We start from the raw sequence: 57,671 nt of genomic DNA, 5'->3' as shown, positions 1-57,671 counted from the left end.
CATAGACATCCGGCAAGAAGTGCATCTCGATCTTGATAATGCCGTCCCCGCGACATGCTTCACAACGTCCACCTTTGATATTGAAACTGAACCGGCCTTTTTTGTATCCGCGCACTTTGGCTTCATTGGTCTGTGCAAACAGATCACGGATGTCATCAAAGACACCTGTATAGGTAGCCGGGTTGGAACGTGGTGTCCGTCCGATTGGCGACTGGTCAATATCAATGACTTTATCAATATGTTCCAGACCACGAATCTCTTTGTGTTGACCTGGACGTACACGAGCGCGGTTCAGATCGCGAGCCAGCGTTTTATATAAAATCTCATTAATTAGCGTCGATTTACCCGAGCCGGATACACCCGTGACTGCGGTAAATACACCCACCGGAATTTTTACATTCAGGTTTTTCAGGTTATTTTCCTTCGCTCCGCGTACTTCCAGCCAGCGGTCCCCGACACTTCGGCGTTCAGTACGTACCGGAATAAACTTGCGCCCACTCAGATATTGACCTGTTAACGAGTTCTCATCATTCATGATTTCTTCCGGTGTACCCTGCGACATTATGGTACCACCGTGGATACCTGCCCCCGGACCAATATCGATAATGTAGTCTGCGGCAAGCATCGTATCTTCATCATGTTCAACCACGATCAGTGTGTTACCGATATCCCGCATATGAGCGAGTGTGGAGATCAGACGATCATTATCCCGTTGATGCAAACCTATACTTGGCTCGTCCAGAATATACAGCACACCCATCAGACTGGAACCAATTTGTGTCGCCAGCCTGATCCGTTGGGCTTCACCACCGGACAACGTTCCGGCAGCACGGCTAAGGGTTAGGTAATCCAGACCCACGTTCACCAGGAAGCCAAGGCGGCTGTTGATTTCTTTTAAAATAAGTTTGGCGATTATTTCTTCTTTCTCACTCAATTGCAGCGAATCGAAGAAACGGCCAGCTTCTCCAATGGACAAACTTGTCACATACGCCATGTTGTGATCGTTAATAGTAACAGCAAGGCTTTCACGTTTCAGTCGCTGTCCTTTACATGTTCCACACGGCTTGGCACTCATATAACCTTCAATGAATTCACGGATACCTTCGGATGCTGTCTCACGGTAACGACGCTCCAGATTATTCACAATACCTTCAAAGGTGACCAGTGCTTCTTTCCGTTGTCCAAAATCATTCTCGTACCGGAAACGAATTTTCTCCGTACCTGTACCCTGCAAAAGCTTGTTCATTTGTTCAGCAGGGAGATCTTCTACAGGTACGTTTTGCGGAATGTTAAAGTGTTCGCATACCGACTTGAGGAACTGCGGATAATAGGTTGATGTGCCACCTGTCCACGCATCAAACGCACCGTCTTCAATTGTTTTGCTTCGATCCGGCACCAGTAGGTCCGAATCAACAATCATTTTGACACCTAATCCATCACAATCCGGGCAGGCTCCAAATGGGCTGTTGAACGAAAACATGCGCGGCGCCAGCTCTTCAATACTGAATCCGCACACCGGGCAGGCAAAGTTGGAACTGAAACGCAGTTCTTCTTCACCCATAATATCCACCAATAACTGTCCACCGGACAGATTAAGTGCAGTCTCGATAGAATCGGCCAAACGTGATTGCACATCTTCCTTGATCACAATCCTGTCAACGACGACTTCAATCGTATGTTTCTTGTTCTTTTCCAATTGGATATCTTCGGACAGATCACGTAACTCCCCGTTCACCCGAACACGAACAAAACCTTGCTTGGAGATATCGGAAAACACACTTTTGTGTTCACCCTTACGACCGGAGACAATCGGTGCCAAAATCTGTAGCCGGGTCCGTTCTGGGTATTGCATCACGCGGTCTACCATCTGCTCTACGGTCTGGGAAGTAATCTCCACGCCATGATCCGGGCAATGGGGATGTCCCACACGTGCAAATAACAGACGCAGGTAATCATAGATTTCCGTAACGGTTCCGACGGTAGAACGCGGGTTTCGACTGGTCGTTTTCTGATCTATGGAGATGGCCGGAGACAATCCTTCAATAGAATCGACATCCGGTTTCTCCATCTGCCCCAGAAACTGCCGTGCATAAGCCGATAATGATTCGACGTAACGTCGCTGTCCTTCGGCATATATCGTATCAAAAGCCAGCGAGGACTTGCCTGAGCCACTCAGACCGGTCAATACAACAAAACGGTCACGCGGGATGGTGATATCAATGTTTTTGAGGTTATGCGCTCGCGCGCCTTTGATGACAATGTTCTCGCTCGCCAATGGTATTCATCCTTTCAAAAGTCAAAGTCAAATTCTTTTCGATCCCTCCCAAACCCTCCCTTCCAAGGGAGGGCCCCAGAGGGCGCAGCCCTCTGGACACCCGAAACAGGCGGTGCGTGGTGAATGGTCGGGTCTTGCTATGTGAATGGTTGTTGTGTGCCCGCAGCCTCGTCCAGGATACCGGCCTCTTGCCGGTATCCTGGACGGCTGCTCTACCACGAGAGGACGCTCACGGCTTGCCTCGTTCGCGAAAGGTCGCCATTGCCTTTGGCTCAGCTCCCAAGGACACAACTTCCAAATGCTTTCCTATAAACCTTTTAACCAATTTCAACTTTTCTATCAGTATAGACCTGATTTAAAGTTTTCAACATGTCTAATTACCGGTAGAGATTACTGATTTCCTTACTCAACAAGAGAACGGCCACGCGGCCGTTCTCTTGTTGCTGATCTATCCTTGCAGCGACATATTCACTATCTGTACATCTACTTATCTCTAAACAACCTGCCCTTACGAGCTATTCCGCGCGAAGTTCCAACAATGCATCGCGAAGTTCAGCCGCACGCTCAAACTGCAGGTTTTTGGCAGCATCCTTCATCTCTGCCTCGAGGCGCTGAATAAGCGCCTGGCGGTCCTTCTTCGACATCTTCTCGGCAGCGCCTGTAAGATAGTCTTTTTTGGATTCGGCCACTTTGGTTGCTTCAATCACATCGCGCACTTTTTTGCGAATCGTCTGTGGTGTAATGCCATGCTCTTCGTTATATTCAATCTGGATTGCACGGCGGCGTTCCGTTTCCTTAATCGCCTTATCCATCGAATCCGTCACTTTGTCACCGTACAGAATGACTCGACCTTCGCTGTTCCGTGCCGCCCGACCAATCGTTTGGATCAGTGAACGTTCGGAACGCAGGAAGCCTTCCTTGTCGGCATCCAAAATGGCTACCAGAGAAACTTCTGGAAGATCCAGACCTTCCCTGAGCAAGTTGATCCCGATCAGTACATGGAAAACTCCAAGCCTGAGATCACGTAGTATCGCCATACGCTCTAACGTCTTTATCTCGGAGTGCAAATAACGTACCTTAATTCCGATCTCCTTCAGATAGTCCGTCAGATCCTCGGACATCTTCTTCGTTAATGTCGTGATCAATACACGCTCGTCTTTCGCAATCCGATCATTAATCTCACCAATCAAGTCATCGATCTGTCCCTTCGTTGGACGCAGTTCAATGATTGGATCGAGCAGACCGGTTGGACGAATGATCTGTTGTACCATCGTGTCCGTATGCTCAATCTCGTAAGGACCAGGTGTTGCGGATACATAGATAATCTGATCCATCTTTCCTTCAAACTCATCAAATTTGAGCGGTCGATTATCCAGTGCAGATGGCAGACGGAATCCATGATCCACCAGCACTGTTTTCCGTGCTTGGTCACCGTTATACATCGCACGGATCTGTGGCAGAGTCACGTGGGACTCATCGACCACAATCAACATGTCATCCGGAAAATAGTCCATTAATGTGTAAGGTGTATCGCCACGCTCGCGGAATGTCAGTGGTCCGGAATAGTTCTCGATTCCTGAACAGAATCCAACTTCCTTCATCATCTCGATATCGTATCGCGTACGTTGCTCCAGTCGCTGAGCCTCCAGCAATTTACCCTGATCACGCAATACTTCAAGACGCTCTTCCAGTTCACGCTCAATGTTCACAAGGGCAACCTTCATCGTCTCTTCTTGGGTTACAAAGTGAGACGCCGGGAAGATGGCAATATGTTCACGTTCGCCAACCAGTTCTCCGGTTAACACATCAATCTCCGTAATTTTCTCAATTTCATCTCCGAACAATTCCACTCGAATCGCATGTTCACCCTTCGATGCCGGGAAAATTTCGATAACGTCGCCGCGAACGCGGAACGTCCCACGCACAAAGTTAATGTCATTTCGCTGATATTGAATCTCTACCAGACGAGACAAAATCTGATTGCGTGGTTTCTCCATCCCCACACGTAGCGATAAAAGCATGCTGGAATACGAATGCGGCGAACCCAAACCATAAATGCAGGATACACTCGCTACAATAATGACATCCCTGCGTTCAAACAATGAACTCGTAGCCGCATGGCGCAACTTATCAATCTCTTCGTTAATACTCGAATCCTTCTCGATATACGTATCCGAGGAAGGAATATAGGCCTCTGGCTGAAAGTAATCGTAGTAACTGACAAAATACTCAACCATATTATTCGGAAAGAAGTCTTTGAACTCACTTGCAAGCTGTGCTGCCAGCGTTTTATTGTGGGCAATAACCAGCGTGGGACGTTGCAGCTTGGCAATCGTCTGTGCAATGGTGAACGTCTTACCCGTACCGGTTGCACCCAGCAGCGTCTGATATCTCTTCCCCTCCTGAACCCCCTTCACCAATTCTTCAATGGCTGAAGGCTGGTCACCTTGGGGAGAAAACTCTGACTCAATTTCGAACGTTTTGTCGCTCATTATAATATCGCTCATTGCCGTATCTCACCCTATCGTCTAAAATAATAGTCACTATATATTGTCGAAGTTCCCCGAATTTACATATGGGAAAACTTATAGTAATAGGAATATTTGTTCCCGTTTAATTATACCTCGTCAATGCAAGTGATGCAATCGCGAAGTAAAGATAGGAGTTGGTTAATTTATGGATATTGCAACACTTATCGGCATTATTGCCGGGATTGCCGCAGTCATTAGTGGTTTTTTGTGGGAAGGCGGCCAATTATCAGGTCTGATGCAAAAGACCGCTGCTCTAATTGTATTTGGTGGGACGATTGCTGCAATCGTTGCCAGTTTCCCTGCACATCGGCTGCGTACAATTCCGGCTGCTCTGCGCATGGCCTTTGGGCGTAGCAACAATGACTCAAGCCAGTGGGTTGAAGAACTTGTAGATATGTCTTCAATTGCTCGCCGCTCAGGCGTGCTTGCACTGGAACGGAAAGTGATGGACCATCCGCATCCATTTTTGCAAGACGGAATTCAGATGGTTGTCGATGGCACAGATCAGGATGTTGTTCGCCAGATCATGGAGATGGAAATTGATTCCGTCGAACAAAAATATGAAGGTTATGCCAAAATCTTTGAATCAGCAGGCGGTTATGCTCCAACGATGGGTATCATTGGTACCGTGATGGGACTTATTCAGGTACTCGGCAGTCTGACCGATCCTACCGGACTCGGACCAGCGATTGCTGTTGCCTTTACCGCAACCCTGTACGGGGTCGCCAGTGCCAATCTTATCTTTTTACCCATTGCTTCCAAAATTAAATCCCGTGGAGCAGACGAAATTCAGACGATGGAAATGCTGCTCGAAGGTGTGCTTTCCATCCAGAATGGAGAGAACCCTCAGCTCGTGCGTAAACGGCTGGAGTCCTTCACACTCACTCACCGCCAGATCACACGTCCTGCAGTGAAGGAGGGATTGGATGAGTCGGCGCAGTAAACGGCGCGGAAAACGTGAACCTGGAGATCATCGCGATCGCTGGATGATTACCTATGCCGATCTCATTACCCTGCTGCTGATCTTTTTTGTGATCATGTATGCCATGAGCCATCTGGATTCTGGTAAATACGATGTGGTTACTCAATCGTTGCAAAATACATTTAACCAATCCAACTCCCTGCTTGACCAAGGTGAAGGGATTGCTGGCACAGCGGGACAAGCCATTACCAAAAATCCGCCTTCCGAGATTCAGGGAGAAGACCCCGGAGAAGGCGGAGGATCTTCTTCCGGCTCCGAGACAGGTACGACAGAAAATGATGATCAGCCACTTACGGAGCGGGAAGAGCAATTCAGATCACAGGAGCAGGAACTACAAAATCTATTCAATGTGATTACCCAGTATATCGAGGACAATAAACTGGAAAATCAGATTTTTGTTGCGGACAAGCCTCAGGGCATCTCCATTACACTCAGTGACCGCTTCCTGTTTGATCAGGGACAAGCTGCCCTCAAAGGCGATGCTGCACCCACACTGAGCAAATTGGCCAGCCTGTTCCGTGATCTGAGCACCGTTGTCAGCATTGAAGGCCATACGGATAACGTTCCTGTCGGGGCGAATGCTACCTATAAAGACAATTGGGAGCTTTCCGGTGAACGCGCACTGTCTGTATTGCGATTTTTTATCGACAAAGAAAAGCTTGACCCTGACGGTTTTCAATATGCCGGATATGCGGACACCCGCCCAACTGGGGATAATACCACCGCTGCAGGGCGGCAAAAAAATAGACGTGTGGAAATCACCGTCTTGCGTCAACTCCAGCCTTAATCTCCAACATTTCGCGTAGAAGCATCCTTGCTTTACTATAAAAAAAACGATCTGCTGAATTGAATTCAGTAGATCGTTTTTTTTGGTTTATTACTTCTATCTTCTATTGATAAAACGGCAGCTCATTTGTTTTTTCGTTTTATGGTAATGGCATCCGATGGATTACCTCATCATACAACCGATTTCATACATTATGCATCTACGCCTGGCTGGCTGGGACGAAGAATCGCAGAACCCACTGTCAGCAAGATGGCTGCCATGCCAAACAGAATCAACAGCGGCAGTGCAATGTCCGACAACGTACCGCCAGCAGAGATCGTTTCCACCGCCTGAATCGCCCATTTCTGCGGAACAAAATTAGCGAGTTTTTGCATATAATCCGGCATGATCGACAGCGGCCAGAAACAGCCACCAATCATGCACGTCGGCGTGATGATCAGCGAATTCAGCATGTTTGCATTTTTGGATTCACGAATCAATCCGGCAACCGTACTCGCAATCCCCATGGAGACCAGCATAAATGCGGCCAGAATGAGAAGGTGGATGCCAAATGGAATCCCCGCATCATAATGAAGCACCCATCTGCTAATCCCCAGCACCAAAACAATTTGGATCAAACCGATCGCAAAACTCCCCAGAAAATTGCCCAGTGCGATTTCATAGGCACGGACCGGAGCCGTGTAGACTCTTGCCATCGTACGCTGCCTGCGGTCTTCCATAATAACAGCAACTGTGCTGGTCAGCAGACCCATCATGAACATGATCGTAAATCCGGTTACGTTGTTCAGACCCGGTTTGGGATAAATCTGCAGTTCAGTTGCTTCACCCGAAATTTGATGTTTGCCCAGTTCAAGTAACAACTCTTTAAATTTTGCTTCTGCCAGAGCTGGATCAGGAGTCTCACTCGAAGCCGCATCTGTCGCTGCCAATACTGCCGAAGCAGATTGATTCAAACCCGCCGCCAAACCTTCAACCGCAGCTCTCAGCGTATAGGAACTTTCACTGACACGAAGTTCTACCAGCTGAACTTCAGGCTGTTTGCCTTGTAGTAAATTGTCCGTATAATGCGCCGGGATAACGAGTCCGGAACTCCCCCTTTGCTGCGCGATAGCTTCCTTAACTTCCGCAACGTCATTCATGGGCTTGAGCAGATATTCCTCTTTGCGGACAAGCTCATCCAAGATCCATCTGCCTGCTGCACCCTGATCCTCGTTTACATAAGGAATGACCGCACGTGTCCCCTCCTCGCTCCCAAACAGCGCAATTGTTCCTGTGACGACAAGGCAAGGAAGAAGAAAGAACGTGATGAAACCCCGTTTGCGCAATATCGTGCGTCGGATCATCAACCAGGCAATATTCAGGCTATTCATAGCGATACCCCGCCTTTCTATAGACTAGTGCCGCTACCGCCACCATTACCGCACATACCGCACCAAGCATCATGATGCTGTACATAATCTCACTTACGGGAGCGTCCAGCATCATCCGCAGAAAACTTTGCAGAGCCCAGTGATTTACCGTAAATTCGCTTATCCGCTGTACAAAACCAATGGCAATGGGTGTAAATCCACCGCTGATAAACGTCATGGCAATAATGATGCCTTGAAGAGCGGCACTTGCCGATGCGGCATTTTTGCAAACCAGGGCAACGATCACGCCGAGAGTCATGGAAGCCAGCGTAATTAGCACACAGATCAAAACAATCAGCCAGGGATGTGTGCCCCAGTTCACACCATATAACCAATCCGTCATCAGTACGATGATGATGGCCTGCATGAAAGCAATCAGGCTGTTGCCTGCAATTTTCCCTGCAAAAATGACCCCATTGCCAATCGGAGCTGCCTGTAGGCGAGTTAGCGTTTTTTTGTCTCTCTCACCAAACAGGCTGTTGCTGGTTGTCATGCCCGAGTAAAGCATGAACATGGCGAGCATCGAAGCCGCATAATATTGTGAAGCACTATAAGAGGTCCCCGCTTTTCCGGGACTGCTGACGGTTATATATGAAGAGCTCTCCCTACTGGTCTGTGAGCGCTCAGCCATTGCAGCTACTGCGTCAGGACCTAACACTTTTGCCGCAGCGACCTTGCTGTTGAGTTCATCCGTGAACCGCGTAAACAAAGTCTGCCCCACGACATTGAGCGTGCCATCTTTCCCCAATATCCATTGCAACTTCGCCTCCTCCCCTTTCATGATCTGCTCTTCTAAATTGGATGGGACTATTACGGCAAAATCCAGGTCACCACGTCGCAGTGCACTTACAGCCTCTTCCTCCGTAGAAATGTTCTGTACCTTCATGATGTCGGCTACCGCCGGGGATGTCACAAATGTATTCAAAGCTTTGCTGATCGCATCGGAATCGGAATTTTCTTCAGTCTGAATGATCCCTACTCTCACCGGGTCAGGTATGGCTTCTTTTGCCGTCCCCATTGTACTGGAAAGTGCAGTACCCAATATAAAGATGAGCAGCAGCGGCAGAATAAACAGATTCAACAGAACGGAGCGAATTCTTAGAATCCGTCTCAACTCAAAGATGCAAATATGCCATATGTTCATCTGAGATCCTCCTAGTCCCGAAGCGTACGTCCGGTCAGATTGAGGAAGAGCGTTTCCAGATCAGGCTCTTCGACCTTGAGCGATTGAATGGAGATTTCATGTTTGCTGCAAATGAAGAGCATATCCTGTAGATCCTGCTGTGCAGAAGGCAGCGTAACGGTCAATGTATCGTCTGATACTTCTACCGCCCGCACACGGGGGTGAAGCTTTAATTCTTCCACAACAGCTGGACCAACGCCTGAAGTGGTGAGCACTATTTTTTCCTCAGATGCAACCCGTTCTCTCAGCTCTGCTTCGGTGCCGCAGGCAATGATGTGGCCCTGATCCATAATCGCTACCCGGTGACTGATTGCAGCAACTTCCTCCATGTAATGACTTGTATAAATGATGGTTGATCCCATCTGATTAAGCGTACGGACCGACTCCAAAATATGATTGCGCGATTGCGGGTCAATGCCCACTGTTGGTTCATCCATAATGATTAGATCCGGCCGATGCATAATGGCACACGCAATGTTCAGCCTGCGTTTCATACCGCCAGAAAAAGTGGATGGGGCATCCTTCGCTTTGTCCTGCAAACCTACAAATTCGAGAGATTCCTGCACTCTTTCTTTAAGCATTTTTCCACGGAGTCCGTATAATCGAGCAAAAAAAGTTACATTCTCCGCAGCAGTCATCGTTTCGTATAGAGCCAGATCCTGTGGTACCAGCCCGATTTTGCGTTTCACTTCAAGTGGCCGTTCCTTGACCGATATGCCATCCAATCGAATTTCACCTTGATCCATATTTAATAGACCGGCAATCATGCTAATAGTGGTACTTTTACCTGCTCCATTGGGTCCAAGCAATCCAAAAATTTCACCTTTACCGACACTCAGATTTAAATGATCCACCGACAGCTTGCTGCCATATCGTTTTACTACATGATCCACTTCAAGCATAGCCATAGATTATACACTCCTCTTCCGTCCAGTTTCCTGCCATTGGATTATATATCTGTATTGTAACGAATTGTGATCTTCTGCGAAGGTACGAAAGGTCATGAAACAAAGGTGACTTAAGTCATCTTCGGTTGGGAAAACGGCCTATGATATAATCGACATAGTTTACCGGAAGGTATACCTTCACTTCTAAAATAAAGGATGTCTCTGACATATGCCGATGCGGTTGCTGCAATACGGTTTACTCATAGTTCCCGCGGTCCTGTATATTCTGGTGCTACCACTGGAACAAGAAGATAGCTATACGCTGTATATAATCATTGCACTTGGACTCGCGGTGTGGAAGGACTTCACCCGTTCAAGTATGCAGCGTTTGCTGCTTGTGGCCGAAATCCTTTTCAGCTGCTGGCTGATCGCTCTATATGGCCCATTTATGTTTTTCCTCTCCTTATCTGCGCTTTATGTGTACATGTACAGACTGGATGGGGCCCAGCGTTGGTTAATGCTCGCAATTCAGCTTATCGCCAGCAATATCGCGTTACATTGGTATTACGCCCCACCACAGGGGCTTCATGCATGGCTTTCAATTCACCCAAACGAGGTCACTCCCTTCACCCAAGAGACAATCGCTCGGGTTGCAGGTAACTTGCTCCTGCTCATCACCTCAACACTCTCTTGGCAGGGGTCTAGAAGCGCGAGCAGCCGTGGGCAGCTTGAACAGGTGTATGATGAGCTGCGCAGTAAACATTACGAGCTTCAGGAGGCACGCGAACAATTGCTGCAATTCACGAAGCAGCTTGAAGGGACTGCACAGGTTGAGGAGCGTACCCGGATATCTAGGCAGCTTCATGATGATATTGGTCACCGCCTGATTCGCACCAAAATGATGTCTGAGGCAGCCCTCCTGACTATCCCTATACATCCGGAACAGGGAACGGAAATGGTGAAACAGATTCGCGATCAATTGGCCGCCAGTATGGATGACATGCGAACCACGCTTCACAAATTGCGGCCTAGCTCTTATATATCCGATGCCTACGCACTGGATCGTCTTCTGGAAGACGTTGGCCGGGAAACGGGTGTGAAGACGATTTACGAAGTCCGTGGACATTCACATGTACTCTATCCCAGTATGCAGATCGTCTTGTACAAAAATGCCAAAGAGGCTGTGACCAATGCCCTCCGTCATGGGAACGCCACTACGATTACGGTGGAACTGGAATTTGGAGAAAGGGAAATCTGCATGGCTGTCAGCAACGATGGGAAGATCCATACCCTTTCCACGAAGGAACAAACAAAAGCAAGTCATGAAGAATCTCGTGCTAACCCGAGTGTAAAGGCAGAGTTTACAGGGATCGGCATGGGGCTTGAAGGTATGCGTCTACGCACACAGTTGGTTGGAGGGAAACTGGAGATCAAACCGGACTATCCCTATACGGTGATTACACGCCTGCCCATGACGAACAAAGCTGAACTGATCTGAAAAAGGAAGTGATTTTCTCATGTCTGACCTGAATGAATTAAATAACTCGAGCCATTCTGTCCGACCTCAGTCCATTCGGCTGATACTTGCGGATGATGATTCCTTTATCCGTGAAAGTCTCAAAGTCCTGCTCGGGCTCGATCCCGGTATTAGCGTTACAGCTACAGCTTCAAACGGACGAGAAGCTCTGGAACTGCTGGAATCAGGAACACCTGCCGACGTTGTACTTATGGATATTCGCATGCCCGATTGTGACGGAGTTGAAGGTACCCGAATCATTAAGACACGCTTCCCTGACGTGCGTGTACTGATGCTTACCACGTTTGACGATGATGAGTATATTATTCAGGCTTTGCAAAACGGGGCCAGCGGTTATTTGCTCAAAAATGTGCCCCCTGACCGGATCATTCAGGGCATCAAGACAGTACATAACGGGGATATGTTGATTCATCCTGATATTGCTCGTAAGCTCGCGAGTTTGCTCCGTCCTGCTGCAGCGCCTCGGACAAATGAACCCATTGATTCATACGGACTAACCCGAATGGAACTGGCTGTTGCAGAGGCTATCTCGGAAGGGCTATCCAATAAAGAAATTGCTGCAAAACTATTCTTGAGCGAAGGCACGGTCAAAAACTATGTTACCGATATTCTTGGCAAGCTTAGTTTGCGTGATCGGACTCAAATCGCCATTTTCATGTTGAAAAAGTAGCAAAAAGGGTATCTCCTTCGCCTGAATAGGTTGAGGAAATACCCTTTAATTATTACATCTCTATAGACCTTTGCTCCCCCACTGGGGCTGGCGGCAGTGCCAGTGGAGCTTCAACCTCATGCTGTTCTTTCCGTCGTCGTGCAAACAACTTGAGACTTACGATATGAAACAGGGTTAGCGGACGCAACCGGAGAGCCCAGGCTTCATGATTGTCCGGAGCCATGAGTACGCCAAGTTGATGATGCTCGCCTTCATAGATCGCCCGTTGCATGAACTTGCTCTCTCCCTGATGATTGCGTACCTCCAGCTTGCAAAAGGCCGGATTCATGCGCAAGGCGCGATGTAATTGCTCAGGCGAATGCACCAACACGCCATTCACCTTGTACAGGGTCTCCCCTGCTTCAATCCCCAGGTCTTCCGCAGGACTATCGGGAATGACACCCAGCACCTTCAAGCCGTGTTCAGGGTGAACAAACAGCGGGCTGCGGTTTTGTTCTTCGAAGCCACTGTACCACACCAGGAACTCATGCCCAATGAAAGCAGCCAAGGCTGCGACAATCATGAGTGGAGACCACCACGCAGCCAGGAGGCTGAGCATTAACAGCCCTGTCCCATATAACAGCAATCGCTTTGCGGAGATCTGAACTTTTTTCCCTGGGAGCATACTTTGAGTAACCTCTCCGAATCCCAACATAATCGGTAGCGCAACCAGCATGTAGCCATTTCCTCCGCTGATCAGGGCGGTCCATGGCAATGTGGCCCCGCCCGTAACCGGAACAAGAATCAGTAACGGAATCGGCCAGAAATGCTGCAACTGGTACCCTCCAACGAGCTTGCCGCGTTTACCTTCAAAGAGCAAAGGCGATGCCATGGATACCCCCTGCATACGTACCATCAGTGCTTCACCGATATGTAGTACAGCTGCGAGCACAAGAAGTGCAGGCATGTCCAGTGCACGTAATGCTTCAGTGACAGTTCCCATCCATCCTGCAGGCTGCCAGCCCGAAGCCATATTTAAACCAAACTGCAACACGCCAAGCAAACCTACAGCATAAGCAAAACATAAGTACCGGATACGGAATAATGCCAGGAATAACGTTGCTGCCCATATACAGATCAAGCTGCCCAGTGTAAGATGTGCCCCGAGAAACAGCGACACGACTGAGACCATTACACCGATCAGAATACCCCCGAGCACTGCACGAATGGTCTGTGTTATCGAGCTATGCAGACGAACGTGGAACAATTTACGTTCCTGCAAGAGTTGGCGATGATAAACGAGAGCAATCAAGATTACCGCAATATAATAAAACGGCTGAATAAACAACTGCAACAATGCTTCTCCTAATGTGGTCAACCATGGCCAAGCCCATTCCATTGTGGACGGTCACCCCTCTCCTTCAGCCGGTTCAGAAAAAAAGAAGGCTGAAAATCAGCCTTCTTTATGGTTTCGACACAGCGGACGAAATATCCTTTGAGACATTTTCGATCGCGCGCTTCAGCTGTGCATCATATTGAGGATTGGCAATGCGTTCAATCAGAGCCGCTTCCAGTGATTCCGCGGTTTTCTCGTCAATCTGGCCTGTTGCCTGTATGCCTTTCTGCTTCTGGAATGCTTTGACCGCTTCTTCTGTCTTCTGGTCATAGTATCCGTCCACACGATCCGGCTTGAAGTCAAGTCCTCTCAGCATGGTCTGCGCACTTTTCACATCCGTGCTATTGCTGTCGTATTTCAAAGGTAATTTTTCTTTATTAATTGGTGCCACTGAGAAATAATCCGGCTGATCTACTGCAATATCAGGTTTGATGCCTTTTTCATGAATCCAGTCTCCATTCGGAGTCAGCCATTTCGCGATGGTAATCTTCAGCAAGCTGCCATCACCCATCTGCTTATCATAACTCGTCTGTACGGTTCCTTTACCAAAGGAGTTTTCTCCAACCAGCGTTGCGCCTGCCGACTGTTGCAATGCACCAGCCAAAATTTCCGACGCACTCGCGCTTCCCTTGTTCATCAAAACTGTAATTGGGTATGATTTACCTGATCCGTTCGATTTGCTTTGTTCCTTTTTACCGTTCTTGTCTTCGACTTGAACAATAACCTTGCCTTTGGGAACAAATTGTTCTGCAATATCAATAACGACCTGCAATACACCACCCGGGTCATTACGAACATCAATGACCAAGCCCTTCATGTTCTGCTTCTCCAGCTTCGCCAGTTCTTCCTTAAAGCGATCTCCTGTGTTCAGCGAGAATTGGGTGATTGTAATAACACCAACACCGTTATCCTCCATGTGGGCGTACACCGTCTCCAGATCAATGTCATCACGCACAATGACGAATTCAATCAGCTCGGAAGATCCAGCACGTTTGACCTGCACCTTCGCTTCACTGCCTTTTGGACCTCTGATTTTGTTAACGGCTTTGTTTAATTCCAAACCTTGCAGGGATTCACCATTCACGGACATGATCATGTCTTTCGCGCGAATACCCGCTTTCTCGGCAGGCGATCCTTTGATCGGTGATACCACTACGACATTTCCGTCCTGCGAGGATACCTCTGCACCGATTCCGGTAAATGAACCTTCAATCGATTCCTCAAACTGGGCCGCTGTTTCCTGCCCCATATAATTGGAGTACGGATCACCAAGGGATTCCATCATACCGTTGATCGCACCATCAATCAGTTTGGTTCGATCCACATTTTTATAATAGTTGCTTGAGATCAAATCCATCGCGGTTTCAATCTTCTTCAAATCGTTCTTCTGCTGCGAACTGCCAGTAACGCTGGCGAGCAGTCCTTCACCTGGTGTCGTCTGTGCCAGGCCAGGGGAGCTCATCAGTGCCAGCGTAAGCAGGCTACCCCCGAGAAGGGCTACAATGACAAGCAGCAGGGCCGATCTTTTCTTCATCATCCGTTTGTCACCGCCTTTAGTATTGAAGCGTGTCAAATTCAATTGTTCTGTGAATCATTCCCTGAACATGCCAGCTTAGTATATGCCTAGCTTGTACGGAATATGTTTGTTCCATTCCAACTGTTGGCTAAAAACTACAAATAGTTGAATGGATTCACTGCTGTTCCATTATCACGTACTTCAAAATGCAAATGCGGTCCAGTGGAGTTGCCTGTATTGCCTGATTCAGCAATGATATCGCCACGGCTTACCGTATCTCCCTTGCTGACCTTAAATCCGCCTTCACGCAAATGACCGTAAAGCGTCCATAATCCGCCTCCGTGGTCAACAATGACGGTGTAACCATACCCGGTATACCATTCAGCCATAATGACGATTCCGCCAGAAGCGGCATGAACGGACGTTCCTTGAGCAACAGCAAAGTCTACACCTGCATGCAATTTACCTACTTCACCCGTGATCGGGTGAATACGAGGTCCGAACCCGGAAGATACTCGCGCACCCGATACAGGCATCCCAAAGATGCCGTTACCACTGGAGTATGAAGTGCTGCTGCTACTGTTTGAGCTGACCTTGGTCGGCGCCTTCGCAGCTGCCGCCGCACGTGCTGCAGCTGCTGCTTTTGCTTTGGCAGCCGCGGCCGCTTGCTGTTCACGCAATTTATTTTTCTCTTGCAAAAGGGCTGAACGCTTGCTGGCAATCTGCATCAATACGTCTTCCTGTTCTTGCGTCAACTCTTCTGACTCTTCAATTTTAGCATCATAGGAAGCGAGAAGCACTTGCTTCTCCTGTTCCTTCTCATTCAATTGGGACTTGCGCTGTTTCTTCTGCGCGTACAGACTCTTGGCTTCTGCATATTGCACATCCAGTTCTGCCTTTTTGTCCACGACGAGCTGCTTGTCCTTTTTGTGTTCATCCAGCAGATGCTGATCCTGATCCACAATCGTTTTCAGTGAATCGGCACGAGTCAGGAAATCAGAGAAGCTTGTTGAAGTTAATAATACGTCGAGATAAGAAACGGCACCATCCGTATACATCAGACGTACACGTGATTCCAGCAGTTTCTCCCGCGCTACAATGCGATCTTCCGCCGCTTCCAGATCTTTTTTCGTTGTCCGGAGATCCTCTTCCGTATTTTCAATCTGCAAGGATACGTTTGCCAGCTCATCACTAACCACATTGATCTGCTCCATGACTACTTTCAAGTAAGCATTGGTCTTGTTCTTGTAATGCTGGGCTTCCTTTTTGTTGCTGGCAGCCTTTTGCTGCTCTTTTTTGGCCGAAGCCGCCTTACTCTCCAGTTGCTGAATCTGCTGATCAATGTCGCTAATGCTACTCTTGGCATATCCGTCAGAAGGTTGAAGCGTCATACCGACCAATAACGTTAAGGCCAGCAGCGAAGCTGTTTTTTTCAAAATGTGATCCCCCATCCTATGAATTCACAAGAAAGCAACCTGCACAGGTGGTGAACAGCATGTTCTTTGCTTTCTTTACACTAAAGACTCCGTCTTTACTACATATCGTCAAACAGCGTTCATATGTGAACCTGCTTTGCCATTCTTTTTCGATTAAACGTTAAGAGATTTGCGGATGGACAATGTACTTCCCAAAATACCAACCAGCACACCGAGTCCGATCAACAGTGTTCCAAACAGCAGCCAAATATCGCCGAGCGGAATCAGATTAAGCATCTGCATAAATACATCCTGACCAATTGTGGCCATCAGACGGCTGTAGCCGAAGAACAGTACCGCTACCGTAATCGCCGAACCGATCAGTCCAATCAATGCCCCTTCGATAAAGAAAGGCCAACGAATGAAGGTGTTGGTTGCTCCAACCAGCTTCATGATGCCGATCTCCCGGCGACGGGCCAGAATCGTTACGCGAATCGTATTCGAGATCAGGAACATGGACATCAGACCCAGTCCCCCGACAAAAATAAATCCGATATTCCGGACAAGCTTCGTAAATTTGAACAACACTTCCACCGTTTCCTTGCCGTAGTTCACTTTCATGATCGGCTTCTCCGGGTGTTTATCGTTCAATGCTTCGATTTTTTGCGCCACAAAAGTGACGGTTTCCGGTTCAATGACCTCTACTTCAATCGTCTCCGGCAGTGGATTGTTATCCACATCGAAACCGCTCAGCACATTGTCTGCACTTTCTCCTAGACGTTCACGGAACTCCTTGAGTCCTTCTTCTTTGGAGACAAAACGAATTTCGCTCACCTCAGGCATGGCACTGATTTCCTGCTCCAGCGTGTTACGCAAGTTCTCATCCACGTTCAGTTCGAGATACGTACTGATCTCGACCTGGCTATCCACCTGATTGGCCATGGCATTGACATTGAGCACCAGCAGCATGAACACACCCAGAATGAACAGTGACACGATAATGGACATGATGGAGGCCACGGACATCCAGCCGTTGCGGAATACGTTTTTGAATCCCTCCCGCACGTGACGCAAGAGAGTACTAAAATTCATAACCGTATTCCCCTCTCATCTGATCCCGTACAATTTGTCCCCGTTCAATCGCGATAACCCGTTTACGCATTGTATTAACGATATCTTTGTTGTGGGTCGCCATTACAATGGTTGTCCCGCGAAAATTAATTTCATCCAGCAGCTGCATAATGCCCCATGACGTCTCCGGATCAAGGTTCCCCGTAGGCTCGTCCGCAATAATAACAGACGGATTGTTCACGATGGCACGTGCGATGGCTATACGCTGCTGTTCCCCACCCGATAACTGCGAAGGTTCACGGTTCGCCTTGCTGCGCAGTCCTACCAGATCAAGCACTTCCATCACTCGTTTCTTGATGTGACGCTTCGGCGCTTCAATAACTTCCATAGCAAATGCCACATTCTCAAATGCGGTCATGCGTGGCAGCAGTCGAAAATCCTGGAACACCACGCCGATATTCCGGCGTACATAAGGAATTTTGCGTGGCTTTAACTTTCCGATATTAAATCCGTTAATGGATATTTGTCCTTTGGTCGGAACTTCTTCCCTGTACATTAATTTCATAAATGTCGATTTGCCTGCGCCGGACGGACCGACGATATAGACAAATTCATTGCGGTCGATCTTCACCGACACCCCTTGTAATGCGTGGGTACCATTGGCGTAGGTCTTCCACACGTCCTGCATTTCTATCACATCATCACTTCCCGTTGCATAGTTAGCCATTATCATTTCGACACAATCCCGGCATTTCCTTTAAAAAGACCTGAATTTCATCAGGGAAAATCCATTTCGCCCCTTTTTCGATGGTGAAGCATGGATTCATATGAATTTTATTGTAACAAATTTGTTACCTTTTGAGTACCCGAAAGTTTTCCATCATTGGATCATATATATGGAAAGTGTTACGAAATGCGGAACAACAGAAGTACAAAGGAGCGTACGGATATGAAAAAAATACATTTGACGGTCATTGTTCTGTTCTCAATCCTCTTGATCGGTTCGGCGTCCTACGGATTGCTGTATATGTACGTGAACCAGCCTGCTCTACCAGAAGGTGTACGTGTTGGAGAGTGGTCGGTTGAGGGTGTGAATCGCAAGGAGGTTCCACTGGCACTGGATGAACGATTAAAACAAATGGAGGCGTGGCCGATCACCCTGGAGGTTGAAGATCCTGCACCAAAAACGATGACGTTCACCGCCGCCCAGACAGGCGCAAGTTACAGCGCTGACGACTTCCGGACTGCTGTGCAGCAACTGGATGAAGGCAATCTGTGGGAGCGCGCTTACGCCCGATATCATTTCATTAAGGAGTGGTCCCTGAAGCTGACGTATAATTCAAAATCATTGCAAGAACAACTTAATCCTGCCTGGGAAAAAGAAACCTTCGGTACACCCGCGAACGCTGTTCGCCGCATTACCGCAAGTGACAAAGTTCAATACATCCCGGAAAAGGGCGTCAGCCGGATCGCCTGGGATGAACTTGCGAGCCTGATGCAGGCTAAACTGCACCGGGATTTCGCTCCACTGGACCATGATGCGAAGCCAAACCCGCTGTTGATTCAGCTGCCATTGCATACGCTACAACCCGAAGTGACTCTCGATTCGCTGCGCCAAGAGGGGATTGACCGGAAGATCATTCAGTTCTCCACTGGTCTTGGAAACAGCAGTGCAGGCCGGATACATAACGTCAGCGCAGCAGCGCAAGCCGTTAACGGCATGATTTTGCCGCCAAATGGTACTTTTGATTATGAGAAGGTCATTCGCAAGGCGGAGGAAGACTACGGTTTCCGGGAAGCCCCAGTCATCGTGAATGGGCAGCTAACCCCTGGTATTGGGGGCGGCATCTGTCAGGTATCGAGCACAGTCTATAACGCAGCCCTGTTAACTGGACTGGACATTGTAGAACGTCGCAATCACTCCCTGCCCGTCAAATATTTGCCGAAGGGGCTGGATGCCACGTTTGCCTCAGGTTCCATTAATTTTCGGTTCAAAAACAACACCGGCAAGTCCCTGCTCATTCATGCCAAAGTGGAGGGTGGAAGTTTAACGGTCAAATTTTTCGGCACCTTCCCGGAGAACGTCAGTTATGCACTGGAATCCCGTACAATTGAGACGCTAAGTGTTCCCGTTAAATATGTATTGAGCAATGTGCTGCCTGACGGTGCCCAGCAGGTGCTTCAGAACGGTCAGCCCGGATATATTGTGGAGACGCAGCGCACCAAAAAGGTGGATGGCAAAGTCGTTGAATCCAAGACCATTACACGTGACACGTACAAAGCCCAGAATCGCCTGATTGCCCGCTCTGGTCATACTAACCTGCCTGATCCAAAGGAGCCTTCTGTCGTAGAGGATGGGATCAGCGACACGAAGCAGCCTTAATCCTTCTTCCACTTGAGTACACATTACACATGGATAGGCTCAACTCAGCGAAATAAACAACAAATACAAAAAGACACATCTCCCGTTCCCATACTGGGCTCCTGAGAGATGTGTCTTTGGTTTGTTTTTCAGATTCATATGGTGTATCGATCAGATCAGACCTTTTTAATGTCCGCCTGTGTACTCTCCCTGCTCTTCGCCTATAACCATCTTCTCCTTACCCATGAAGAAAGCAGCAATCAACGCGAGTGCAGCCGGGATCGCAGCCCAGGCAAAGAGCTGCACGATGGATGAAGACAACGCGTGCGTAATGGCATCCAGCACCTGAGGCGGAATCGCCTTTCTCAGCTCTGGTGACAGCAATGCATGTGGATCGCTCAGATCCACTCCCTGAGGCACGCCGCCAGCCGGAGCACCCGCGCCACCCGCTTCCGCCGCTGATCCAGCGAGGGCATCATTCATTTTACGCGTAAATACCTGGCTCTGCACGATACCAAAGATGGTAATGCCCATTGTCATCCCCAGTGAACGCAAGAAGTTAAGCGTAGAGCTCGCTGCTCCGCGTCTTTGCGGTTCAAACGCGTTCATGGCTGCGTTGCTGAGTACCGAGAATGACGCTCCGACACCGAGACCAACCATCACCATGAATATACGTATCGTCCATAGAGACGAACTTTCATCCAGCGTTGTCAGCAATCCAAGACCAACCACCAGCAAGGCCAGCGTAGGGATCATAATGTTGCGGTATTTGATCTTGGTCATCAGTACCCCACCCAAGGAAGCCGTCACAACGGACCCCAGCATCATGGGCAATAACACGAGACCAGAGTTTGTCGCTTTGCCACCAAGAACACCCTGAATGAAGATTGGAATGTACACGGATGCTGTAATAAACGCCGCACCACTGAACATGCCAATGACGTTACTGGACCAGTACACCCGGTTGCGGAACATGCCGAACGAGATGATGGGTTCCTTGGCTCTCGTTTCTGCAAACAGGAATAACAGCGCAAGTACAACAAATCCAGCGAAAAGGCCAATAATCTGCCATGAGCCCCAGGCAAAAGTCTTACCACCCAGTTCAAGCCCGAAGATGAGACAGACCACCGCACCAATCAGTGTGATTGCACCCAGCCAGTCAATCTGTTGGGATTGATGCTGATGAGATTCCTTGTAGAAGAATGCAATAAACACAAACGCGATCAGACCAAGTGGCAGGTTGATATAAAATACCCATTCCCATGTCGCATACTGCGTAATGTAAGCACCCAGCAGTGGACCAAATACGCTGGACAAGCCGAACACAGCTCCGAACAAACCGCCCAATTTGCCCCGTGATTCTGGTGCGACCACATCAAACATGATCGTAAAGGCAATCGGTACCAGTGCACCTGCACCAATACCCTGAATGGCTCTGTACATCGTCAGCTCGACGATTGTTGTTGCCGTTCCACATAATGCGGATCCAAGCATAAATACCAGTATTCCAAAAACAAAAAACTTCTTCCGTCCGTACATATCGGATAACTTACCGAAGATTGGCATACCCGCCATCTCGGCTACCATATACGCAGAAGTAACCCATACGAACTTGTCGAGCCCACCCAGCTTCCCGACAATGTCGCCCATAGCTGTTGCCACGATGGTATTGTCCATCGAAGCCATCAGTATGCTCAGCAGCAGCCCTGCCAGCACCAATCCAATATTATTTTTACGTGTAGCCATTGTACTCAATCTCTCCCATTCACATCCGATTCATATGACTGAATTAGTATATCCGAAAAGTTACGGTGGATAATCAGTCCAAGGACCGATTGCTTTGCACCAAAACTTCCGATTGCGGATGAATTTGCAGAGAAGAGCGGTATTCCACTGTACCAATTCGGCAACCTGGGCCAATTTTTATTTTATCCCCTCGAACAACCTCCGCCTCTGTGTACTCCAATTCAATATCGTCGCCTTCGATCATTTCTGTCTTGAGAATCGACTTCTGGCCCGAAAATATACCTTCGAACAGTTTGCCTTTACCGCTCTTCACTGAAATGATGGAGCCACCCATTTCCCTGACCTCAGATGGACCCATGATTTTGAGTGTCATTTGTTCAGCGCTGAGCATACCCGCTATCGTAAAACGGCCATTCAGCTTTATATCCTCCACCTGACAGTCGCCTGATACATGAAGTTCGCCTACCACTTTCATGTGTTCAGCTTTTGCATACAGGTTAGAAGCATAACGGCCCTCCCGATCTTCATTGTCAGTAGCAGCCCGTTCTTTCAGGGTAAGGGTTCCCGTAATTTTGATGTCGGTTGATTCAAGAGATCCATATATAACCGATGTACCGGTGCATTTGAATTGATCACAAAGCAGATTGTCGTTAAATGAGGAATCTCCTACTACTTTGACCTTGCCATACACACCGCCAGAAGAGCTGCCGTCACCGATAATGCTAATGTCATGTTTTTTATCCATTGAACTCGCAAAATTGTTATTCAAGCCGATCACATCCCCTTCGCTCCAAATCAAAATTAAATTCGCTGACTGCTGCCAACCTTAGCATCTGGATCAATCTCTAGTTCACCCGAATATTCAACCAACCTGATGTTACAGCCGCGACCGATATGAACCTTGTTGCCACGAACAATGTCAGCCTCGGTATCTTCCAGCACGATTTCATCCCCCTCAATCAAAGATGTCTTAAATGAAGGGGTACCGCCCAGACCAATACTTTTCCAGAAACCAGTCTGTTCCTTACGACGAATATCAATGCGTTCCCCGCCGATCTCTTTGGCCGAAGAGGATGTATGCAGCCTGATCTCTACCGTTCCCGCATTCAGGAAGCCACTAATTTTAATATTGCCCTGTACGTTCAAGGACTCGCATTGTACATCGCCTTCAATATCAATCACGCCGCCAATATCGATCCGTTCCCCATCTACCCGACCGCGCACGGTACACTTCCCGTTCACTTCGAGCTCAGGGCTTTGGAGGTCTCCATTAATGGTTGTCAAACCATCCACACGAACACGAGAACTGTTCAAGGGGCCGTTCAGCGTGCACATACCATTGATCGTTGCAGTTTCTGCGCTCAGAGCCCCGTGCATCTTCAATGTCCCATTCACACTCAGAGAGGTACAGTCCAGGTTACCGTTTACCTTAGCCATGCCATCAATGGATACCCGGTGAAAATTCCCGCCTGCCGTTTGGCTCATGCCCGCTACGTTCAGATCATTGCGCAAATTACGTTCCTCCATATATGATCCACTCCTTATCCCAATTTGAGTTTTAGCTCTTCCATAAACGTCCCCATCGACTGCCTGAAAACCACCTTCACACCATTATAAAAATAAAGCTCCGTCCCTGCCGTTATCAGCATGAATAAAGGGATACCCATCTTGCGAATAAGCACCAGTTCGCTTGGTTTGCCAGTGAAACGATAATAATGCTCGGACATGACATCGATCAGTAACGTACCCTCCTGTCGGGTAATATCTCCGCTCATTAGTAGCTTATCGAGTACATAAAGCATCATGATCTGCTCCAAAGCATACAACGGCCGCTCCCGACCTGCTTCTTTCAACAGCTCAAGCGAAATGTTCGAAACAATGTTTCGCTCCAATAGCTGCTGAGCGGACATTTCCACTTCACCCAATGTTGGTGAAAACACGTCTGCCAGTTCATCCAGCGACAATCCGTCTTTCATATTGAGAATCTTGTCAATCCGTAATAAAATCTGTTGCTTTGGAAAAAAAGTCTCTTGTCCCGTATAGGACGATTTCCGAATAAACCATTCCTCCGGAATGAGATTTTTCCGCTTCCAGCGATATAACTGGCCGTAGGAGATGCCCGTCAGGTCCAGCAATTCTTTTTTGGAGATCAAATCATCCGTCATATATGGCCCCCCTTTATGTTGAAAACATCGTAACATAACATTGTTACGTTGTAAAGAAGGTGAAATCATATTGGTGAATTTCTTATTATTGCAATGAAAAGACTTTGCGTATAACCTGTTTATTATAGACACTATGGAACCATTATAGATTCAGATCCCAGCCTATTGGATCGGGTCAGAACACATCATTAATGGACTTATGAAAGGGGTTTCTCCTATACATGGCACTTATTAAGTGTGACTTCTATTCTGACACGCTTGGTCTAAACACCAGCATGCATGTCATCCTGCCACAACAAACCCATAATCAAATTGGCATGGAGAACGTATCCGACCAGGGATTACATCCCACACTGTATCTGCTGCACGGTCTGTCGGATGATGATTCCATCTGGCTGCGCCGTACATCCATCGAACGATATGTTGCGGACCTCGGTATTGCCGTTGTGATGCCTCAGGTACATCGCAGCTTCTATACGGATATGGCAGAAGGTGGACGCTACTGGACGTTCATTAGCGAAGAGCTACCTGCACTCGCGCGTTCCTTCTTCCCGCTATCTCACCAACGTGAAGACAACTATGTTGCCGGATTGTCCATGGGTGGCTACGGGGCATTCAAGCTTGCGCTTCGGAAACCGGATCAATACGCTGCCGCGGCAAGTTTGTCGGGAGCGCTCGACATGGTAGCGCATATGGATAACCGAATCGTTAAAGCAGTGAGTGATGCTGAATTCAAACGTATTTTCGGACCAAAAATTGAAGGCTCGGAGAATGATCTACTGCATCTGCTGGAGGAAAGCAAAGTCATTCAGGGCCCAAAACCTTTGCTCTACCAATGCTGTGGGACAGAAGATTTCCTGTATGAAGAGAATCAAGCATTCCGTCAGGCTTGTGCACAGACCGATTTCCAGCTGACGTACGAGGAAGAACCAGGTGGACATGACTGGGGATATTGGGACGAGAAGATTCAGAATGTGCTGAAATGGTTGCCTTTGCGCGAACGTGACTAGGTTCAATCTAAAATATATGAATGCACAAAAAAAGCAGGCCTGAGAAAAAATCTCTCTGGCCTGCTTTTTTTGCTTTATATCCTTTTATACTATTATCGGTATCTGTAGCATTAACCTCGATTGGTGATCCATTGCTCTGTAATTTCCAGCACCTTTTCACTACGTCCAATCGCCTCAGCCACCTGGTTCGAAGCTGTTCCGCCGTACACATTACGAGCATTTACAACCGCTTCTGGTTGCAGCACGTCGTAAATACGCTCATCGAACAGCGGGGAGAATTGACGGAATTCATCGATGGTCAGATCCAGCAGATACTTACCGTTCTGGATACAATACAACACCGTTTTACCAATAACCTCATGTGCCTGACGGAAAGGCAAACCTTCACCCACGAGGAAGTCCGCAATATCCGTAGCGTTCGAGAAATCCTGATTAACCGCTTGACGCATCCGTCCTTTGTTGACCGTCATCGTTGCGATCATCGGTGCGAACAATTGAAGTGCACCCTCCAGCGTCGCTACAGTGTCAAACATGCCTTCCTTGTCTTCCTGCATGTCCTTGTTGTATGCGAGCGGAAGAGATTTCAGTACGGTCAGCAAACCGATCAGGTTGCCGTACACACGTCCTGTTTTACCACGAACGAGTTCCGGAACGTCTGGATTTTTCTTCTGTGGCATAATACTGCTGCCCGTGCAGAATGCATCGTCCAGTTCAACAAAACCAAACTCCGTGCTGCTCCACAGGACCAACTCTTCGCTCAGACGGGACAAGTGAGTCATGATCAGCGAAGCTGCTGCCAGGAACTCCACGATAAAGTCACGGTCACTGACTGCGTCCAGACTGTTCTCGTACACACCGTCGAAGCCGAGTTGTTCCGCCACAAAATGACGGTCAATCGGGAACGTTGTGCCTGCAAGCGCACCTGCACCCAGCGGCAAGACGTTAATGCGTTTGTAGCTGTCCATAAGACGCTCCGCATCCCGTTGGAACATTGATACATATGCCATCAGGTGATGGGCGAACAGAATCGGTTGTGCACGTTGAAGATGTGTATATCCCGGTACAATCGTATCGAGGTTATCTTTGGCTTGTCCGATCAGCGCTTCCTGCAACGAGTGCAGCATGCCAACGAATCCAACCACGCGCTCACGCAAGTACAAGTGCATATCCGTTGCTACCTGATCATTCCGGCTGCGTCCTGTATGTAATTTGCCGCCTACAGGGCCGATGGTATCGATCAGGTTTTTCTCGATGTTCATGTGGATATCTTCATCCGATACGGAGAATTCGACTTCGCCTGCACGGATTTTATGCAGAACAGTGATCAGGCCTTCCTTGATCGTTTCTACATCCTCCGCCGGCAGAATGCCGCATTTGCCCAGCATCGTTACATGTGCCAGACTTCCTTGAATATCTTCCTCGGCCAACGCTTTGTCAAAGTTGATTGACGCTGTGTATTCCTCGACCAGGTGATTGGTTTGTTTTGTAAAACGTCCTCCCCACAGCTTGCTCACAGTGAGTACTCCCCTTTCGCTCATGGACAAAGCCGCTCCTGCCAGATGTGCAAGAACGGCCCGCCTTGTCAGTTATAATCGTGATGCTCTATATACATGATGAAATTAGTTTTTGTTTTGCTCCACACCGGAATTTACTTTCAAACGCAATGCATTTAGGCGGATAAAGCCCGTTGCATCCCCTTGATCGTATGCTTGCGTTGGATCAGCTTCCATTGTGGCAATGTCCGGGTTGTACAGGCTGACAGGGCTTTTCACACCCGCACCAATGATGTTGCCTTTATACAGTTTCACACGAACGGTACCTGTTACATTTTTCTGGCTTTCGGTCACCAGTGCTTGCAGCGCCAAACGTTCCGGCGCGAACCAGAAACCGTTGTAAACGAGTGTGCTGTAACGCGTAATGAGGCTGTCACGCAGGTTCATGACTTCGCGGTCCATTGTAATGGATTCCATTTTGCGGTGTGCAGTGAACAAGATTGTTCCACCTGGCGTCTCGTATACGCCACGGCTCTTCATGCCGACAAAGCGGTTCTCAACCATGTCCACACGGCCGATACCATGTTTGCCACCCAGCTCGTTCAGTTGTTCCATCACTTGCAGTGGGCTCAAACGTTCACCATTCAGAGCAACACAGTTACCTTGTTCGAATCCAAGCACAACATATTCCGCTTGATCCGGCGCATCTTCAGGCGCACTGCTGAGCAAGAACATGTCTTTGTTCTCGTCTGTACTTGGATCGAACCAAGGATCTTCCAGCACACCACTCTCATAGCTGATATGCAGCAGGTTACGGTCTGTGGAGTACGGTTTAGCCGCCGATGCGGTTACCGGAATGCCGTGTTTTTCAGCGTAAGCGATCATCTCCGCACGTCCCGGGAACTGGTTGCGGAATTCTTCCAGACGCCAAGGTGCGATCACTTGGATGTCTGGTGTCAGCGCAGCTGCGTTCAACTCAAAGCGAACCTGGTCATTCCCTTTACCCGTAGCGCCGTGAGCAATCGCAGTAGCGCCTTCTGCACGAGCGATATCGACCATACGTTTTGCGATCAGCGGACGTGCGATACTTGTACCAAGAAGGTATTGTCCTTCATAAAGGGCACCTGCCTGGAACATTGGATAGATGAAATCTTTGGCGAACTCGTCGCGCAGATCGTCGATGTATACTTTGGAAGCGCCTGTAGCGAGTGCTTTTTCCTCAAGGCCGTCCAGTTCATCCTTTTGTCCGATATCCGCCGTAAATGCGATAATTTCCGCATCATATGTTTCTTTCAACCATTTCAAAATTACAGATGTGTCCAACCCGCCAGAATAAGCGAGTACGATTTTTTCCTTAGCCATGTTCAATGGTCCTCCCCAAGTTCAGTTGCGATAAGTTAAACAGGGTGTATGTTTCAGTTTAACTTATTAAGATTTTATATTTAATCTATCATCGCGAAATCTGCGCCTAAAATCAACCCATTCAGGCAAACAGCGTCTATTCGCTCATTAACGCAGCCATCAATGCTTTCTGCGCATGCAGCCGGTTCTCCGCCTGATCAAAGATCAGGGAGTTTGGACCGTCAATAACTCCAGCACTCACTTCTTCTCCACGGTGAGCTGGCAGGCAGTGCAGGAACATGTAATCCGGCTTGGCGCCTTTCATCAGTTCCTCATCCACCTGATACGCAGCAAATGCTTGTTCACGAATCTTCTGTTCCTCTTCAAAACCCATGCTCGCCCATACATCCGTATACACGATATCTGCATCTTTCACTGCTTCCTGTGCACTGTATGTTACAGTCACCTGTGAGCCGCTCTCCTGTGCAATGCTGCGCGCCTGCTCTACAACTGCGCTGTCAGGCTCATATCCTTCCGGAGTCGCTACCGCAACATGCATACCCATCTTCGCTGCACCAAGCATAAGGGAATGCGCCATGTTATTGCCGTCTCCGACATAAGCCATTTTCAGACCTTCCAGCTTTCCTTTGTGCTCCAATACGGTTTGGAAGTCTGCGAGTACCTGGCATGGATGTGCTGCATCGCTCAAGCCATTAATAACCGGAACATCCGCATGTTGTGCCAGTTCAGTCACATTATGGTGTCCAAAGGTCCGAATCATGATGCCATCCAGGTAACGTGACAGGACTTTAGCTGTATCATGTGTCGTTTCCCCGCGACCAAGTTGGATATCGTTTTTGCTCAAGAAGAGCGCGTGTCCGCCCAGTTGGAACATGCCGACTTCAAAGGATACACGTGTACGCGTAGATGATTTTTCAAAAATGAGTCCAATCGTTTTGCCTTGGAGTGGTTGATACGGCACGCCGTTTTTTTGTTTGCCTTTAATCTCAATCGCCAGATCGAGCAAATAGCGAATTTCCTCCGCTGTATAATCTGTAAATTCAATAAAATCACGGCCTCTAAGATCGACCTTCTGGACCTTCTCCGTCTGTTGTGCTTGTGTCATGTTCATTTTGTCCTCCTTATTTCCGGTTCCCTGCACCCGCATGGGCAGAAGAGTGTAGAAAGTTGAGATTTTACCATTCGGCTGCTCACTTTCATCTTCCGCTAATTTACCGCGCGGCTACAGGGATTCATCATTTTGTTCCGCTTCGAGGCCCGTAAAGGCCCCGAGTCAGAAAGGTTCCTGCATTTTGCAGGGGGAAAACCGATTATAGTTAGATGGGAGAACGTACCATTCATCTCGTTGACCTCACCCTAAAAGTATTGCTTGTATACATCCTTATTAGGCGTTCTTCGCCGCCACATGCTCTTCATCAATCAACGTAGCCACCAAGGATACCGCCTCATCGATTTCTTCCTTGCTCACATACAAGTTTGGAAGCAGACGAATGACATTCGGTCCTGCGGATACAAAGAGAATGCCTCGCTTCTGACCAGCAAGCACGATGTCACCTACCGCTTCAGCACATTCGATTCCAACAAGTAGACCCATCCCCCGAACTTCTTTCACAAATGAGTTGCCTACCAGACGCTCCCGCAGAGAGTTCATCAGGTATTCGCCCATTTCAGCTGCACGCTCTGGCAATTGATCTTCGAGCATCGTTTCAATCGTTGCAATGACAACCGAGGAAGCAAGCGGTGTACCACCAAACGTCGTTGCATGGCTGCCCGCAGTAAACGCATCTTTCAGATAACCTTTACCCAGCATCGCACCTACAGGGAATCCACTGCCGATACCTTTAGCTACCGTGAAAATGTCCGGTTCAATGCCATAATGCTCATGCGCGAACAGTTTGCCTGTACGTCCCATCCCCGTCTGCACTTCGTCTACAATCAACAGCAGTCCATGCTCTTCACACAGTTTCCGAACGTGGTGGACAAACTCCGGTTTGACCGGATGCACACCACCCTCGGCTTGCACCATCTCCAGCATAATTGCTGCTGTATTGGGTCCGATCGCCGCTTCGAGAGCCGCTGTATCATGCAATGGTACGGTTACGAATCCGGCTGGCAATGGCAAAAATCCTTCTTTCACCTTATCCTGTCCAGTTGCTGTCAAAGTTGCGAGTGTCCGTCCATGGAAGGATTGGGCAAATGTAATGACTTCGTACCGACCTGTGCCTTTTACCTTCTGGTGATAGCGACGAGCCAGTTTGATTGCCGCTTCATTCGCTTCTGCACCACTGTTACAAAAGAACACAGCGTCTGCACACGTATTTGCTGTCAACAAAGCCGCTGCTTTTTCCTGACCCGGAATCTGGAACAGGTTGGATACATGCCACAGCTCATCAATCTGAGCTTTCAGCTTGGCTCCGACTTTCTCCGGTGCATGGCCCAGACTCGTTACAGCCAACCCGCACATGAAATCAAGATAACGATTGCCCTGATCATCCCATAGCCAGCTGCCTTTACCCTTGACCAGACTGATTGGATAACGTGCATACGTTTGGAAAAGAGAGCTTTCCGTTTGTGCCGCTGCACCTGTTGCTGCTACGCCCGCTACTGCTGTGCCAGAACCTGGCTGTTCATTGCCTTTTGCCATCACCTATCACACTCCTATTCCTTTGTATGAGTACACTGGCAAACCCTATAAGCTAACCCTACTTTCCACAAGGCCACTCCGATTGCAGTACCATCTTCCGACCGCTGTTATCCCCGGATTTTTTCGATCCCTTTAATAGAGGGTAAAATCCGGGGATAAAGGCGGACGCTTCGCTTCTTCAGATTGGTTCTGCACTCTCCGTTATCGTGTCATGTCCAGTTCATCTTATATAAAAAATGCCATGTACATAATGTTGATTTATCTGTAATCACAAGATCGCGCCTTACTGCATACGGATAATTCGGGTTCCGATCGTTTCTCCGCCAAGCACACGGCTCAGGATCTGTGGTTCGCTGCCGTCTACAATGATGACCTCACGCACTTTCCCTTGAATACAGGCGATCGCTGCACGCACCTTTGGAATCATACCGCCATAGATTTCTCCGGTTTGAATCATATCTTCAATCTCCTGTACGGAGACAGTTGCCAATACTTTTTTCTCGCCGCCTGCGGTCTTCATGATGCCAGGAACATCGGTTACTACAATCATCCGGCTAACTCCGAGATGGGAAGCTACCGCACCTGCGGCTGTATCCGCATTGATGTTATAGCGCTGGCCAGATGCATCCACACCAACTGGAGCGATAACTGGCATATAGCCCATATCCACGATACCTTGAATAATCTCTGCGTTAACGCCCGTTACGTCACCTACCCAGCCAATCTCTGCATGGTTGCTAACCGGTTTCGCCTGGATCAAACCACCGTCCACGCCCGACAAACCCAGCGCACGTCCACCAACACGTTGGATAAGGCGTACGATCTGTTTGTTAATACTCCCTGCAAGAACCATCTCCACAACATCCAGCACAGGTTCCGTTGTTTTACGCAATCCGTTCACGAACTCGGTCTCAATGCCCAGCTTCGCTAAATTATCCGAGATCGCCGGGCCGCCGCCATGCACGATGACAGGCTGAGTTCCCTTGGACTGCAAGTCACGCAGATCTGCAAAAAAGGATTCAGGCAATGCCGCCAGTGTGCTGCCTCCACATTTCATAACAAACGTCTGCTTCTCGGCACCTGCCTCAGTTCCGATACTCTCATTTTGCAATGTTGAATTCATGAGGGCACTCCTTTCGTTTAAAAAGTTCTAAAGGGCATAACACTTAATTGATGCGATATTCGATGGCTGACCGTTCCGAATCCGGATCGTTCTTTTGATCGCTGTTGTCTCCAGGTTTTTTCGATTACCCTCTTTGGAGGGTAAAACCCGGAGACAAAGGCGAACGCTTCGCTTCTACAGAATCGATTCCGTCTTCTCCACTGCCTTCGCCAGTTATCAACTACCAAATAAAGTTCAATCCTTATACATTTTCTATATATTTGCGAAACAGCTTCTCATAAGGAAGCTGTTAGCTTCAATAAAATAAATGCGTAATACTTATTACGTGCGGTATGCCGCGTTGATTCGTACATAGTCGTACGTCAGGTCACAGCCCCAAGCTATGGCTGTTCCCTCGCCGTGGTTCAGATCGACCACAATGCGTACGGTATCGGTCTGCAAGTAGGCCAGAGCCACTTCTTCGTCGAATACGACTGGACGGGATTGAGCAAGTACAGAGATCTCTCCCAGACGGATATCAACCGTCTCCGGGTTCACCGGCTGTCCTGCGCGCCCTACAGCTGCAATAATTCGTCCCCAGTTGGCATCAGCGCCAAACATGGCGGATTTCACCAAACTCGATCCAATGACGGTCTTCGCAATGGCTTGCGCGGATTCATCACTTACCGCACCCGTTACCTGTACCTCAACCAGCTTGGTTGCTCCTTCGCCATCGCGCGCAATGGCTTTGGCAAGCACTTCGCACACATAAGTAAATCCGGCAGCAAAAGCTTCCCAATCCGGATGCTCCGTGGTCAGCTCTTCGTTTCCTGCCAGTCCACTGGACATCGCTACAAGCATGTCGTTCGTGCTCGTATCTCCATCCACCGTAATCATGTTGAAAGTATGATTCGTCGCCTGGCGCAGCAGACGCTGCAACGCTTCTGCGCCAATGACCGCATCCGAGGTCATAAAGGCCAGCATGGTTGCCATATTCGGATGAATCATCCCCGATCCCTTGGCAGCACCTGCAATCGTAATCGTTTTGCCGTTCACCTCAACGGCGACGCAGGCTTCTTTTTTCACCAGATCAGTAGTCAAAATAGCTTGGGAAAAATGTTCCGCTTCTTCTGCTTCCTTGCCCAAGCGTGCCGGAAGTCCGCTAATCCCCGAGTGCACAGCGTCCATCTTCAGCAATTCACCAATGACACCTGTGGAAGCGACAGCAACATCCTCTTCCGCTACGCCCAGTTCACGTGCAGTCGCCGTACGCATGGCGTAGGCATCCTCTTCACCCTGTTGTCCGGTACAGGCATTGGCGTTTCCACTGTTCACGATGACTGCCTGAAGGCGCCCATTGCTCAAGCTCTCACGCGTGACTTTCAAAGGTGCTGCCTGGAATACGTTCGTTGTATACACCGCAGCTGCAGTTGCCGGCACGTCACAGCGGATTGCACCGATGTCGTTACGAGATGTTTTTTTCAAACCACAATGCAGTCCGCCAGCAGTAAACCCGCGCGGGGTTACAATCGTTCCGTTCTCAACTATCGTAAAAGCCTGTTGCTCCACATTCGTTCCCATATGTTATCCCCCGTATGCGTTCGGCTGCATGCCGATTATCCGCTTGCTTTGCCTGATCGACCTTCCCCACATGGTTCCGGAATTGCGTCTAGACGCTCTCCCAATAATTCAAAACCTTATGGATATACCGGCGTCATGTTCAGCCCGAGGTTCTCCTCCCATCCCATCATCAGGTTCATATTTTGAATGGCTTGCCCGGATGCACCTTTCACCAGGTTGTCGATAACCGAAATAATCGTCAAACGACCTGTACGAGGATCAGCGGCAAATCCGATATCACAATAGTTCGATCCGTACACTTCCTTCGTTGAAGGCCAGATCCCCGGCTCACGTACGCGCACGAAAGGCCGATTCTCATAATATTTGCGGTACAGATCAACGATTTCGCGGTCACTGTGTTCACCAATTAGATTGGCGTACATCGTACTCATGATCCCACGCGTCATCGGCACCAGCTGCGTTGTGAACGTTACTGTGACTGGAGTTCCAGTGATATTGCCCAGCACTTGCTCGATTTCGGGAATATGCTGATGTTTATTGAGTTTGTATGCTTTGAAATTCTCATTCATTTCTGCATAATGATTCGTCAGACTTGTTCCCCGTCCCGCACCCGACACGCCGGATTTGGCATCAATAATGATACTGGTAGAATCATTCCATCCCGCCTCAACAGCTGGAATCAATCCGAGTAACGTAGCCGTTGGGTAGCAGCCTGGGTTGGAAATAAAGTTCTTGCCCTTCACTTCGTCCCCATACACCTCTGCCATACCGTATACCGCCTGTTCCAACAATGAAGCAGATGGTGCTGGATGTTTATACCACTCTTCATACACCGTTCCATCCTTAAGTCTGAAATCTCCAGACAGATCGATGACCTTAAGACCTGCTTCAAGCAGGCTCGGAACGAGCTTCGCGCTTACACCAGACGGGGTCGCTGTGAACACCAGATCTGCACGACTTGCAATCTCAGCCGGGTCTACACCGTCGAGCGGCCTCAGAATCACGTCCGTCAAATGCGGGAATCCATCTGCGATGGACTCACCACTGCTGGATGAAGAGATTACTGAAGTAATTTCAACCTGCGGATGGTTCTGGAAAAAACGAATCAGCTCCACCCCGCCGTAGCCGGTGGAACCGACGATTGCCACTTTTAATTTGTTATTCACTCTCGCTCCCCCAATCTCGTTGTATGCGCTACTTATACTGTATTGATATCCCTATGAGGCATTCATACAGCAATTCCGTCGCTTCTATGCATATTTGTGTATTATTATACGACTCTAGTTATATAAATACAACACTCTACCATCAATTTAACACGAATAATGTTGTATCCCGAACATATCTTTCCAACATCTGCGGACGAACCCGTATACTTCTGCTAAAATACGTATTATAGGAAACATTACAACCAGGGTCTAATTCATATTCAATCTACACGAGAGAAGGGTTTATGAATGGATTCATGATGGTCATTATGAGACATGGGGGACTACAGTGCATATCGAATCCATTTTACTTGTTGTACTCTTGGGCCTGAATATTATTTTCGCAGCAGCGGTCGTTTTCTTCGAACGAAAGGATGCGAGTGCATCCTGGGCTTGGCTGCTCGTCTTGAACTTTATTCCGGTGTTCGGGTTTGTACTCTATCTATTAACAGGGCAAAATCTGACGCGCTACCGGCTTTTCCAGTGGAAAGAGCGCAAGAAGCTCGGGCTTGAAGAACGCATTGCTGCCCAGCTTAATCAACTGCAAGACAACCGAACACCCTTTCGTAATCAAGCAACAGAGAGTAGTCAGGACATGATCTATATGAACCTGAAGCAGAACGACGCTCTGTTGACCGAAGACAATGCGGTCGAAATTATCACGGACGGGACAGACAAATTCCAGCGGTTGCTCGATGATATCGAGGCAGCGCAGGATCATGTTCATGTGCAATACTACATTTATAGAGGTGACCGACTCGGTAAAAGAATCCGGGATGCACTCATCCGCAAAGCGAAGGAAGGCGTCAAAGTTCGTCTGCTATATGACGCACTCGGCTCACGGCGGGTATCCAAACGCTTTTTCAAAGAATTGCGCGAAGCAGGCGGTTTGGTTGAAGTCTTTTTCCCATCCAAATTCAGTCTGATCAACCTGCGTATGAATTACCGAAATCATCGTAAAATCGTCATCATTGATGGCAACCTTGGATATACAGGCGGGTTTAATGTAGGGGATGAATATCTCGGCTTGAATTCCAAGTTCGGTTACTGGCGCGATACTCATTTGCGTATTCAAGGGAACGCTGTTCATGCACTTCAGACCCGTTTTCTTCTCGATTGGAATGAAGCGTCCAAGCAGCATGATACCCCGTATGTTCCGGCGCATTTCCCTCATATTGAGGGTACAGGAACAACTGCCATGCAGATTGTATCCAGCGGACCGGATGCTGAGACAGAGCACATCAAGAACAGTTATCTAAAAATGATTAATGGAGCCAAACACTCCATTCTGATTCAGACGCCTTATTTTATCCCGGATGCCAGTGTATTCGAAGCCATTCGTCTTGCATGCCTGTCAGGGATCGATGTTCGCATTATGATTCCAAATAAACCGGATCACGCCTTCGTATATTGGGCTACGCTATCTTATATCGGTGAGTTGTTAAAAGTAGGGGCAACCGTATTTATATACGATAACGGCTTTATTCATGCCAAAACGCTCATTATCGACAGTATGGTGGCATCCGTGGGAACCGCTAATATTGATTACCGCAGCTTCCGTCTGAACTTTGAGGTGAATGCATTTATGTATGATGAAGCGATTGCGACTACTCTTGTGCAGACATTTGAGCATGATCTTCTTGTATCCCGTGAGATGACGCTTGATGAATACAATAAACGCAGTGTGAAGATCAAATTTAAAGAAGCGATTTCTCGTCTGCTGTCTCCCATTCTGTAGATACATTAGTTATAGTAGATACAGTAAGGAGTACAGTGATTTTCGTTTCAAAAGTCAAAACAAAAAGCAGGTACTTCCCTTCCAGCCATGTCTGGTGGAGGAGTACCTGCTTTTTTTAGATCATATCTTTACTTGCTTAAAGTTAAACGAAAGACCTCTACACTGATCTCCGTTATCAAGTGAATGTTAAGTTCAATTATAGAGTGCCCTACTCGCTGTACCTTACAATTCCCCACGCTTAAAGCCTTCACCCAGTACTTCATGCGCATTGCTAATAATGACAAAAGCCCCAGGGTCCACGGACCGAATTAAAGCTTTTAGTCTCGGCACCTCATTCTGTCCAACGACCACCATTAGTACGGTTCGCTGATCGTCGGTGTAGCCACCTTTTGCCTCCAGCTTCGTCAATCCGCGATCCAGATCATCCAAAATCACCTTCGTAATCGGTTCGGTCTGGTTGGAAATAATGTAAGCTACCTTCGAGTAACCAAGCCCCATCTCGACAGCATCAATAACTTTTCCGGTAACGTATAACCCAATCAAAGCAAAGAGGGACTGTTCCAATGACAGTACAAAGGCAGCCATAATAATGACCGTAGCATCCATCATCACGACGCAAAGAGAGTAACTCAGCCCACTGTACTTTTGCACGATTCTGGCGAGGATACTCATACCTCCTGTTGAACCTCTCCCCCGATAGACGATCCCAATTCCGAGACCAACCCCAATTCCTCCATAGAGTGAACCGAGCAGTGGATTCGTTGTTGGAACAGCCCAGTCTTTCGTGAGAAATACCAACAGAGGAAGTACTATACTGCCGAGTACAGAACGTATACCATACTGCTTGCCAATCAGGAGAAAACCCGCGATCAGAAGCGGAATATTAATAGCCCACTGGGTGAATGCCGGTTCAAGCCCCAGCCATTGTTTGCCCAATATCGATAACCCGGATACCCCACCTGAAGCAATCTGGTTCGGAAGTAAAAATAAATTAAAGGCCACGGCGATCAAAAACGAACCTAATATGATGGATACGGTATCTACAACGTTTCTCCATGGGCCGTTCAGGGGAATGAGGGTAGTTAACCTCTTTTTGCGATTATTTTGTAACTGCTGTTGCTGTTGCATGTCATCGTGCTCTCCTTTTTTTTGTATATATGCTCAAAAAAAAGCCCCTATATACACCAGCATACGTCTACACGTATCAGGTCTATACAGGAACTTTTGATTAATCGGTATCTACTTTAATCTGGCTGCGCAAATAACCATCGATGAATCCATCGAGGTCGCCATCCATTACTGCACCAGTGTTTCCCGTCTCTACGCTCGTACGGTGATCCTTTACCATACTATAGGGATGGAACACATAGGAGCGAATCTGGCTACCCCACGCAATTTCCGACTGTTCCCCTCGGATTTCGTCCAGATGCTGTTTTTGTTCTTCTATTTTACGCTCATACAATTTCGAACGGAGCATCGTCATCGCCCGCTCACGGTTCTTGATCTGTGAACGTTCATTCTGACACGTTACCACCACACCTGTTGGAAGGTGAGTAATCCGTACGGCTGAGTCGGTGGTGTTGATATGCTGTCCACCTGCGCCACTCGCACGGTACGTATCGATCTTGAGATCTTCTGTTCGAATGTCCAATTCAATCGTGTCATCAATCTCAGGAACCACATCACAGGATACGAAGGAAGTATGCCTACGTCCAGAGGAGTCAAAAGGTGATATCCGCACCAATCGGTGGACACCCTTTTCGGCTTTCAGATACCCATAAGCGTTATGCCCCTTGATGGATAACGTGACACTCTTGATTCCTGCTTCATCTCCTGCCAGATAATCCAGCACCTCAACCTTGAAGCCACGCTTCTCGGCCCAGCGCGTGTACATCCGCATCAGCATCTGTCCCCAGTCCTGTGATTCGGTACCACCAGCACCCGGGTGAAGCTCCAGAATCGCATTCATCTTGTCATACGGCTGATTCAGGAGAAGCTGAAGTTCGAACTCACCTACCTTGCTCACGATGGCTGTTACACTGTTGCCGATCTCCACGGCCAGGTCATCATCGCCTTCTTCGTCGGCCAGCTCTGCCATCATCACCGCATCGTCATAATCCTGCTGCAACTTGGTGTATTGGTCCACAGAGCCCTTCACTGCGTTCAGCTCGGCAATTAAGGCTTGTGCCTTATCATTATCATCCCAGAAATCCGGGGCGGACATCTTCACTTCGAAGTTCTCAATCATCTCTTGCTTAAGATCTAAGTCAAAGAGACCCCCTAAGATTTGTTAGTTTCTTGCCTATTTCACGCAGGTCCTGCTTCACGCTTGGATCGATCATGTGCAATTCCTCTTTTCATTAAGATAAGCTCCCCGCATCCAGGGCATTCCTCCAGATCAAGTATCAGATGCTTCACCTTGGAGCCTAGGTTACCTATATATCGGCAATCCTCTTCTCCATGATCATGGTCACATAGTTATAACTATGCACCAATTACAGGTTATGCATCCTTCACTTGATCATTTGGAATACCCGGCTGCAAGGAGCCGTTCATGTCATTCTATTTAAGTTGAGACAGGACTACTCTTGACCGTGGCAGTGTTTAAACTTTTTACCGCTGCCACATGGACAAGCATCGTTACGTCCGATTTGGTCAGACACTTTTACCGGACGTTTCTCCGTAGGTTCGCCGCTTGTCGAGATCTGACTTTCGTCAACAACCGCTTGACGCTCCTGGTTGCTCTCGATTTGTGCTCTCATCACATAAGTTGCTACTTCTTCCTGAATCGAAGCAATCATCTGATGGAACATTTCGAAGCCTTCGAACTGGTACTCACGCAGCGGATCTGTACCGCCGTACGCACGAAGGTGGATACCTTGACGCAATTGATCCATCGCATCAATATGATCCATCCATTTGCTATCTACTGCGCGGAGCACAACCACTTTCTCGAACTCACGAACCATCTCTTCACCAATTCGCTCTTCACGTGCATTGTACTTATTCTGAACTTTCTCAAACAGGAAGTCGATAATCTCTTCTGCTTCCTTACCCCACAGATCATCCTTCGTTACTGAGCCTTCATCCAGCAATTTGCTGTTCATGTAGTCGGCAACTTCCTGTAGTTCCCAGTTTTCCGGAATATCGTCACTACAATGGGCTTCCACGATTCGTTCAATGGAAGGCTTGATCATATCCATAACGATCTGTTTGATATTCTCGGACTCAAGCACCTCGCGGCGCTGTTTATATATAATTTCACGTTGTTGGTTCATAACATCATCATATTGGAGAACGACTTTACGTACGTCAAAGTTATTACCTTCAACCCGCTTTTGCGCCGACTCTACCGCACGGGTAATCATCCGGCTCTCAATCGGTTGGTCTTCTTCAAAACCAAGACGCTCCATCATGTTCAGTACATTGTCTGCACCAAAACGTCTCATCAGTTCATCACCCAGTGACAGGTAGAACTGTGTAGAACCCGGGTCACCCTGACGTCCTGCACGTCCACGCAGCTGGTTATCAATCCGACGAGATTCATGACGCTCTGTACCGATGATATGAAGGCCGCCCACTTCAGCTACACCTTCGCCCAAGATAATATCCGTACCCCGTCCAGCCATGTTGGTTGCAATCGTTACTGCACCCGCTTGTCCGGCTCCTGTGATAATCTCCGCTTCTTCAGCGTGATACTTGGCATTCAACACCTGGTGACGAACACCACGACGCTTCAGCATGTCAGAGAGACGCTCTGAGTTCTCAATGGACACTGTACCTACCAGAACTGGCTGGTTTTTGCTGTGGCGTTCCACGATCTCTTCCACAACCGCCTTAAACTTGCCGTCGATGCTCTTGTACACAACATCTGCCATGTCATCCCGTTTGTTCGGACGGTTGGTTGGAATCTGCAATACTTCGAGACCGTAGATTTTTTTGAATTCTTCTTCCTCGGTCTTCGCTGTACCCGTCATTCCCGCAAGCTTGCGGTACATCCGGAAATAGTTCTGGAATGTAATTGTAGCAAGCGTCATGCTCTCGTTCTGTACTTCAATGCCTTCTTTGGCTTCAATTGCTTGGTGCAATCCATCGCTATAACGACGTCCTGCCATCAGACGGCCTGTGAACTCATCGACGATCAGAACTTCTTCATCACTCACCACATAGTCAACGTCACGACGCATGATTACGTTCGCTTTCAATCCTTGTACGATGTGATGGTTGAGCGTAACATTGGCATGATCATACAAGTTTTCGATACCAAATGCTTTCTCCGCTTTCGCCACACCAGCTTCAGTCAGCGCTACGGATTTCACCTTGATGTCCACCGTAAAGTCTTCTTCTGGAACCAAACGTTTCACGAAACGGTCGGCTGCATAATACAGGTCCGTTGATTTCTGAGCTTGTCCGGAAATGATCAAAGGCGTACGTGCCTCATCGACCAAAATGGAGTCCACTTCATCAATGATACAGAAGAACAATGGACGTTGTACCATCTGCTCTTTGTACAACACCATGTTGTCACGCAGATAGTCAAAGCCAAATTCGTTATTGGTTCCGTACGTAATATCACATGCATAAGCATGTTGTTTCAAAGCATGGTCCATACCGCTCAGGTTAACCCCAACCGTCATGCCCATGAATTCATAAATTTGTCCCATTTCCTGGCTATCCCGCTGTGCCAAATAGTCATTGACTGTAACCACATGCACACCTTTGGACGTCAGGGCGTTCAGATATACCGGAAGTGTTCCTACCAGCGTCTTACCTTCACCCGTCTTCATCTCTGAAATACGGCCTTCGTGCAGGGCGATACCTCCGAGCATCTGTACATCATAGTGACGTTTGCCAAGCACACGACGCGATGCCTCACGTACGGTTGCGAATGCCTCGGGAAGAAGTTCATCCGTTGTTTCTCCCTTTTCGATGCGGGCACGGAATTCATCCGTTTTGGCTTTCAGTTGGTCATCAGACAGAGCCTGAAGTTGTGGTTCCAGTTTATTGATCACATCGACTGTCTTCATCAGACGTTTAACATCACGTTCGTTCATGTCGCCGAAGATCTTTTTGACAAGTCCTAGCATGGTATACCCCTTTCGTGCAAAACAGAATAGACCCCCTGCTGCCGCCACGCGACACCATCGGATGGATAAGAATCCACTTGCCCGGGGGTGACAAACGATATAATTTGAGCTTACTGAAGGTTACACTCCATTACTCAGCTGGCAGAATGTCCTTCCGATCGCTGTTATCCCCCGATTTCTTTAACTCCTTCTCAGAGGGAGAAATCTGGGGATAAAGGCGAACGCTTCGCTTCTACAGGTCATTTCTGCCCTCTTCGTCATCCGTGTAAAAATCAAATTCAAATTATATGAGAAATAATAATATAAGATGAATCAACTCCAGGCTTGCCAAGATTTCCTCATGAAGCTGATTCGGTATTCAACCGGATCCGGTTATTAGAAATAAGCCGAATACCGAGCCTTATGAATCATGTTCATGGTGCTGTGCCTGTCATTGATTATGATTAGCGATCATTCGTTGACAATTCCTCATCAGGACAATGATTCTCTTGCATAAATTGTAACAGTTTGTAAGGGTCGCCGCAACACGCCACGGCACACTTCTTTGAACTTTCGAAGCCTCTCCGATGGAGTTTAAGTGCAAAAAATCACAGTCGTTAGCGGAAGCCCTGGATTCTATCATTTCATTTTCCAGTTAGATAAGCCATGTTAACGAATTTTGGTGGTAAATTTGGATGAAAATCTCAATGTTGAGAAAAAGAATATATCTGCAGTAACATTCCCGTGAGTATTTGGAATTTGGTATTCTTCATTGCACGGATTTGTCTCATTCCTACTATATATTAGACGCAGTGGGATGGGAAATAGTTTCACAATCTTGCTCCAGCGACTTTTTTCCAGCCCGACAGCGCACAAAAGAGCCCCATCCCATAAAGGATGGAGGCTCTTGTTAGTTTAATCCAATACAGGAAGCTAAGATGTCCCTGTCTTCATTCGTTATCGTTAAAAATCATTTTTCAATTCAATAAGTTTAGTTACTAAACCAGGTTAGTGTGCTAAATCAGTGCATTAGGTCAGTCAATTACACTGAATCCATTAGCCTTGTTCAATCAAACCGTATTTACCATCGTTCCGTTTGTACACAACGCTGACTTCTTCGTTCTCAATGTTGGAGAATACGAAGAAATTGTGGCCGACCATGTTCATTTGGAGGATCGCCTCTTCCACGTCCATTGGTTTCAACATAAACCGTTTCGTGCGTACCACTTCCAGGTCATCATCTTCGGTCTCCGCATCCAGTTCAGCGGTAGCCACTGTACCTGTCGGATCTTCGACGAAGAGCGTTTTCAGGCTGCCTTCCTGGCGGAACTTACGGTTAATTTTCGTTTTGTGTTTACGGATCTGACGTTCCAGCTTGTCCACCACAGAGTCAATGGAAGCGTACATATCGTCACTCTCATCCTCGGCGCGGAGCACAATGCCTTTCAAAGGGATCGTCACCTCTACTGTATGCAAGCCTCTCGTCGTGCTCAGGGTAACAGCACCGTCAGAGTTAAGGGGTGCATCGAAATACTTCTCGAGTCTACTCAACTTTTTGTCGACATAATCCTTCAAAGCATCGGTAACCTCGATTTGTTGACCTCGAATACTTAAATTCATAGGGCACTCCTCCTTTTCCTTTGCCACTTCATTATAACACGAATGTAAGCGCCATGTAAAAACTCCCGGTGACCGAATAATGACATTTGTTCAAGCCACATCAGCCAACATAGGCTTACCACCATATTTCGCGATATTTCTCCATTTTGAGGCATAATCGTTAATTAACACGGATTGTCTTATTAGGCGCTTGATGATGTAATTAACCGTTTCCGAGCTCCTTCAATCTATTATGTAAAACGAATACAATCTATGTCTTGAAACTATCAAATTAATACCAATAATATCCTTAACAGATCCTCAAATCTCGAATCTATTAAAACAAAAAAAAGACCCCGGAAAAACCGGAGTCTGATGCTAGCGTTAATTCAATTGGTAACCATCTAACCATATATGTAGGTCGGATTGTCCGGATGATTATAATTTGATTACGTTAGCTGCTTGCGGTCCACGCGCGCCTTCGACGATGTCGAATTCTACGGATTGACCTTCTTCCAAAGTTTTGAATCCTTCGGTTTGAATTGCGGAGAAATGTACGAATACGTCGCCGCCGTCTTCAGTTTCAATGAAACCGTAACCTTTTTCTGCGTTGAACCATTTTACTTTACCTTGCATGCACTAACATTCCCTTCGTCATCAAATGAAGTGAAGCTTTCGGCCTTAACCTCAGCCCACAACTCAGATAATACCATCCAAAGTTATCCATTGTCAATTGGTAACGTAAATGTTTTCTTGGAATTTTTTGTAGATTAATTGGAGATTGTGCTGAACGATGGGGGATTGTTAATATATCAGGTTATTAGACTAGTGATACGCCTATTTTTATGCATTTCCAAGATAATATTGGTCTTTAATAGTTTCTCTTTATTAACCTAAGGTTAAAGGAAGTGATTTCAAGATAATAATGGTATAGGAATGGATAGGCATGTTAAAATTCAGTATGTCACCAAGACTATTATATTTCATTTAACAAGGGGAGATTACAGAAATGATTCACTCACTTCAGAAGCAAAATTGGATTGCTATGATTCTACTACCTATCCTTTTTTTCGGGATATTGGTATTGGCTCCATCCAATCATGCAAATGCTCAAGGGAATCGAATGCCTGCAGAGGAATTGAAAGAAATCAGTCGGTTATCCTTCACACTTCGTGATGCGTACCAGACGCCATATACGGTCTTTATTTTTGCTCAAGATGAAGAAATCTCAACCCTAACAGAAGAAGACTTATGGACCAATAACAACCCTGGTGACCCTACATATACAGGCACTTATCGCGCAGCATTGTTAAAAAAAGGAGCCACCTACGGCACAGTTCAGTCCGCGGACCTCGACCTTCATTCTATTACCTTACCACAAACCTGGCATTACACCATTAAGAGTAAGGAAAAACTTACACCAGATATGCTGTTCATCACGGAGTGGGGATCATCCAACTTTAATTTGGCTAAACCGTTTATTATTCGCTCAGGTGTATTACAACCGTTAAAATTCGTAGATAACAAAGGCAAAAAAATAAATAATTTCTATCCTGCCGCTAGAGAGGGCGGCATACGTATGTTGTCAGAATCACGAGTGCAATTCAAGTTCTACAATAACACTGTGTTTAAATATGAAATAGAAACCTTTAAACTCAACATTTCTAAATTAGAATTGCGTTTAACTGACACTCGTTATCTTAATTTTGATCAGCCAACATGGCCTAACTCAGGAATCGGAGATCGCGCCTATCTCGAAAGTCTTAAGAACTCTGCAATGAAGGGGATTCTCCCGAATCAGCCAAATATCAAGCTGGGTATGACCCACAAATCCATGTCAAATACATTAAACAAGGCTAAGTCCAGGGAGAACGGTGAATGGGGAGCATATTATGTTTATTCGCAATACGCGATAGGCTTTGACTCTTACCTGCACGAACTGGATAACAAATCGAGAATCATGGTCTTCAACCTGTTCGCAGAGCAACGTAATCTCTATCCCGAAACGGTGAAGTTATGGCTAGGTAAACCACAGAAAGAATATTTAAATGAAGCAGAAGGCGGATATGACATGATCTACAAATACGGTTCGCGCACGCTATCCTTTCACTATCTCGAAGAAGATGAACAGATTTATCTGATTACAATCTATTAGACAAAGTCGGTGCGTTATTGAATTAAAAAAATGATTAAACTTTACGAAATCGATGTTTAAGATGCGCTGGAAGTTAGTCAATTGAATATGATACTTTCTACTTGTGGAGTGACAACCTATCCAAGTAGAAAAAAAGGCTGGACCAAGAAGATCGAACCAAATGGTTATTCTTTTTAGTGATTAACTCTCCTTAACAGAGTGGTGTTGCAATTGGAGCAAGTTGTGATTTTGCGCTTGATTGTTGATTTAGGTACAGCAACCATAGCGTAGAAGGATAATATCTAACTTTAGCTAAAGTATAAATATAAAAAAAGCCCATCGTAACGATGAGCTTTTTTTTATTTGGATCATTATTTTTCCACATTCGATTCTAAGCGCTATATAAGTACTAAATTATCTATAATAAACAACAGAAGGGAAAGCCTCTATCCCCTTTGCATACCAATAATTCAAGTTACTCGCAAAATCAATAACTTTTTTCTTATCCAAATCATAAACCAAAAGATCTGGATCACCAAACATATCAATGTCATCAAGTCTACGAGGTGTCGTTCTACCTTGTACATCATCAAAAGTACTCCAGCTTGAAGTGGGAACGCCAGAAACGAAATTAGAACGGAATGAAGTGAATAAAGTCCCTTTATCCAAAGTTATAAACACCGCATTGTCCGACTGTGCATATTGAGACGTATACTTCAATGGAATTGTGACACTTTTAATCCTTACATCATCAACATCATGATTTATGGATGAATGTGCTCCTCCGTTTGTAAAGGTGTATTCCCTAGCCCAAGCAAGATGTGTGTTAATATTACTCACAGCGGACGTATTCCCAATTTTTGCTCCGTTTACAGTAATATCACCATTAGGATACTCCATTACTGCCGAGATTAGGTTTTCAGAATACGAAGTGAGTTTCGCTGTTTTGGAAGGATTACTTGGATCAGGAACTACTGAAGGATTAGCCATGTTAGCATGAATACTATAGGAGTCACCTACCGTACCTGTGGAGGTAACTCGAAGTCCCCAATCCCCTGCTGCCAAATCGGTTGCAAATTTGATCTCGCCTGCCTTGCCCCAAAATGGTGTTGGAGTTGCAGTTCCTGTATTCCAATCAATCGAATACAAATCAAATCTATAATTAGCGTTAGCAGATCGTAACTGAGTCAAAATTGTGCGATCGGTTGGAACACTAAAAAACCAGAAGTCTGTTGGATCAGCTGCAGTTAAACTGTCACTAAAACTTATGCGATCCCCCGTCACGTTAAAATTAGATAAAATAGAAATCTCAGGACGATTAACCTCAATTTTCTTACCTCTAGCAATTCCTTTAGTTGAATAGGCGGTATCAGGAAGCTCTAGTTTAGATAAATTGTTGGGTAGCTCAATCTGAACTGCCTGCAGGCTCTCTCCATTAGATTCTGCCCATGTTGTTCCACTAAACAGTCCACTTACTAATGTGAGGCCCAGTAAACACTTCGATGCTACTAAAAACATTTTCCTCATATCAATTCTCCTTTTATGTATTTTATTAACAATAATGTTATTCAACAAGAATAGGTGTATACCTTTTTTTGGTAACAAATATCTACAAATAATAATTAAGAAACCTTCTTGCGATTACCCTGACTAAATCTCGGTCAAGTAATGCATGAAGGTTTCTGTAAAGTTCTTATTTCTTCTTGTCCATCAAAAAACTATCTGGCGTATAGCCGGACTCATAAGCATTTCGTTGTGTCTTGGCCTGTCCACGCTTATGGAGCCAGTCCTGAGCTTCCAATCGAAGAACGTTCATACGCGCTACAATCTCGTTATCATTACCTAGAAGTTGTTCTATCTCCATCTTCTCAGATAAACTTGCAGTTTGTGATGAGAACTGCTTCACGAGTCCGTCAATAATAACCTGACGTTCCTCAACAAAAGCTTCAAGCTTCTCATAATCGGCTTCGTATAACTCATCCATAATACTGCTCGTTAGCTGCTGCAGCTGAGTCATATACGTCAATCTATCCATGAGCACTTTCCGTAGATATAGGCGGTGCTTCCTGCCCTGCAGCAATCTTGGATGCTTGTAGCCACGTATCACGAAGATCCGTTAGATAACCCACTGCCTCTTCAGCTTTAGCCACATCCTTACGTATGTTAGCTTCTACAAGCAAATAATTAGTATACTCGTAAAGTGAATGCAAGTTTTTGGAAATATCATAAGAGCGATCCAACGTGCTCATCAACTCACTGATAATGGTTTGGGCTTTCCCCAAATTCAGACTTATCTTCTCATTGTCCTTTTGAGCTAGCCCGTCAATAGCGGTTTTCACAAAACGAATTGCCCCATCATACAACATAATGACCAATTGTGCCGGGTTTGATGTCTGGACCGAAGATTGGCGGTATTTATCATAAGGAGATGTAATCAAAAGTCTCACCCTTTATATTAAGATTGTCCCAAACTGGAAAAGAGGCTGGACGACTGTGTTTGCATCTTGTTCATCGCTGCTTCCATCGCAGCAAATTGTTTATAGTATCTGTCTTCCGTTCTTTGCAAGTTCGTTTGCATCGTCAGAATTCGATTATTATAATCTTTCATTTTACGACCCATGATATTCTCATCACGAAAAGCACTGGTTATATCAGTTGTATATCTGTTGGTACCTGCACGCTGGTAGACTTTCTCAATCGCATTAGATACCTTATCTGCCAATTTGTCGAATATACCTTCGTTTGGAGCGTTGGCAGGACCTTGAAACAGATCCAATGCGAGTTGTGGATTCGTACTAATCATATTCTTCAGTTTTGTCTCGTTCTCGATAACCAGTTTACCATTCTCCGAATAGTTACCTGTTGTAATTCCCAAAGCGCTTAGAGGACCAAGTTTATCCGTAATTACTGCACGCATCTCGGACAACACGGATTTAATGATATCATCATTTTTAAGTAAACCACTTTTTGCTTTTTCGGTCCAGGTATCAATCTCGGATTCCTTCAGCTCTTTCTTTTGCTCGTCTGTCAATGGTTTGAAATCACGATACTTCGTCTCTTCAACCTTTGAATTCAGAGCTTTAATTAAGCTATTGTAATCTTCAATAAAACCCTTGATGGATTCCAAAGCTTTGTCAGGATCACTTTGGTTCTTAATTACAGCCAAATTATCAACTGTACCCGTCTTAGTAACACCCAACAAAGTAATTTGTACTCCATTGAGAGAAAAAGAGTTACTCTTGATACCTTTTATAGGTTCACCATTCACTGTAACAATGGCATCTTTACCTTCAGTAGGAATAAGTGGAGCGCCATCCTCATAAGATTTGGTTCCTTTGAACAAACTCATAAATTCGTAGGATCCACCGCTAATCTTTAGCTCTTTACCCTCTTGAGCAGTAATGGTCAATTTTCCACCTGTAAACTCCGCCATTGCATCGGAGCCAGGAGCATTGATTTTATCTAGCACATCGGATATTTTATCAGTTCCATTAAAATTTAGTGTTTTTCCGTTAAGAACAAAACTGTACGTTTTGGCCGGTGTGCCTGGTTCCGGATCTTTACCACCATTTAGCTTGTACAGATCAGCCAGTGTTTTGTCAGCCGTAACGTCAGTACCTGGACCTTTTGTTTCGATCACAGTCTTTTTAGAAAAGAGTGCCATTATGGAATTTCCACCACTAGGAGTCTCCACGGTAACCGTGTTACCTTCTCCTCCTGTTTTAGAAGCAATGGATAACTTACCTGTAATTTCATCATAACTTGCGATTGCATTCGCCTGAGCGTTGGAATTAATGGTCGAGACCAGAGTAGAGATGGACGTCATACCATTAAATAAAGATTTACCATCCTTATCGGTAAAGCTTACTCCATTGATTTTGATATCAAAGCCTTTTTGAAGGTACTTCGCCATGTCCGCTGAACCCATCATAGATAAGTCTACACCTTCCAAAGCGGCCAATGACGTGGTACCACTTATCCCTTGGCCAAGCCCCGACGTTGTGATCGTTGCACTTTCGGCGAGCTTTTCAACACTAATCCTCATTTCAACTCCGTTAGCGGTTGCTGACGCTTCGGCTTTAACCGCATCTGTGTTCCCCGTAACTGTTGCTTTATTCGCGTTCAGCGCAGTAGAACTTCCATATTTCGTAATTAACTTATTGGATCTGAAGTCATATAATTTACTGCTTAATTCGCGGTAGCTTTCCCGTTGCCACTGTAAAAGTTGCTTTTCTTGATTGAGCTTGTCTAATGGCACGCGCTTGGTTGCCATCATACTTTTGACCATACTTTCAATATCCATTCCGGAAAACCCATTAATACGTGTAACCACAACAGCACCTCCACCAATTATATTTTTTCGTCAACCAATATCCCTGCAATTTCCATCATCTTGGCTACCAGATCCAGCGTTTTCTCTGGAGGAACCTCACGGATTAATTCTCCTGTATCCTTGTTTAGAACTTTGACCATAATCTCATGTGTCTTCTCATGAATGCTGATGTCCAGCGTAGTCTCGGGCCCTTGTAGAGCCTTGACTGCACGATCGATATTACGAATCAACTGCTCTTCCCCGATCGATAAGTGTATACCTTGTTTTTCCTTGTTATAAGCTTCCTTAGCTGTCTTGATGTTAGTTGTTTCTTGTCCCGCTTGTGAAGCGCTTGCCGGGTTCTGTACCTCAAGCCCAGCACTACTTACGGATGAGGCAGCAGATAAAGAAAATTGAATGTTCACCCTTAAACGACCTCCAACATGTTCGCATTTATAATATATATCGGTCAAGCAAGTCCCCAGCTTTAGGAAATATGTAAAATCCAACAAAAAAACCTTGGATCAAAGATCCAAGGTTTAGTGTAGAGCCTGATAAAATTAACGAAGCAATTGCAGAACGCCTTGCGGCTGTTGGTTTGCTTGCGCCAACATTGCTTGAGCTGCTTGAGCCAAGATGTTGTTTTTCGTTTGTTCCATCATTTCTTTCGCCATATCAACGTCACGGATACGTGATTCAGCAGCTGTCAGGTTCTCAGAAGCTGTTCCCAAGTTGTTGATTGTGTGCTCCAGACGGTTTTGAACAGCACCCAGTTTAGAACGCTCGCTGGATACAGTTGCAGTTGCTTTATCCAGAACTGCGATTGCAGCAGCTGCACCTTCTTTAGTGGAGATGTTCAGAGCAGCTTCGCCTTTAACATCGTTAGTTCCATCAGTTACAGTGTTTTCTTTAGTGAAACCAGCATCACCAGCTTTACCAGTGATACCCAGAGCGGAAGAACGCATGTCGCCGATAGAAAGGCTCATGGATTGACCAGTGTTAGCACCAATTTGGAAAGAAGTTTCAAAGTTCTTCTGAACTCCGCCATCTTTCAAAGTGATTCCGTTACCAGCTTCACCTTTAGCATTAGATGTGATCACCAATTTATTTGCATCAGCACCTGTACCTACGGAAAGTGTTACACCTTCAATTTTAGTAGCAAGAGTGTCAACAATTGCTTGAGCAACATCACCAGCACCTACAGTAGCACCAGCCTTAGTCAAGGCACTAATATTAACTCCTAGTGCGCTTCCTTTGTACTCACCTTTTGTTGCATCGTAGAACTCAACCTGTTGACCATTAATAGTCACACCAGTACCAAGCAATTTCTCTGCTGCTGCCGGAGAAGTTATGCTCGAGAAGTCAAGTGTACCTTTTGCAGCGGTATAAGTTGTAGTACCAACCGAAACTGCACCACCTGCTGCATCTGTACCATTTATTTTCGCAACGGTCATATTACCCTTGGATCCATCAAATTGACCGCCATCTTCTTGTTTAACTGCAGAGATAGTAACTTTACCAGCTGCATCAGCTGTTGCTGTAAAGCTACCTTTCAACGTATCATTTGCATCAATAGCTTTTTGTAATTCAGCAGCATATTGAGCTCCAGTTGCAGCTTCATCAGCAGGCAATGTAGTCAACTTAGCAGACAGATCTTGACCATTGATAGTAACTGTCAATTCTTCACCAATTGCGCCAACAGCAGCAGGAGCATCAAGGGTTTGGCTTGCTTGTGTATGAGTAGTCGAACCACCACTTACAAATCCGTCTTTAGCAACGCCAGTACCTGTAAGGTTAGTTTTTCCATCACCTTGCAACAATTTTTGAGTATTGAACTCTGTAGTGTTACCGATACGGTTGATTTCGGAAGTCAATTGGTTCATTTCGTCTTGCAGAGCTTGACGATCGGAATCCGTGTTTGTTCCGTTAGCGGATTGGTTAGCAATCTCGCGTTGACGTTGCAGGATGGAGTGAGTTTCGTTCAAAGCACCCTCAGCTGTTTGGATCAAAGAGATACCATCTTGAGCGTTACGGGAAGCTTGATCCAAACCGCGGATTTGGCCGCGCATTTTTTCGGAAATTGCCAGACCTGCAGCATCGTCACCAGCACGGTTGATGCGAAGACCGGAAGACAATTTTTCGATATTTTTGTTAGTGTTAGCAGTGTTTGCAGACAGTTGACGGTGTGTGTTCAATGCCGCGATATTATGGTTGATAATCATTAGAGTATTTCCTCCCTGAAAATAAATTAGTTCCACATCCATGTGGTAAACGCCGCGACATTAAGGTCGGCCGCCCTGCCGAAGCAGCGTCTAAATTATATATCGACGGAAGGTGAACAACTGTTTATAGCAAATTGGAATTTTTTTAATCTTTTTTTATTCCACTATTTCTTAGTCGCTCCATAAACGCTTCAACATTGGCTGCGAGAGGTGTTGCAGACTCAAGATTTGCCTCCTGTATGGATGCGTAAATCTCCTGGCGAAAGATATCAATATGCTTAGGAGCAGAAATACCGATTCGCACAGTATCCCCTTCTACAGCAAGTACCGTTACCTCAATATGATCTTGAATAACGATGGATTCGCCTTTTTTTCGTGATAATACCAGCATATCAGACGCCACCCTTCACTGAGTTTGCTTCGTCTTCTGCCCAGATGAGATGACGTGTCTCATAGCTGGAATGATGGAGTACCACTTGTTTTCCCAGACGTTGCTCTGGATTAAGTACAACGGGAGCCAACAAGTTCATGGTGGATTTATTTGTGTCAGAATGAATTGTCACCATAGAGAAAACCGAAACCTGCTCTTCAATCCCAAGCTCTTCTTTATCCACCTCACCCAATTCAAAACTATAGTCGGGTACAAACATAAATGGACTAACCAACAAGAAAGATAGACCCGGTTCATGTACCGACTGTAAATAACTGAACGGAGTCTCCTCCCATGAAATTAACGCATATTCCGTCTCATCTTCAAATCCGGGCAATCCTTTAGAAAATCGATATATATCTTCCTCTTTAACTTCTAGTTCTCCCCACATGCTTGTCTGAATCCGAATGGTAAACGCCTCCTTGGCGAAGAATTTATACGAAAAGAGCCATAGATGGCTGCATACGAGACCGTCTATAGCTCTACATTATAACTTACAACCCAACATCTATGTCAGGTGGAGTATATTGAACTGATGCATATTGCTTCACATAAATATCAAGCTTACCCCGTTGATACTCAATCTCCGGTTTATTAACGATGACGTTCATTTCAGAAACGGCAGGTTGAAAGTTAATATCCGGTGGCCTTGTATCAACACGTGTATCAACATTATCAAAAGAAGCCGGAGTGCGCGTTTCAGGGAAAGGTTGTGGTTGCCAGTTCATGCCTACTATATTTGCAATCGTATTACCTGGCTTATGAATCGCTGCCAATTGATTTCCCTGTTGAACGCGTTCAGCCATGTTTTGCAAGAACTGTTGCTGTATGCCCGAATATATTCGCGCGTTCATATCAATCATATTCCCGCCGTTGTATGCTGAGAAAGCCTTGCTCTGATCTACATGAAGCGTGATCGGATGACTCTCTACCGTTAGCTTGGCAGGTCTGGTGTTTAGCTGCACTTCTGCCTTAGGCTGGCGAATAGAGTACTGACCAGGATCAGCATCAATATTGAGAATAGATGGCGTTGTTCGAATCTGGACGACAGGAAGAGTCTTCACTAATTACTCCTCCTCTTTATCTCAGGAAGTCTACCAGAGATGGAGAAATGATTTTGGCACCTGCAGACAAGGAAGCGTTATAGATATTTTCCTGTATTTTGGATTTCATCGCCAGTTCAGCATAGTCTGCATCCTCAACTTTGGCTTGCAAATCTGTCAAATTGATATTGAGATCATCGAGACGCCCCATCATTAGATCAACACGATTCGTTTTGGCACCAAGTTCGGAACGGATCGCCAGCATTTTGTCCATACGGCTATCTATGTTATCCAATTGCTTCGATAATTCTTCAGTGTTCCCGTCTGTTAAAGCCTTCATAATGTTGTTAACTGTTACGAACAAATTATCCTCTTCCGTTTCAGTGCCAAATACCTCATTGCCATTGACGTTAATAGGCAGTTGTACGCTTTCACCAACAATAAAATTGATTTTACCTTTGTCCGTTAAAACGGAGGCAGCATTAGATGTATCGAAAGATCCATCTGGATTGGCAGGAAAATCATATGGCTTCACATCATAGGTTTCACCATTGAAGATATATTTACCGTTCAGCTTACTGTTAGAAATATCAATCAGCTGCTCCTTGAGCTGTTTCACTTCTTCATTAATACTATCGAGTGCTGACTGAGGGTTAGTTCCTGTTGAACCCTTCACCGTCAATTCACGTAGACGCTGAACGACTTCCCCAGCTTGGTTCATGACGGTGTCGTTAAATTCAAGCCAGGATATAGCAGTATCCACATTTTTCTGATATTGCTCATTGGATGACAACTCTGCCCGATAACGAAGGGAGTATGTTATCCCTACCGGATCGTCAGAAGGCTTGTTAATTTTACGACCTGTCGCTAGTTGGGTCTGAGTGTTATTCATCTGTTGGGCATTCCGGTTCAGGTTCAAAAGCAACTGTGAACTGAGCATATTATTGGTTATTCTCATGGTCTGTTAAGTCACCCCTTTCTATTATCTACCTACTGTCCCAGTAGAATTAATCAACTTATCAAGTAATTCATCATATGTGGTCATAAATCGAGCAGATGCGTTATATGCATGCTGGAACTTGATCATATTTGACATCTCTTCATCCAACGATACACCACTTACCGATTGACGACGCGTGTCTACTTGCTCCACAAGAAACTCAGAGTTAGACGTCTGACGTGCAGCTTCTTGAGACTGAACCCCCAGTTGACCTACGATTGCACTGAATTGTGCACCAATGGTTGCATTACGCAATCCATCCGAGGATTTCATAGGAGTATCCTTCAGATTAGCAAGTAAAAGTGCTAGGGTGTTATTCCCTTTAACCACAGTCTCTGCTCCAGAAGCATCAGTAACTGTACGCAGAGAAGTTGCAATCTTATTGGGATCAGCCAGAATTTCGGCGTTCAATGAGATATTCCCAGCTGTAATCGTGGTTCCACCACCAGCTGCTGTAAAGAATGGTACTCCTGGTGAATTGGTTCCGTCCATGCTGTATCCAAGCTGATGAAGACCGTTCAAACCTTTAACCGTTACCTTCAGATCCGCAGTTAGTGTACGAGATGCACCCGTGTATGTAACACCATCCAGGACGGTGTTATCCGGCAAGACAGAGCCCGCTGGGATCTTAATTTCGATATCACCATTCGCAAGCGTGTTGGCAAGTTCATTCATCTGTTTCTGATAATCACTCACCAAGGTGTCTCTGGACTTAATCATACCGTGGACTTCGCCATTGGTAAGATCGCCCGCAGTGTAAGCCGTATTTAGAAAAGCAGAATCAACTGTTGCTTGCACAGTTCCACCTGTAACCAACGCCTGTCCATTCATCTGGACCTGGTAGCCTTGTGGAGAATCCGTTACTGTAATGTTCATAATCTTGGACAACTTGTCTGCCATTAAGTCTCGTTGGTCACGCAAGTCGTTGGCATTATCGCCGAGCGATTCGACCTTAACAATAGCGCTGTTAAGGTTAGCGATATTACCAAGATAGCCTTGAATTTCATTAGCTTTCACTTCGATATTGTTGTCCAAATCCTGACTAAGATTGTCCAGTTGGCGGCTAATCTGATTCATCGCATCTGTCAGAGCCAGCGTTGTCTCTTTAACGATTCGACGAGCAGTAACATCCTCCGGATTTTTGCTCAGATCGGACCAAGATTTATAGAAGTTATCCATCACAGTCCGAAATCCGGTGTCGGATGGTTCATTCACAATGGCTTCGAGTTTCTCAAGCGTGTCTCGTTGAATGGACCAACTCCCGAAGTTGGTGTTTTCATTGCGATACTGGTCGTCCAGGAATTTCTCACGCACACGGGTAATGGAGTCGAACTCCACCCCTGTTCCGAGTTGTCCTGGTGTTGTACTGTGTAAAAATGCAAACGGCTCCATAGGAATGGACGCCTGCATGTTTACCTTTTGCCGAGAGTACCCTTCGGTGTTGGCATTGGCCACGTTATGTCCTGTTGTGCTAAGCGCTGTCGTCTGTGTAAACAAGCTTCGTTTAGCTGTTTCGATTGAATGAAAAGTAGATGTCACCTTGTTTCCCCCTAATTAATCAGGCACGTGTATCAAAGAGACCGATTCGCCCTGGATTACCGTTCTTATCAGCAGGATGCTGATATGTGGCATCCTGTTCCGGCCGAGAAGCAAATATGTCCATTGAGAGATCAATAAACATCAATGATTGCTCGATCAGTTTTTGATTCAATTGATTAATTTCTTTCAATTCCTGCAATGTTCCCGCTAGCTTCTTCTGGACTTCCAGCAATCGCTGTTTATCAGCCGGATCAAATATCAACTTGGAGATCTCTGTGATATTCAGGTTAAGCATCGACTTAATGCCCCGCTCCTGAAGCAGTTCATGAACTGCACTCAATCGTTCGCTCTCAAGTGGCTCCTGCTGTTTCATAAACTTGGATTCCTTATTCATTAAAGCAATGAGTTGATCCACATCGTTTTTGACAATGACCTGTCTCTTGATCTCGCTGAGTGCCAGCATCTCGCGGTGACTTTGTTCCGTTTGCTGCAAAACTGCAATTAACTTGTCCAGTGCTGCCATTACGTGATCACCTATTCCTTATCAAAAGACTTAAAGTACGGCAGTAACTTGTCAGCAAGCTTGCTGCTGTCCACTTGGTAAGTTCCCGAACTTACCTGTTCTTTCAGTTCCTGTATCCGTTGTATACGTCCTGCATCCTGTGTACGACCTTGTTCCTCAAGCATCTTCATCGCCTCCGGAGAAATGGATACCTCGTCCTTACGGCGGCTCTTTTTGGCATCAGCCTGCTGATTGGATTCAACGTTCCTCTGATATGAATTGATTGCACCAATTCTACTCGGTTCATTGATTTTCATACGAATTGCACTTCCTTCCACCTTAGGATTTTATTAGATTATAGAATTCATACGTTTTCAGCGCAGCTGAAGGATTCTATAATCGCAAGAAAAACTACTGCTGAAATGCGGTCTGTCTCCCTTGAACATGCGTCGATCAATGTTTCTTCTTACATTATCTTTATGTTCTCGAACGATTAGGATAATAAAAAAAACCGATAATCTTTAATAAGTTTATCGGTACGTTCCAAAACATTTGTTATAGCAAAACTTGTATTTAAGCCCTCGTTCCTATAGATCCCGTAGTTTGTCGACAGCATTATAGGTTCGTCCGCCTATGCTGCCGTTATCCTTCTGACCTACTTCTCGAGCCGCTCCAGCCAAATCTTTCGTCAAACGATTCCGGCAAGAGTCGCACATATGGCCTTCACGAATCAGGGTTCCGCACACTTCACAAGGATACATCATATTTGGGGCGTTTTCGATGGAAATCCGTCCCTCACGAATGAACTTAGTAATATTTTTAATTGAAACTTCTGTTGCATCAGATAGTTCCTGTATGTTAGTGCCCTTGTTTTCGCGTAGATATTCCACACAAGTCTGGTATTCCAGTTCAATTTCCTTGATACAGTTCGAGCACACATCCCGAAAATTCAACGCATATAATTTGCCACAACGCGGACAATTACCCAGATTCATCGCTAAAACGCCCCTCTCAAACTTCCTATTCCGAATGGATAATAACTATACATTACCTTATTTTCTCACTTTAAGTCCATAGCCTCTTCGCGAATAAAAAAGGGGTATAGGGTGCATGTATGCGCAACCTATACCCCTGATCTACATCCTTAATTCAATGTTTTGATGCTTAATATGGAAGTCCATGCACTTATATTTTGATCATTCAGTGCACGAATGCGATATTTATGAAGGCTTGATGGAAGCAAATCAGAATGAATAAAGGTTGTATCATTTATAGTCGCTACGATTTGACCATCTGCTTCAACTTCATATGAAGAGGCACCACTGACTGAATCCCATGTTAATAAAATTCCTGTCCTGTCTGAAGTTCCTTTCAATACGGGGGTGCTCAATTGTGTTGTTCCCTTAATTAGATCACTCCATATTCCTACTCCTGCAGCATTCTTCGAGCGGATGCGGAAGGTGTGATCTGTGTTTGCTGCGAGACCATTCTTTGTGTAAGCAGTCGCAGTTGTGGACACTACGACGCCATCAATCTCCAGATCGTAACCAGTTGCTCCAGTCACTGCGTTCCATTTCAAGGCTATTGCTGCATTTGTTACCGAGTTAACAGTCAATCCTGTAACGAAAGCTGGGATTGTGCTTTGCGTTAAAATGGCTGTCCACGCACTCGTATTGGTGTCAGTCAAAGCGCGTACGCGATATTTATGCGTTGTACCTGGGAGCAAGCTGCTGTGCGTGTATGAAGATTCGTTCACTGTCGGTACTACTACGCCG

49 protein-coding genes (1 of these 49 running past the window's edge) are annotated in these 57,671 nt (G+C 46.4%); 8 read left to right on the top strand and 41 right to left on the bottom strand.

Annotated features, from left to right (window positions below; all coding sequences use genetic code 11):
* Both uvrA and uvrB read right to left on the bottom strand, forming a co-directional pair.
* On the bottom strand, positions 1-2,275 hold the 5' portion of the coding sequence (uvrA, locus tag AMS66_RS04055; RefSeq protein WP_053779568.1) for an excinuclease ABC subunit UvrA. Its footprint begins 584 nt before the window's first position; 2,275 of the gene's 2,859 nt are visible here — the first part of the coding sequence; the start codon lies at positions 2,273-2,275; its stop codon lies beyond the left edge, outside the window.
* 515 nt (positions 2,276-2,790) lie between these two features.
* Entirely contained in the window at positions 2,791-4,782 is a 1,992-nt protein-coding gene (gene uvrB / locus AMS66_RS04050; protein WP_053779567.1) for an excinuclease ABC subunit UvrB, read from the bottom strand.
* A 169-nt stretch (positions 4,783-4,951) separates the two neighbouring features.
* On the opposite strand from uvrB, the gene AMS66_RS04045 reads away from it, so the two are divergent.
* Both AMS66_RS04045 and AMS66_RS04040 read left to right on the top strand, forming a co-directional pair.
* Complete coding sequence (locus AMS66_RS04045; RefSeq protein ID WP_053779566.1) at positions 4,952-5,749, top strand: flagellar motor protein; 798 nt, start codon at positions 4,952-4,954, stop codon at positions 5,747-5,749.
* Positions 5,733-6,575 carry a flagellar motor protein MotB gene (locus tag AMS66_RS04040; RefSeq protein WP_053779565.1) on the top strand — a complete coding sequence of 281 codons (843 nt, stop codon included), beginning with the start codon at positions 5,733-5,735 and terminating at the stop codon, positions 6,573-6,575. Before AMS66_RS04045 ends, AMS66_RS04040 begins: the two co-directional genes overlap by 17 nt.
* 191 nt (positions 6,576-6,766) lie before the next feature.
* On the opposite strand, the gene AMS66_RS04035 is transcribed toward AMS66_RS04040, so the two are convergent.
* Genes AMS66_RS04035 through AMS66_RS04025 form a run of 3 tightly spaced genes read right to left on the bottom strand, consistent with a single transcriptional unit; the run spans position 6,767 to position 10,075 of the window.
* Positions 6,767-7,945 (bottom strand): ABC transporter permease, encoded by a 1,179-nt coding sequence (locus AMS66_RS04035; RefSeq protein ID WP_053779564.1) that lies wholly within the window; start codon positions 7,943-7,945, stop codon positions 6,767-6,769.
* Positions 7,938-9,128, bottom strand: a complete 1,191-nt coding sequence (locus tag AMS66_RS04030) for an ABC transporter permease (protein WP_053779563.1) — start codon at positions 9,126-9,128, stop codon at positions 7,938-7,940. Before AMS66_RS04030 ends, AMS66_RS04035 begins: the two co-directional genes overlap by 8 nt.
* An 11-nt stretch (positions 9,129-9,139) precedes the next feature.
* Entirely contained in the window at positions 9,140-10,075 is a 936-nt protein-coding gene (locus AMS66_RS04025; protein ID WP_053779562.1) for an ABC transporter ATP-binding protein, read from the bottom strand.
* Between the two features lie 208 nt (positions 10,076-10,283).
* On the opposite strand from AMS66_RS04025, the gene AMS66_RS04020 reads away from it, so the two are divergent.
* Both AMS66_RS04020 and AMS66_RS04015 read left to right on the top strand, forming a co-directional pair.
* Positions 10,284-11,552, top strand: coding sequence for a sensor histidine kinase (locus tag AMS66_RS04020; RefSeq protein ID WP_053779561.1), 1,269 nt, complete (start codon positions 10,284-10,286; stop codon positions 11,550-11,552).
* Positions 11,553-11,571: 19 nt separating this feature from the next.
* Entirely contained in the window at positions 11,572-12,261 is a 690-nt protein-coding gene (locus AMS66_RS04015) for a response regulator (protein ID WP_053779560.1), read from the top strand.
* 52 nt (positions 12,262-12,313) lie between these two features.
* Here AMS66_RS04015 and AMS66_RS04010 read toward each other — a convergent pair whose 3' ends face one another.
* The 5 genes from AMS66_RS04010 to ftsE all read right to left on the bottom strand — a co-directional run bounded on the left by AMS66_RS04010 (position 12,314) and on the right by ftsE (position 18,335).
* The gene (locus AMS66_RS04010) at positions 12,314-13,639 is read right to left on the bottom strand and encodes a PDZ domain-containing protein (protein ID WP_053779559.1); all 1,326 of its coding nucleotides are present in this window, start codon (positions 13,637-13,639) and stop codon (positions 12,314-12,316) included.
* A gap of 64 nt (positions 13,640-13,703) precedes the next feature.
* Positions 13,704-15,173: a S41 family peptidase gene (locus AMS66_RS04005; protein ID WP_053779558.1), complete on the bottom strand. Its 1,470-nt coding sequence runs from the start codon at positions 15,171-15,173 to the stop codon at positions 13,704-13,706.
* A 134-nt stretch (positions 15,174-15,307) separates the two neighbouring features.
* Positions 15,308-16,588 carry a murein hydrolase activator EnvC family protein gene (locus tag AMS66_RS04000; RefSeq protein ID WP_053779557.1) on the bottom strand — a complete coding sequence of 427 codons (1,281 nt, stop codon included), beginning with the start codon at positions 16,586-16,588 and terminating at the stop codon, positions 15,308-15,310.
* A gap of 153 nt (positions 16,589-16,741) precedes the next feature.
* The gene (ftsX, locus tag AMS66_RS03995) at positions 16,742-17,659 is read right to left on the bottom strand and encodes a permease-like cell division protein FtsX (RefSeq protein WP_053779556.1); all 918 of its coding nucleotides are present in this window, start codon (positions 17,657-17,659) and stop codon (positions 16,742-16,744) included.
* The gene (gene ftsE, locus AMS66_RS03990) at positions 17,649-18,335 is read right to left on the bottom strand and encodes a cell division ATP-binding protein FtsE (RefSeq protein ID WP_024631580.1); all 687 of its coding nucleotides are present in this window, start codon (positions 18,333-18,335) and stop codon (positions 17,649-17,651) included. Before ftsE ends, ftsX begins: the two co-directional genes overlap by 11 nt.
* 252 nt (positions 18,336-18,587) lie before the next feature.
* Here ftsE and AMS66_RS03985 point away from each other — a divergent pair, with 252 nt between their 5' ends.
* Complete coding sequence (locus tag AMS66_RS03985; RefSeq protein ID WP_053779555.1) at positions 18,588-20,021, top strand: VanW family protein; 1,434 nt, start codon at positions 18,588-18,590, stop codon at positions 20,019-20,021.
* A gap of 165 nt (positions 20,022-20,186) precedes the next feature.
* Here the strand turns inward: AMS66_RS03985 and AMS66_RS03980 are convergent, their stop codons facing one another.
* The 4 genes from AMS66_RS03980 to AMS66_RS03965 form a co-directional block, all read right to left on the bottom strand.
* Positions 20,187-21,746 carry an MDR family MFS transporter gene (locus AMS66_RS03980; protein ID WP_053779554.1) on the bottom strand — a complete coding sequence of 520 codons (1,560 nt, stop codon included), beginning with the start codon at positions 21,744-21,746 and terminating at the stop codon, positions 20,187-20,189.
* A gap of 73 nt (positions 21,747-21,819) precedes the next feature.
* Entirely contained in the window at positions 21,820-22,491 is a 672-nt protein-coding gene (locus tag AMS66_RS03975; protein ID WP_201782141.1) for a hypothetical protein, read from the bottom strand.
* A gap of 56 nt (positions 22,492-22,547) precedes the next feature.
* Positions 22,548-23,273: a polymer-forming cytoskeletal protein gene (locus tag AMS66_RS03970; RefSeq protein WP_053779552.1), complete on the bottom strand. Its 726-nt coding sequence runs from the start codon at positions 23,271-23,273 to the stop codon at positions 22,548-22,550.
* A 14-nt stretch (positions 23,274-23,287) separates the two neighbouring features.
* Positions 23,288-23,911 carry a YhbD family protein gene (locus AMS66_RS03965; RefSeq protein ID WP_053779551.1) on the bottom strand — a complete coding sequence of 208 codons (624 nt, stop codon included), beginning with the start codon at positions 23,909-23,911 and terminating at the stop codon, positions 23,288-23,290.
* Positions 23,912-24,132: 221 nt separating this feature from the next.
* Here AMS66_RS03965 and AMS66_RS03960 point away from each other — a divergent pair, with 221 nt between their 5' ends.
* Positions 24,133-24,921 (top strand): alpha/beta hydrolase, encoded by a 789-nt coding sequence (locus AMS66_RS03960; RefSeq protein WP_053779550.1) that lies wholly within the window; start codon positions 24,133-24,135, stop codon positions 24,919-24,921.
* 110 nt (positions 24,922-25,031) lie between these two features.
* Here the strand turns inward: AMS66_RS03960 and argH are convergent, their stop codons facing one another.
* The 7 genes from argH to argC all read right to left on the bottom strand — a co-directional run bounded on the left by argH (position 25,032) and on the right by argC (position 34,269).
* Positions 25,032-26,435, bottom strand: a complete 1,404-nt coding sequence (argH, locus tag AMS66_RS03955) for an argininosuccinate lyase (protein WP_053779582.1) — start codon at positions 26,433-26,435, stop codon at positions 25,032-25,034.
* Between the two features lie 105 nt (positions 26,436-26,540).
* A complete protein-coding gene (locus AMS66_RS03950; RefSeq protein WP_053779549.1) occupies positions 26,541-27,776 on the bottom strand; it encodes an argininosuccinate synthase in 1,236 nt (411 codons plus the stop codon).
* Between the two features lie 136 nt (positions 27,777-27,912).
* Positions 27,913-28,881, bottom strand: a complete 969-nt coding sequence (gene argF / locus AMS66_RS03945) for an ornithine carbamoyltransferase (RefSeq protein WP_053779581.1) — start codon at positions 28,879-28,881, stop codon at positions 27,913-27,915.
* A gap of 279 nt (positions 28,882-29,160) precedes the next feature.
* Positions 29,161-30,420, bottom strand: coding sequence for an aspartate aminotransferase family protein (locus AMS66_RS03940; protein ID WP_053779548.1), 1,260 nt, complete (start codon positions 30,418-30,420; stop codon positions 29,161-29,163).
* 283 nt (positions 30,421-30,703) lie between these two features.
* Positions 30,704-31,543: an acetylglutamate kinase gene (gene argB / locus AMS66_RS03935; protein ID WP_053779547.1), complete on the bottom strand. Its 840-nt coding sequence runs from the start codon at positions 31,541-31,543 to the stop codon at positions 30,704-30,706.
* A 321-nt stretch (positions 31,544-31,864) separates the two neighbouring features.
* On the bottom strand, positions 31,865-33,103 hold the full coding sequence (gene argJ / locus AMS66_RS03930) for a bifunctional glutamate N-acetyltransferase/amino-acid acetyltransferase ArgJ (RefSeq protein ID WP_053779546.1): 1,239 nt from the start codon (positions 33,101-33,103) through the stop codon (positions 31,865-31,867).
* Positions 33,104-33,219: 116 nt separating this feature from the next.
* Entirely contained in the window at positions 33,220-34,269 is a 1,050-nt protein-coding gene (argC, locus tag AMS66_RS03925) for an N-acetyl-gamma-glutamyl-phosphate reductase (protein ID WP_053779545.1), read from the bottom strand.
* Between the two features lie 331 nt (positions 34,270-34,600).
* On the opposite strand from argC, the gene cls reads away from it, so the two are divergent.
* Positions 34,601-36,049 (top strand): cardiolipin synthase, encoded by a 1,449-nt coding sequence (gene cls / locus AMS66_RS03920; RefSeq protein ID WP_053779544.1) that lies wholly within the window; start codon positions 34,601-34,603, stop codon positions 36,047-36,049.
* A 222-nt stretch (positions 36,050-36,271) separates the two neighbouring features.
* Here the strand turns inward: cls and AMS66_RS03915 are convergent, their stop codons facing one another.
* From AMS66_RS03915 to AMS66_RS03895, 5 genes are all read right to left on the bottom strand, one after another.
* On the bottom strand, positions 36,272-37,177 hold the full coding sequence (locus AMS66_RS03915; protein WP_053779543.1) for a YitT family protein: 906 nt from the start codon (positions 37,175-37,177) through the stop codon (positions 36,272-36,274).
* Between the two features lie 100 nt (positions 37,178-37,277).
* A protein-coding gene (gene prfB, locus AMS66_RS03910) for a peptide chain release factor 2 (RefSeq protein WP_144424405.1) occupies positions 37,278-38,391 on the bottom strand; the annotation gives its coding sequence in 2 pieces (ribosomal slippage) (positions 37,278-38,318 and positions 38,320-38,391; 1,113 coding nt in all).
* A gap of 240 nt (positions 38,392-38,631) precedes the next feature.
* Positions 38,632-41,136: a preprotein translocase subunit SecA gene (gene secA / locus AMS66_RS03905; protein WP_053779541.1), complete on the bottom strand. Its 2,505-nt coding sequence runs from the start codon at positions 41,134-41,136 to the stop codon at positions 38,632-38,634.
* Between the two features lie 1,035 nt (positions 41,137-42,171).
* Complete coding sequence (gene hpf / locus AMS66_RS03900) at positions 42,172-42,735, bottom strand: ribosome hibernation-promoting factor, HPF/YfiA family (RefSeq protein ID WP_053779540.1); 564 nt, start codon at positions 42,733-42,735, stop codon at positions 42,172-42,174.
* A 417-nt stretch (positions 42,736-43,152) separates the two neighbouring features.
* Positions 43,153-43,350, bottom strand: coding sequence for a cold shock domain-containing protein (locus AMS66_RS03895; RefSeq protein WP_017691992.1), 198 nt, complete (start codon positions 43,348-43,350; stop codon positions 43,153-43,155).
* A gap of 373 nt (positions 43,351-43,723) precedes the next feature.
* Here AMS66_RS03895 and AMS66_RS03890 point away from each other — a divergent pair, with 373 nt between their 5' ends.
* Positions 43,724-44,869 carry a hypothetical protein gene (locus tag AMS66_RS03890; protein ID WP_053779539.1) on the top strand — a complete coding sequence of 382 codons (1,146 nt, stop codon included), beginning with the start codon at positions 43,724-43,726 and terminating at the stop codon, positions 44,867-44,869.
* Positions 44,870-45,262: 393 nt separating this feature from the next.
* Here AMS66_RS03890 and AMS66_RS03885 read toward each other — a convergent pair whose 3' ends face one another.
* The 15 genes from AMS66_RS03885 to AMS66_RS33095 all read right to left on the bottom strand — a co-directional run.
* Positions 45,263-46,375 (bottom strand): hypothetical protein, encoded by a 1,113-nt coding sequence (locus AMS66_RS03885; RefSeq protein ID WP_053779538.1) that lies wholly within the window; start codon positions 46,373-46,375, stop codon positions 45,263-45,265.
* Between the two features lie 166 nt (positions 46,376-46,541).
* Positions 46,542-46,883, bottom strand: a complete 342-nt coding sequence (locus AMS66_RS03880; RefSeq protein WP_053779537.1) for a flagellar protein FliT — start codon at positions 46,881-46,883, stop codon at positions 46,542-46,544.
* Positions 46,876-47,286: a flagellar export chaperone FliS gene (gene fliS / locus AMS66_RS03875; RefSeq protein ID WP_053779536.1), complete on the bottom strand. Its 411-nt coding sequence runs from the start codon at positions 47,284-47,286 to the stop codon at positions 46,876-46,878. The genes AMS66_RS03880 and fliS overlap by 8 nt, the downstream gene beginning before the upstream one ends.
* A gap of 17 nt (positions 47,287-47,303) precedes the next feature.
* Positions 47,304-49,181 (bottom strand): flagellar filament capping protein FliD, encoded by a 1,878-nt coding sequence (fliD, locus tag AMS66_RS03870; protein ID WP_053779535.1) that lies wholly within the window; start codon positions 49,179-49,181, stop codon positions 47,304-47,306.
* A gap of 17 nt (positions 49,182-49,198) precedes the next feature.
* Positions 49,199-49,585: a flagellar protein FlaG gene (locus AMS66_RS03865; protein ID WP_053779534.1), complete on the bottom strand. Its 387-nt coding sequence runs from the start codon at positions 49,583-49,585 to the stop codon at positions 49,199-49,201.
* A gap of 135 nt (positions 49,586-49,720) precedes the next feature.
* Complete coding sequence (locus AMS66_RS03860) at positions 49,721-51,382, bottom strand: flagellin N-terminal helical domain-containing protein (protein WP_053779533.1); 1,662 nt, start codon at positions 51,380-51,382, stop codon at positions 49,721-49,723.
* A gap of 145 nt (positions 51,383-51,527) precedes the next feature.
* The gene (csrA, locus tag AMS66_RS03855; protein ID WP_053779532.1) at positions 51,528-51,773 is read right to left on the bottom strand and encodes a carbon storage regulator CsrA; all 246 of its coding nucleotides are present in this window, start codon (positions 51,771-51,773) and stop codon (positions 51,528-51,530) included.
* 1 nt (position 51,774) lies between these two features.
* Positions 51,775-52,203 carry a flagellar assembly protein FliW gene (gene fliW, locus AMS66_RS03850; protein WP_236703168.1) on the bottom strand — a complete coding sequence of 143 codons (429 nt, stop codon included), beginning with the start codon at positions 52,201-52,203 and terminating at the stop codon, positions 51,775-51,777.
* 103 nt (positions 52,204-52,306) lie between these two features.
* Positions 52,307-52,876, bottom strand: a complete 570-nt coding sequence (locus AMS66_RS03845) for a DUF6470 family protein (RefSeq protein ID WP_053779530.1) — start codon at positions 52,874-52,876, stop codon at positions 52,307-52,309.
* Positions 52,877-52,892: 16 nt separating this feature from the next.
* Positions 52,893-53,813, bottom strand: coding sequence for a flagellar hook-associated protein FlgL (gene flgL, locus AMS66_RS03840; protein WP_053779529.1), 921 nt, complete (start codon positions 53,811-53,813; stop codon positions 52,893-52,895).
* A 24-nt stretch (positions 53,814-53,837) separates the two neighbouring features.
* Positions 53,838-55,394 carry a flagellar hook-associated protein FlgK gene (flgK, locus tag AMS66_RS03835; protein WP_053779528.1) on the bottom strand — a complete coding sequence of 519 codons (1,557 nt, stop codon included), beginning with the start codon at positions 55,392-55,394 and terminating at the stop codon, positions 53,838-53,840.
* 19 nt (positions 55,395-55,413) lie between these two features.
* Positions 55,414-55,917, bottom strand: a complete 504-nt coding sequence (locus tag AMS66_RS03830; RefSeq protein WP_053779527.1) for a flagellar protein FlgN — start codon at positions 55,915-55,917, stop codon at positions 55,414-55,416.
* Positions 55,918-55,928: 11 nt separating this feature from the next.
* Positions 55,929-56,213, bottom strand: a complete 285-nt coding sequence (flgM, locus tag AMS66_RS03825; RefSeq protein ID WP_053779526.1) for a flagellar biosynthesis anti-sigma factor FlgM — start codon at positions 56,211-56,213, stop codon at positions 55,929-55,931.
* Between the two features lie 270 nt (positions 56,214-56,483).
* Complete coding sequence (locus AMS66_RS03820; RefSeq protein WP_053779525.1) at positions 56,484-56,891, bottom strand: TIGR03826 family flagellar region protein; 408 nt, start codon at positions 56,889-56,891, stop codon at positions 56,484-56,486.
* 149 nt (positions 56,892-57,040) lie between these two features.
* On the bottom strand, positions 57,041-57,671 hold a 631-nt coding region (locus tag AMS66_RS33095), incomplete at its 5' end, for a fibronectin type III domain-containing protein (protein WP_201782140.1).

This window comes from Paenibacillus xylanivorans (assembly GCF_001280595.1).
Taxonomy (GTDB): domain Bacteria; phylum Bacillota; class Bacilli; order Paenibacillales; family Paenibacillaceae; genus Paenibacillus; species Paenibacillus xylanivorans.
Note: the sequence above shows the minus strand (reverse complement) of the source record. Positions and strands in the feature narration are given on the sequence as shown.

What these genes read in the sequence shown, in the direction of transcription:
- AMS66_RS03950 (WP_053779549.1), bottom strand. Translation starts at nt 27,776, where the DNA reads ATGGCTAAGGAAAAAATCGTACTCGCTTATTCTGGCGGGTTGGACACA.
- csrA (WP_053779532.1), bottom strand. Translation starts at nt 51,773, where the DNA reads ATGCTGGTATTATCACGAAAAAAAGGCGAATCCATCGTTATTCAAGAT.
- hpf (WP_053779540.1), bottom strand. Translation starts at nt 42,735, where the DNA reads ATGAATTTAAGTATTCGAGGTCAACAAATCGAGGTTACCGATGCTTTG.
- AMS66_RS03860 (WP_053779533.1), bottom strand. Translation starts at nt 51,382, where the DNA reads ATGATTATCAACCATAATATCGCGGCATTGAACACACACCGTCAACTG.
- AMS66_RS04045 (WP_053779566.1), top strand. Translation starts at nt 4,952, where the DNA reads ATGGATATTGCAACACTTATCGGCATTATTGCCGGGATTGCCGCAGTC.
- AMS66_RS03975 (WP_201782141.1), bottom strand. Translation starts at nt 22,491, where the DNA reads ATGGATAAAAAACATGACATTAGCATTATCGGTGACGGCAGCTCTTCT.
- AMS66_RS03985 (WP_053779555.1), top strand. Translation starts at nt 18,588, where the DNA reads ATGAAAAAAATACATTTGACGGTCATTGTTCTGTTCTCAATCCTCTTG.
- AMS66_RS03970 (WP_053779552.1), bottom strand. Translation starts at nt 23,273, where the DNA reads ATGGAGGAACGTAATTTGCGCAATGATCTGAACGTAGCGGGCATGAGC.
- fliW (WP_236703168.1), bottom strand. Translation starts at nt 52,203, where the DNA reads ATGTGGGGAGAACTAGAAGTTAAAGAGGAAGATATATATCGATTTTCT.
- AMS66_RS03915 (WP_053779543.1), bottom strand. Translation starts at nt 37,177, where the DNA reads ATGCAACAGCAACAGCAGTTACAAAATAATCGCAAAAAGAGGTTAACT.
- AMS66_RS04015 (WP_053779560.1), top strand. Translation starts at nt 11,572, where the DNA reads ATGTCTGACCTGAATGAATTAAATAACTCGAGCCATTCTGTCCGACCT.
- AMS66_RS03965 (WP_053779551.1), bottom strand. Translation starts at nt 23,911, where the DNA reads ATGACGGATGATTTGATCTCCAAAAAAGAATTGCTGGACCTGACGGGC.
- AMS66_RS03895 (WP_017691992.1), bottom strand. Translation starts at nt 43,350, where the DNA reads ATGCAAGGTAAAGTAAAATGGTTCAACGCAGAAAAAGGTTACGGTTTC.
- AMS66_RS03940 (WP_053779548.1), bottom strand. Translation starts at nt 30,420, where the DNA reads ATGGCAAAAGGCAATGAACAGCCAGGTTCTGGCACAGCAGTAGCGGGC.
- AMS66_RS04035 (WP_053779564.1), bottom strand. Translation starts at nt 7,945, where the DNA reads ATGAATAGCCTGAATATTGCCTGGTTGATGATCCGACGCACGATATTG.
- AMS66_RS04010 (WP_053779559.1), bottom strand. Translation starts at nt 13,639, where the DNA reads ATGGAATGGGCTTGGCCATGGTTGACCACATTAGGAGAAGCATTGTTG.
- argJ (WP_053779546.1), bottom strand. Translation starts at nt 33,103, where the DNA reads ATGGGAACGAATGTGGAGCAACAGGCTTTTACGATAGTTGAGAACGGA.
- AMS66_RS03885 (WP_053779538.1), bottom strand. Translation starts at nt 46,375, where the DNA reads ATGAGGAAAATGTTTTTAGTAGCATCGAAGTGTTTACTGGGCCTCACA.
- flgL (WP_053779529.1), bottom strand. Translation starts at nt 53,813, where the DNA reads ATGAGAATAACCAATAATATGCTCAGTTCACAGTTGCTTTTGAACCTG.
- AMS66_RS03890 (WP_053779539.1), top strand. Translation starts at nt 43,724, where the DNA reads ATGATTCACTCACTTCAGAAGCAAAATTGGATTGCTATGATTCTACTA.
- argF (WP_053779581.1), bottom strand. Translation starts at nt 28,881, where the DNA reads ATGACACAAGCACAACAGACGGAGAAGGTCCAGAAGGTCGATCTTAGA.
- AMS66_RS04025 (WP_053779562.1), bottom strand. Translation starts at nt 10,075, where the DNA reads ATGGCTATGCTTGAAGTGGATCATGTAGTAAAACGATATGGCAGCAAG.
- uvrB (WP_053779567.1), bottom strand. Translation starts at nt 4,782, where the DNA reads ATGAGCGATATTATAATGAGCGACAAAACGTTCGAAATTGAGTCAGAG.
- AMS66_RS04030 (WP_053779563.1), bottom strand. Translation starts at nt 9,128, where the DNA reads ATGAACATATGGCATATTTGCATCTTTGAGTTGAGACGGATTCTAAGA.
- AMS66_RS03880 (WP_053779537.1), bottom strand. Translation starts at nt 46,883, where the DNA reads ATGGATAGATTGACGTATATGACTCAGCTGCAGCAGCTAACGAGCAGT.
- AMS66_RS04040 (WP_053779565.1), top strand. Translation starts at nt 5,733, where the DNA reads ATGAGTCGGCGCAGTAAACGGCGCGGAAAACGTGAACCTGGAGATCAT.
- flgM (WP_053779526.1), bottom strand. Translation starts at nt 56,213, where the DNA reads ATGAAAATCAATGAACCGAGTAGAATTGGTGCAATCAATTCATATCAG.
- ftsX (WP_053779556.1), bottom strand. Translation starts at nt 17,659, where the DNA reads ATGAATTTTAGTACTCTCTTGCGTCACGTGCGGGAGGGATTCAAAAAC.
- AMS66_RS03960 (WP_053779550.1), top strand. Translation starts at nt 24,133, where the DNA reads ATGGCACTTATTAAGTGTGACTTCTATTCTGACACGCTTGGTCTAAAC.
- argB (WP_053779547.1), bottom strand. Translation starts at nt 31,543, where the DNA reads ATGAATTCAACATTGCAAAATGAGAGTATCGGAACTGAGGCAGGTGCC.
- AMS66_RS04005 (WP_053779558.1), bottom strand. Translation starts at nt 15,173, where the DNA reads ATGATGAAGAAAAGATCGGCCCTGCTGCTTGTCATTGTAGCCCTTCTC.
- AMS66_RS03980 (WP_053779554.1), bottom strand. Translation starts at nt 21,746, where the DNA reads ATGGCTACACGTAAAAATAATATTGGATTGGTGCTGGCAGGGCTGCTG.
- AMS66_RS03820 (WP_053779525.1), bottom strand. Translation starts at nt 56,891, where the DNA reads ATGAATCTGGGTAATTGTCCGCGTTGTGGCAAATTATATGCGTTGAAT.
- AMS66_RS04020 (WP_053779561.1), top strand. Translation starts at nt 10,284, where the DNA reads ATGCCGATGCGGTTGCTGCAATACGGTTTACTCATAGTTCCCGCGGTC.
- AMS66_RS03830 (WP_053779527.1), bottom strand. Translation starts at nt 55,917, where the DNA reads ATGGCAGCACTGGACAAGTTAATTGCAGTTTTGCAGCAAACGGAACAA.
- secA (WP_053779541.1), bottom strand. Translation starts at nt 41,136, where the DNA reads ATGCTAGGACTTGTCAAAAAGATCTTCGGCGACATGAACGAACGTGAT.